The organism is Nostoc sp. FACHB-110 (assembly GCF_014697425.1).
In the GTDB taxonomy this organism is placed as follows: Bacteria; Cyanobacteriota; Cyanobacteriia; order Cyanobacteriales; family Nostocaceae; genus Nostoc_B.
Genome location: NZ_JACJRU010000020.1, coordinates 57,672 through 115,342, shown reverse-complemented (window position 1 = coordinate 115,342; position 57,671 = coordinate 57,672). Strand labels below are relative to the sequence as shown.

Genomic DNA, 57,671 nt, shown 5'->3' with positions numbered 1-57,671 from the left:
AAATAATTCATAAATGTCTGCTTCGCGATCCGCTACTGTAATCACACGAGTACCCGCCGGCATTAAATCTTGAGTTATTTTCAAACTTTCCAACCAGCGTTGGCTTTCTTTGCTCTCGATCGCTCGCCTTCGGTCGCCCTGTGCCTTACTCTTGTCCCTTGCCCAGGTCTTTTGACCTAATATCCCCAACGGCACTCCTTCTACACTCGCCGCTAAATTTGTATGGACTTTCAATCCTTTCGCTGTTGACTTGCTAATCGCACCCATTCCCCGTTTACTGCGGTGGTCACTAAAATCTAATTCTGTTGTATCTTGTATCGCCAATACGATTGAATGTCCTTTTATCCTTTCTACTGTGCTTGATGTATGCGCTGACAGTATTTCTGCGGCTTTAATTCGTGGATTTGCCCAAAATTCGTATATTCCTTGCATTGCTGCTGCATCCCTACTTGCCTGTGGAACGCTCTCGTTCGGCTGCATTGCTAAATCTTCTACTACTTTTATTAAACGTCTGTTTCGCCTTTTATCTCCTAATTCTGCGCCTTCTAGTTCATCTGCTGCCCAACTCATAGGCTTTTCTCCTCTACTTTCACAACCATCTACACTTGTGAAATTATCCGGCAAAGCCTTTATTTTCAGCCTAAATTCAATACTTTCTTTGGCAATTCTCTTATCGTTAACTATAATTAACAACTGCAAAATTGCTCACTTCAGTCTATTTCTTCTACAACCTGTTATTTATTTTATCTAACTGGGCAATTCTTACTTTGTTAAGTTATATTTTACTCAATTGCTCTTTTTTCGCTTCAAATTCTTACTGTGACTACTTTATAGCCTTTTCTCACTCTTAAAACTCTTTTGTCTCTTTCTTGTTATTCAACTTCACTCTTAACAACTTTTCGTTACTTCTCTTCAAATTTGATGTTAATTATCATTGCTTTTGGCGCGATCACATCTCGACTTCCTCTTAGGAACTATCGCTGAAACTATTACTCTATCTAGTTTCTAGCTTTTCACTCTTTTGTTAAGAAAGATGCGACTAAAGCATAGCCATTAATAATGTCATTACCAGAAGTTCCACTAATTACGTCATCTGCAATGCCCAAAAAGTTTGGTTGACGCAGGGCATTTAGATAACCTGAAAGTTGACTAGATGCTAAAGCTTGGTTAATGCGTTGGTCATAGTCAGTTTGTGAGAGTCCAAAACGGTTTTCATAAGCATCCAAACCTGCAATAATTAAACTCCAGTAAATGATCGCCTGATCCCCATTGGTAGGTACATTGGTAATTAAATGGTTCAGAACTGTGTTTAAATCTGTGTTGCTTTCTAAGCTGTCATTGGCAAGATTGTAAGTTGTATTAGAAAATAAATCGCGCAATGACCCTTGAACCAACAATCGCCCACTAAACTCGCGGAATAAATTGTTCCAAATGCCTAGCAAAATGTTAGATGCTTGAGGCCCAGGGTTAGCTCCCCACCCACCTTGAAGAAAACCTTCTCCAAAGAAAATTTCTAGGAATCCTAGCTTGCGACCATCAATGTATGCACCACGACTATTAGCGGCAATATTTTGCACACCAGCCCAGCGATAGAACAAAGCTTCAACTTGAGTTAGGAATTGGCTATAAAATTGTTCGTAATTGCTAGTCTCTAGCAATACCAGATTTCGCATCATGCCGAGCAGGGTTGAATCTTTGCTCATAGCAATGTAGAGGTCTGGTAAGTTGCCGTAGCCTCTGAGAGTTGGCAAAAATAAAGTTTCTGCTTTAATTTGATAGTCTTTGCTGTAATAGCTTGTTACTTGGTCTAAAGTGAACCAGACATCAACGATTTGCCTTGTTGTCCCATTGGCAAGGGTATAGGTACTCGTACTGCTGATGCGGTTGCCTTCATTGGTGAGATTGACGGCTTGATAGTTGAGGTTAATGCTATGAATATTCCAATCGTTTAAACTTCTGAGTTCACCGATGTCTGAAAAACCATCTTGATTTTTATCTCGCCAAACTCTCAGATTATTAAATTGAGTATCTTTGGAGTCAATAATTCCATCATTATTACTATCTAACTGTTTCAGAATAATAAATCCGTCAGTCGTCTCATTACCAAACAGTTCAGTAATATCATTAATTTCTCCATCACCATTCTTGTCCCATGCAAGAATGCCATCATCTGCTTTAACCCATCCAGTTCTTTCAGCAAAGCCATCTGCATCAAGGTCGAAGAAAGTTGCCGAATTTTGTAGGGAGATAAGTTCGATACCATCGTTGTCTAGGTCGAAGACAAGAGGAGAAATAGCATTTCTCGCTTGTCTCCATAGCCCTCCTAGTAAACCACCTCCAAGCCCGAAAGGAATAACGCCATCTCCTTTTGGGCCAGGTAACAAATCCCTATGCCAATGTCCAGAGGTATATGGTTTGCCCCCGTGAATACTAAACCAATTTCTACCTTTATTCCAACTCCAACCAACTCTAAAATTGCCAGTGTTAAAAATTCCTTCTTTGTACCCAAATTGAGCTGCTTTTGCACCACCCCTTCCAAAAACGATTCCTGAAGGGCCTAGCGAACCCAAAGCAGCACCTACTGCAAAATCAGTACCTACTGATCCCCAATTAACTTGACTCCAATTCCCTCCATTTTGAATAAGTTGAGAACCTAAATTAATTCCACCACTAATAACTCCACCCAAAACAGGAGCAACAATCCAAGGAACTTCTCCAGTTGGATCGGTGTATGAAATCGGATTATTTAAAGCATAAGCATAAATATTCCAACCACCTTCCTGACCAAGCGGATCGGAACTAGTAAACCGACCTAATGAAGGCGAATAATACCTCGCCCGCATGAAATCCAAACCACTCGCCTCATCCATTACTCCCCATTGACCTACGTATTCAAAAGGGTTGGCGACTGCTTCAGTTGTCGTTAAAGTTTCACCAAAAGGACGATAACTATAACGGTTAACATAACTACCCGATGCACCTGTTAACCCAACCGTTGAGCCGATCGCATCAAAATCATAGTAATGAGCTACATCACCATTGCTAAAACGTCCTACTAACCCTATGCCGTGTGTGTAATTAGCAATTAACGCACCGCTACCGTTATACTCACCATTAACATTCCCCCATCCGAAGGGATCGACCAAGTATTCCGTGCGTTGTCCGTTATACATAACAGCAGTGCGATCGCCCAAGGCATTATATTCATAAGTAAATGTCCCTTGGGGTGTTGTGGCACTAATTAAACGGTTCTCATCGTTGTAAACATAATTCCAAGTTTGACCGCCATCAACAACCTTAATTAAATTTCCGTCTGCATCGTAAGTATAAGTCGCACTACCAACCTGTGTGTATTGATTTAAATTATTAGCTGTATAGTTCGTTGTTACTCCGTTTACACTACTACTAATACGATTCCCAGCCGCATCATACACATAGCGCAAATCCTGATCTGTCAAACTCGGATCAGTGTAATCCAAAAAAGCACGAGTTAACTGTCCAGTGCCATCGTATTCATACGTCCATTTTCCTTCTGCTGTGGTAACGCTAGTTTGACGACCTAAATTATCGTAGGTGTAGCGAAAATAGGAATTTACAGTGCTATTAGCAGCATGATTTGAGATTTCTGTAAGTTGGCTGGCAGCATCATATTTATAAATTGTGTAAGTGCCGTTGCCGTTGGTTTCCCTACTTAAACGCCCGACTGCATCATAAGTATAAGTAATGAGACTTTGACCACTGGCATTAGTTAATCCAACTAACCGATCATCTGCATCGTAGTTGTAATTAACGGTGAATCCAGCCTGATCCACCATCTTTGTTCGCTTTCCTGTACTGTCGTATGTGTATTGCAGCCAGCGTCCATTGGGATATGTAATTTTAGTTAAGCGATTATTAGTGTCATACTCTAAGCTAATCGTTTCACTTCCCTTGGTAATGCTAGAGAGATTCCCTTTTGTGTCGTAGGCATAACTTTCAAACGTTCCATCATCGAAGGTCTTGCGTGTCAGCTTTCCGGTAGTGTCGTAGGTAAATTGGAAGGTATCGCCACTGCGTTCTTTTGCCTGAAATAAATTACCCGACAGATCGTAACTAAAAGTTTCCGAACTCCCATTGGCATAAGTAATTCCGGTCAACTCGCCATAGATGTTATAGCTATATTGAGTTACTTGCTCCTTTTGATCCCTTACTGAAGTTGGTGAATCTAAATTTCCTGTATAGGTAAAAGTGACTGTTTGATTTAATGGATCGGTCTGACTCAACAAACGCCCTTGGGCATCATAACTAAATTTGGAAATACTATTTCCTGGAGCAGTGATTTGGCTTAGATAGTCATTGGCATCGTAACTGAATTGAGTGACTCGGTTGAGTGCATCTTGTATGCTTTGAATCTGACCTGTACTCGTAAAACTAATCTGAGTACTACCTCCGTTAGTATCAGTAACTTTAATAACACCAGGAGAAATATAACTGTAAGTAACTGGGCGACTAGTGGTACTCATAAGTAATTTAACGGTTAATTTAATTTTTTAATAAAAAATTAAAGACGTTTATCAGAGATTATACTGAAAATATCATTCCTACCTGATTTGTGCTTAAATATTTGTAAATTAATTCTCAATACTGATTTGGATGTTCAGAAATGTTGTTTGTAGTTAATCTATGAATTAGCAATACATAGTAAATTTTGCTGATATAGGACTAGTATTTGATTTCTCAAAAAGCACCGTACATCTGAAGAGAGCTAAAATCAAACATTGTGTTTACGATAAACCACTCAAACATCCATTTTAAATGAGAGAATGTTGGAATTAAAGCACAGAAACGCCGAACCCAGGTTTTTGCTTGCAACCAAATATCTTCTATCGGATTTTGTGACAGACAATTTGGCGCAAAACGTACACAATGAATTTTCCATTTCTCTGGGGATAAATCGCAGTTAATATCACTTAAAAAATCTTGAACTAGATTTGAACGATGATAGGAAGCTCCGTCCCAAAAAATAAGTAATCTTTGGTCAGGAGATTGGTCTAATAAATAACGTAAATAATCAATCGTGTTGTCGGAATTACCTGCACTATAGGCTTTGAGAATTAACTTGCCATTGAGATAGTCAACTGGATTACCTGGTTGCTTTTTCCCCCAACGCTTGGGTTTAGCTAAAGGCTGTTTTTCAACATCAACTTTATCAGTAAATGAAGCCAAACATTGCTCAATTTGGTTGTCGCACTTTTGGATTTGAGCTTGATAAAACTCGTAAAGTTGTAATTCTTGCTCAAGGATAAAAACTAATTCTGAACGATAGTCTCCAGTTAAAGAAGCAGCTATTTCTTCTAAGCTGGCTTTAATACGCCCATCCTTCAAACTTGCCAATTTCAGTAGACCTAAAAGTTTTGCGATCGCTAAAAAATGGTAGTCTGTGATACAGTTTTGGGGGGGAATATACAAAAGCTGATTGCTTGGCTAAATGATAAGATTAATTTATAAATAAACCCCAAAATCAACCAAAATCAGCCAGATGGCAAGTAGACTTCACAGGCGACTCCATAATTGCGGTCTACTGCTTGACGTAAAAACTCAAGCATTTGTTTAAGGGTAAATAGATGGGAGAAAACTTGTCTTGAACTTTTTTTAAAACGGCTGAGATAATGCCAGACTAGATAAATCCAAACATTAATAATTAAAAAAGCTAAAGCTACAAATAGAAATCTAATTGTTGGATTTTTGATAGTTGTTTTAATCCGACATTGATTTTTCATCCGATAGCTACTTTCAATTCCAAAACGGAGACGATAGTCGTCATGTATTGAATGTAATGACAACTTAACTTTATAAACAGCATAAATAAAAAATTCTCGCCCGTGCGCTCGTCTTTTACCGTTTTTATATGTACAAACTATCCAAACTGGGAAAGTACATGAGCCATATTTATCACTGTTTAAAGTGTAAGTTGTTTTATAACTGCACCGACCTCTAATTAATTGTCTAGTACCTCCATTTTTACCTCGAATAATTACTGGCATTTCAAAGGGAATCTCCAAAGCTTGCAAGCATCTGATGACTGGCACACAGAAAAATTCCCGGTCTAAATACAATCTTTCGATTTGAAGATTCAAAGGCTCAATCAGTGCTAAAAGATAAGTGATAATTGCTGCCTTCGTATTTTGTTGTTGAACAGCTTTGATAGCTAAAGTTACTCGTTTATTCTTCTTAATTACATAGACAGTAGCGTAGGCATAAAAAGAACAAGTTCCACTTTTAGCTTGACTTCTATAAATATATGGTGCTTCGGTTGGTGAGGGTTCACCATAATATGGAATTAAGTTAAAATCGATAGCGATTTTTTGTTTACCTTGTCGGATTCCATCTGGTAAGCGGCTTTGAATTGCTGCATTTAACTCTGATTCTACAGATTTAATGTCTGAATATTTATCTAAATGGTAACGAATATCGTTGCTGGTAGGAACATTCTTTAAGACTTTGGTTGTGTTTTCGATACTATCCCTTTGGGTGGCTGCTCGAATTAAAATCTCAAAGATATTTTTTTGTTCACACTTTCCTTGAGTTTGAATTGGAATATGTTCTGTTAAACAGTTAACTACTTCGTTTAAGGTTTTACTATCAGTTAGAACTGGCTCCGTTGCATTCATAGCCAAACTAAATAATCCTCAATTTTGCTTCTTTACCTCCATACTTTACAAAAATTGCATACTACATATCCAGAACTATCTTTTGGTGGGCGCGTTACCCTTAGCTTTTTCGGTGATTAATTAGTTTTACTTATTTATAGTTGCTGAAGGAGTTTTCTAAAAAATGTATTTCAGAATACGGTTTTTTTGACAATAGTCGGTTTTATAGGTATCGCTCTGTGCGCGATCGCAAAACTTTTAGGTCTACTGAAAGTATTTAAAGATTTGTTGCCACATTTACAAGCTTCTTGGTCAAGAAGAAATCAACGTAAAATCCCAGAAAGTATTCAATTTACTTTGACGAAATTTGAAAAGATTTGGATAGTAGACTGTTCAATCTTAGAAGCATTATTTCAAAAACTTGAGAGCTTAAAAGACGCACCCCAAGGTAAGTTAGCCGGAAAAATTGGCACAGTCATAGATTTAAAAAATCTGCTACCTGTGGAAATATGGTTTTGTGATAATCCTAGAACTGCTGATACAAAGTTTGAAGCAGATATTTTAAATTTAGTTACTCCCAATACTCTGCTTTTATTAGATAGAGGATTTTACCATTTTAATTTCTGGCTACAACTAATTGCTAAGAATGTGAACTTTATAACCCGATTAAAAAAGGGAGCAGCCATTCATGTAGAGCAAGTATTTACAGATAGCTTTTCTTTGCGTGACCGTCTGATACGTCTTGGTTATGGCACAAACAAGACTCCCTTTATTACTCTACGTCTAGTTGAGATTCGTTCAGGTAAGACATGGCATTCTTATTTAACGAGTGTACTTGACCCTACAGTTATACCACCCTATGTTGTGGCTGATTTATACCGCCGCAGATGGCGAATTGAAGATGCTTTTAATACTGTAAAGCGACTCTTGGGTTTAAGTTATTTATGGACTGGTTCTGTTAATGGCGTTCAATTACAAATTTGGGGTACTTGGTTATTTTATGCTGTATTGGTTGATTTAGGTGATGCTGTCGCTGACGAACTCTCTCTACCTTTTGACTCCATTTCTTTAGAGATGATTTATCGTGGACTTTATCATTTCTATGTAGCCCATCAAAAAGGCAAGGCAACTGACCCTATTAAATATTTTGCATCTCCTGAAAATCAAGACTTAGGTATTGTTAAACGGCAACGAAAACCAAATATAGGACTAATATTTGATTTTTGAAAAAGCTCCGTACATCTGAAGAGTGGGAAAATCAAAGGTAGTGTGACGGATAAACCATTCAAACATCCATTTTAAATGAGAAAATGAAGGGAGCAAAGCACAAAAACGTCGAACCCAGGTTTTGGCTTGCAACCAAACATCCTCAATGGGGTTTTGTGTTGGACAATTAGGAGCAAAACGAACGCAGTGAATTTTCCAGTGGTCAGTTGAAAGTCCTTGGTTCACTTCATCCAAAAAATTCTTAATTTCTTGAGAACGATGGTAACTAGCGCCATCCCAAAAAATTAATAATTGCTGATTAGGAGACTCATCTAGCAAATAACGTAGATAATCAATCGTATTTTGGGAATTTCCAGCATCATAAGTTTTAAGTATTAATTCTCCTTGAAGATAGTCAATGGCTCCATAATATGTTTGTTTCTCTCGTTCATTGACCACTGGAACCATAATTTCTTGGTCTGTTTTCCCCCATATATAACCACTTAAGTCTCCCCACATTAAATGACATTCATCAATCAGTAGCACTCTTAATTTACCTGTTTCAATTTCGCTCCTGTTGTTTTCCAACAATGTTTCAATCTCTTTTTTTTTGCATCAACAGCGTCTGGGTCGGCTTTTGGGTTGACTTTCGTGTTTTTTTTCCAACTTATTCCTGCTGCTTTAAACAAATCGTAGTAACTTTTTTTCGTTTCGTAAACTACATCGTATTCAAAAGCTAGTTTATACTCTAATTCTCCTATTGACCAATAATCCTTTGTTTGAAGCCACCTCAATACTTCCTCTCGCTGCTCATTACTCAAATAGCTTTTTCTTCCTTTATAATTTAGTCTTAGACCATCAACACCATTCTCCTCGTATACTTGTTTCCAACCTGTTATTGAACCAAGTGAAACACCAAGAATTTTCTGGATTTCCTCATATAAGTAACCTTGATAAACCAGCTTTACTGCTAATCCTTTTCTCGCTTCACGGGCATTTATATTTTCAACTATAAATTCCTCTAGTTCAGCGATCGCCTGCTGCAAGTGCTGATTCAGCATTGTTCTTCCTTATACTTATTACCTGTCTCCGTATTATCTCTTAGTTTTTTTCAAAAATCAAATATGATTCCTATATGAAGCTCATTGTTGCACCCTTCCCTGATAAACAACGAGGCACACCTGAATTTTTCTTTCAACCTCCTTCTAAAATCCCCTTGACAACTGCCTTACAACCTTAACTTGTGACCAATGCTAGTTAGCCTATTATTTAGGCTCATAGATTTATGTAGCATTCCACTAATGGGCTTAAAAGTGGAATCCCGACTTATCATGTTCAATCGCTGCGATCGCCAATCAAATAATTCGTATTTAAATATTTTACATACGTAATTTTTATCTGCCTGTACTCGGACTGATAAAGCAGTTAATTCCAATCTTATTTTTTAACAGGTTTTAACATATAACAGGTTAATTCACTTCTATAATGCGATCGCTTGCTATAGATTCTAGAGCAGCCATCTTTCTATCAATTCCGGGCTTGATTTTGTACTTTGTCAGCAAACATTGTCTTTTTTCTATGCCGGCTGTTACAAAAATTCCTAAGTTTTAATGAACAGGTTATTGATTTCAGATAACCTGTTATTTTATAATATTAACAGGTTAAGAAAAGCGGGTTTTCACCCGCCTACTATTAAAAGGATGTTCGTATGTTAGCTCAAATCAACTCTATAACCCAAACACAATTCAAATCTCTCGACTATTGCGACGGCGAATTTGACGCTGCTATCGGTTTACCTCCTCAATCTTACTGTGGCGACTACTGGCGCGGTTATTTAAACAAAACTCTCGAAACTGGTGTCACTCCTTTCTAATTCTGACTGGGGAGCTGCTTGCTCCCCCTACTACACATTTGAATTTTTTCCCTCTCGCTTCAATCAAGGATGTCTCAAAATGCAGTTAACACATTTTGTAGTATTTAGTTCAGAACTAGACGCACAATTAGTAAGCGAACAACTTTACAACTGCGAAGTTGAAGGGTGTTTTCTAAAATTTCCTAATCGAGAAAAACTAGCAGTTGATTTAGCAATTAGCCTCGCTAACGTTTTAGTTGTTGGCGCACAATGCCGATTACCTTTTCCAAGACACGAGCGTGAATGTAGAGATGATGACGCTCCACAAATTTATGTAGCTTGTTTGTCTGCCTATAATGCTGGGATGCTCCACGGAATGTGGATCGACTGTACACAAGATGTAGAGGCTATTAGAGAAGATATTGAGTGGATATTGTCTTGGTCGCCTTGTCGTGATGATGAAGCTTGTGAAGAATACGCAATTCATGATTATCAAAATTGGTACGGTATTTACATCAGCGAGTATGATGACCTAGAAAAATTAGCTGAACTTGCTCAAGCATTATCAGAGCATGGTGCAGCCTACGCCGCTTATTATCAATACGATAGCAGTGAGGCTAATGTTGAAGATTTCTATGAACGTTATTACGGTGAGTATGAGAGTGAAGAAGACTTTGTTTATGAACAACTCGAACAACAAGGAGTCATTCAAAAAATGGAAGAAATGGGACTTCTTAGTATATATATCGACTTGAAAGCAATAGCCCGTGATTGGTTTGTTGATTCCTACTATTCAGTACAAGAAAGCTACAACAAAGTCTACATATTCAGCCGCTTTTAATCCATAACAATAAAACCAGAGGGAAAACCTCTGGTTTTATTTATTTTTAACCAATGATTCTATTTAGTTTTTTGGGGTTTCTGTAGTTTTTGTAGTTGAGGTTTAGGAGTTGGCAAAACTACCGTGTTCTTATTTAGTCTCAACAAGTAGCAGTAGCTTTTAGTATTAGGGCAAGCGATCGCAGAAGGTGAATTAATGCCCACTGCATAAGCAATAAACGAAACAGTCACAAACGAGCCTAAATAAACTAACCAGCCTGACCAACCAGAGCCAACCCAACGTGCAAAGTGAATCAAATTAACTCTAAATTGCTGGGATCGCTGGCTGCGAAGTTCGGATCGTTTTTGTTCTGCTTCAATCCATTGCTGTGATTCATTAAGCTTGTTTAGGGCGATTTGAGTAGCTTTCAGCCTGGCCTTTTCCTCAATAAATTTATGGGCTTTCACCTCAATAGTATGTTTTTCTTCAGCTATTCGGATGCTGACCCATTGCCCGATATCGGTGGCAAGCTCATCAAAGGCTGCGGCTGCGGGAATATTGGGGAAGTCTGCTTTTTTCCCATGATTTTGTCTTTAAAGGCAGTTCGTAGCTGTTGCCACTCACCTTGGAATTCGGGCGATCGCATTTCTTCCAGTAGGGATTGTAAATACAGTTTAGGCAGTCCAGCCATATCACCTTTAGCTTTCTGCCTGACAACTTCTCTAATTAATTCCCGTTCCTCTTCACCTAATAAAGCTGTAGCTTGCCCTAGTTGATCTAGAAGTTCATCTGTATCAACATCTGCTTGTGATGTTGAGCCATTGGCGGCTAATCCAAAATGTTGTGCAACCTGTTCAAAAGATTTATGCTGATTTTTGATTAAATCACCAGCCTCAAGAAAGCGATCGCACTCAGCTTGTGAATATTCATCTTTTTCCTCTAGGCCACAGGCTTGTAAAACTTGCATTGCTTCCATAAGAGTCAGCTTAAAACCTTTATTACGAGCTTTACTTAATAACTCGGTAATATCTAACGGTTTAGCCTTCCTTCTTTTTTTACCTTCTGTAGCATCATGTTCTGATGTAGCAAACACCTGGGAGTGCTGTTGTTTTACTAGTTCAACTGCTTGCTCAAAGTCAACGGCGGCAATCTCTTCATCGCTATATTCTGCCTTATCTATAGGTAAAGAAGAAATTTCTAAAGCTGCTTTTACATCCTCTGAGGATAGGGAATACATATTTTGCAATGCTTCTAGTGTGTATGGCATCTTATCTATTACCTCCATTAACTAAATAACTGTTCAAAGGTGCTGTCGTCTTCGTGATGTAGGTTATCCAAAGGCTGAGAATTATCGTCTGAGGCTTCTGAAACAGTTGATAACGGCAAGCTAACATCAGTCAGCTTTTGCGGTTTAGCCACAGATAAAACTGCTTTTGTAGTGGCGGCTGATTGTAGTACAGCGTCATCTTCTAGTTCTAAACCAAAACTTTCAGCTAAGTAACTAATATGCAATTTCAAGCGATAAATAGCATTCTTAGCAGATTGTTTTAACTCGTCATCGGAATAACCTGCCTCTTTCATGGCAAATGTTAACCAGTAAGCATTTAGAGCAGTAAATACCTTGTCACGCTCACTAAATAGAGGGTCTTTTGCTTTGAGAAAATTGATTAGGGCATTATTCAATTCTTGAGATTCCAAAGCAATACGGCATCGATACTCAATCTGTTTAGCCATTAGCAGTACCTACTTGCACTTTAGTTTTCAAAGTGCTGCCGCACAGGTAGAAAAACAACCCGTAAACATCAGTTAATCGGTAGTGTAATGACTTGGCCGCAACCTGAGAGAAATTATCGGTAATTTGTGTCTCCAAATGATCACACCAATTAACTTTTGTTGTAGAAAATAGGTTATTCAACTGGGAGCGAAAATAATGAGCAGTACCACCGCCAATAATTACTTCATCGATATCACGAGGTACTTGCAACTTTAACCAATTGGATAACATCATCCAATATTCTTTCCTACCATTAGTTATTGCATTTTTAATTGTGGTTATTTCATGCTCCTTGTAAGCTACATCTACCATTGCTAACTCTTCTAAAGCTTTAGTATTAATATTCCGCCCGGCCTTACAAATTGCCGCAGTTAGCTGATGAGGATTTAAACCAGATGTTTGGGACATTACCGACTCAATCATTTTAGAAAATCCTAAAGGTTCTGTTTTACCTTTACTCATTTCGCCACGTTCAATCACTAGGATAGAAGTGTCTCTATACCCCAACATAATTACAGCAATTGTTTGGTCTTTAATGCTAGAACCTGGGGCGCGGCCTCTTGTAAGAATACCTCCGCCTTCAGGAAGGCAGACAAAAGTATCTAATTGAAATGATTTCGGTTGCCCTTTGAACTTATAGTCAGCTAACGCTTTAGTAATCAAATCTTGAAATAAAGCTCTATCTTGGTACTCTCCCCAAGGCAAGACTATACCTAATTGAATAGATGAGTTGTTGGGTAAATCGTGTTTATTCGAGATTGCGCCAACCATAGCCAAAACTTTAGGTAAGGCTAATTCAAATTTGCGGCGTTGCAGTTGTAAATCTGCATTGAATCGCTTCCGAGCTAAGAACCCTACAGCTTGAAAGCTGTTTTGATATTCAATCCATGCACTATTCTCTGGTGAAGAATTACCGATTCTACTTTGCTCATAAGTTTCTAAACTTTCCAGAGGGACTGTAGCGACTTCCGGCTCCATCAAAATTAATTCTGGTTTGAAGCTTTCCAAGGTGTAAAAACATTTGAGAAATGAACCACCTGGATCTACTGCAAGTTTTAGTAGACTCATAAAATTTGATAACTCACTTGACTACTCAGTACACCAAAAATTGGTAGCAAAACGTATCAGTGTGTGATGTTAGTTTTATGGTAAAACTATGGTAGTTTTATGGCAATATCATGTCAATTTTATGGTAAATCTATGGCACTTTTATGGTAACTCTAACTTTCTTAAAATTTAGCTATGGCAAATTTATGGTAATCCTATGGTATTTCTATGGCAGTTTTATGTAACTTTTATGGTAAATCTATGGCATTTTTAAAAATCGTTTTCTCGCACATTACGCCTAAAAATTTATGCAAGAAATCCGACTTAGTTTTAGAATTTAAATGAGCAAAAAATTTTTTATAAAAAATTGAATTATCAAATACTACAAAAGTAACATTTACCCCAATGCTGACGGGCAAGAATACTAAACCACAGCAAGCAGTAAATTACTTTATGGACAGACATAGCCATGAAGTTAAAAACTCTCGCTGGTTTGGTAAGGGTGCTGAGAAGCTTGGGCTAACAGGAGCGATTAACGATAAAGAAGTTTTTACCAATATAGTGAATGGGCGATCGCCTGATGGTAGTCAAGCTCTCTACGCTAAAACATCGAAATCCTGTGAGCGACGTGCGGCCACTGATTTTACTTTCTCCGCACCAAAAAGCGTAAGTCTACAAGCCTTGGTGGGTGGAGATGAAAGGTTAATTCATGCTCACTCCTTAGCAGTCCAGAAAACTCTCTTATTAATTGAGTCACGCTACAGCTATACCAGAATAACCACAAATACAGGGCGAGAACTTACCAAAACAGGTAATTTAGTCATCGCTGAATTTGACCATATCGAAAGCAGAGAGCTAGACCCCCATTTACATACTCATACGCTGCTCATGAATATGACTCAGCTTAATGATGAAGATGGTAAATGGCACAGCCTCTCAAACAATGAGATTTTCAAAAATAAGAAATTTCTCGGTATGGTCTACCAGCATCACTTAGCCACTGAAGTTCAGAGACTAGGTTATCAAGTAGAACACAAAAAACACGGGCAGTTTGAGCTTAAAGGCTTGGGTGAAGAAGACTTACAGGAATTTTCTAAACGTAGGCAGCAGATACTACAGGTAGTAGGAGAGAATTCAACCTGGGCAGAGCGAGAGGGGGCTTGGTCAATCACTCGTGCAGCCAAGCAGAAGATTGCCCCAGATGAACTAAAAGCTAAATGGCGCGAGGAAGCCGAAGCATTTGGCATTCAATTTATAAAGTGGCAAGCTCCACAGCCTGACTTTGAGCCAAGGTCGATCACACAGAAGCATTTAGAAGCAGCGATCGCTCATTGCTCAGAAAGAAACGTATCCTTTACCCAGGAGGATTTAGAGAAATTCATCCTTGAGCAAGGTTTGGCCACTGATGTCAGCCAGATTGAACCACTAATTCAGGCTAATGCCGAATTACTCACCTTGTCTGAGCAAAGACGCGACTTTACCACACTTTCGGCAGTCAACAGAGAAATAGCAACTATTAAGCTAATGCAGTCTGGGCAAGGGAAATTTAACCCTCTTGTACACCCAGAAGTAGCCGAAAGCTATTTAGAATCAACTGCTTTAAACCGGGATCAGCGTCGAGCCGTCTTAGACACAGTAACTACAACTGACCAATTTACGGCGTGGCAGGGTGTTGCCGGGGCTGGCAAGACATTCGCACTCAAGGAACTCAAAGCGATCGCTACCACCTGCGGCTACACAATCAAAGGCTTTGCACCTAGTTCAATGGCTGCTAAGGTTTTAGGGGAAGAATTAGATATTCAAGCTGAAACTGTTGCTAGATTACTAGTCTCTGAGCCGTCACCAGAAATTGAACCGAATCTTATTTGGGTAGTGGATGAGGCAGGTTTGCTCAGTGCCAAAGATGCTCTCGCCCTTCTAGAACGTGCAAAATTAGAACAAGCCATAGTTTTGTTGGTGGGTGATACAAAGCAATTGTCAGCTGTAGAAGCTGGTAATCCCTTCAAATCACTGCAACAGGCAGGAATCAAAACTAGCTATTTAAACGAATCTAATAGGCAACGTGCGCCAAAACTGAAACTGGCTGTAGATTTGATTGCTTCTGGCTCTATTGAAGAGGGATTTAAGCGATTAGATGAGAATGGCTACATTGAAACTGTCACGCCAGAATCGAAAATTGAAGCGATCGCAAATGAATACATCACAGCCACACCTGAACAAAGAGCGAAAACCTTAGTATTAGCTGGGACAAATAGAGAGCGTTTAGCAATTACCCAAGCTATTCGAGAACATCTATTAGCTGAGGGCAGTTTGGGAACGACGGCTAAAATCACCCAACTGCAAGCCAAAGATTTAACTCAAGTACAAAAACGCTATACCCATAACTTTGAACAAGGTGATATGGTCATGCCCACCCGCAATTACAAACGCCGGGGGCTGTCCAAGGGCAAGCTATATCAGGTTGTAGGTAAAGATAATGACAGCCTCACGCTCAAAGATAGTGATGGTAAGCATTTTCAAGTCGATACAAAATTTGATAAGGCAGTTTTTCAATCTGTCGAAATTGAGGTTGCCGAGGGCGATCGCCTACGCTGGACAAAAAACGACCGACAGCTAGGACGGCGCAACGGTCAGGAGTTCGTAGTCAAAGCTATTACAGGCAATCAAGCTCAAATACAGTATTTAGATCATGGTCAGACTGAATTTATTGATTTAAAACAGGCACAGCATTTAGATTATGCACTTGTCAGCACAACCTATAGTAGCCAAGGGAAAACGGCTGATAGAGTTCTGATTGCAGCAGATCACACTGTTGGGCAAGAAAGCTTTTATGTTGCTGTCAGCCGTGCTAGGTATGAATTAAAACTCTATACCGAGGATAAAGAAGATTTATTCTCCCTAGCTCAATCGAGCAAAGCCAAAGAAAATGCACTGTTTTTACTACGTCAGCAACAATTAGAGAAGCAACAAGCACAACAGTTTCAGAAGGAAGCTGTAACAGAGAAAGCGTCACAACAAACAACAGCCACTTCATCACCAATCAAAATATCAGTAGAGCAGCCAGTTAAAACTGAGCCTCAACCTAATTTCATTCCACCAATTCTCAGAAAATCGCCGCTTAAAACACTACCACAGATAGCATTTTGGACTCCTGACCGTTCTAATGAACCGCCAGAAACACTTGACCCTAAACATTGGCGGGAACTAGTAGAGGGTAGTGCTATTCATCCGGCGATCGCTGCTTTAAATTTCAAGTCTCTGCATCAAGGGTTTGAATGGGAGCATGAGGCTTGGGAGCATTTAATGTACAGTCAGCAACTACCACGCACTAACACAGGTAGACTTTCTACAGGCTTTCTCAACAAATATGCTCACATCGAAGATGGCGGCTGGTGGTGCGATGCTGGCGTTAACCCTAAATCTTTCGCCAATTTACAACCAGGGCATCAACCCGATAGAACACTGTGGGGATGCTATAAACCTCATAATCCTAGAGAAAAGCTTGATAAACCGGGAAAATTCATTAAATATGAACATCCACCTAAAACTGACTTAAGTATTTTCCTCTTAGATGTGCCTGATGATTTAGCAGACCGCATCTATAAAAAATATGGAGTTGAGCCAAGCCAAAGCGATCGTACTAGTGGCTTCTGGTACTGTGTTTGGAAACATAACCTCCCAGTTACGATTACTGAAGGGGCTAAGAAAGCTGCCAGCTTATTAAGTCAAGGTCATCCCGCTATCGGTTTGCCTGGAATTTATGCTGGTTATCGCAGTAAGGATGATCAAGGTGAAAAAGTCAAAGCTAGGCTCATGGATGAATTAGCTGTTTTCGCTACTCCAGAACGTGAAATTACTTTCTGCTTTGATTATGAAAACCGACCAGAAACCAAACTCAATATAGAAATCGCTATTTCCCGCACTGGGCGGCTGCTGGAAAAACAAGCCGCCTGTGTCAGTGTAGTAACTCTGCCAGGGCCAGATAAAGGGGTTGATGATTTGATAGTCTCCCTTGGGCCACTCGCTTATGAACTCCTCAACTATGAGGCCATAAGTTTGCGAGATTGGCAGCAGCGCAATCAACAGCAGCGAAAACCACCTTATCAACCACCTCGCAAACTTACCCTGCAAGAACGTCGGCAAAGGTTAGCCGCTTCTTCTGATTCTGAGTCATTACAAAACCATATTCAGGAGCAAAATCATGACCTCAAACAATCCCAGCACTCAGCCACCATCCGAAATCTCATTATTAACTCAGAAGATGGATCAACTATTGAGCCACCAAGCGCAACTGAACACCAAAATCGAACAGTTAGAATCTCTCAACCAGGAATTGAAGCAGGAGATTCACAGCGTCAAACACGAACAAGCCCAAAATTTGAGCGCGTTCTTGGAGCAATTAGCCGACACCTTGAACTCGAAGAAGTCGAGCAACTTGAAGGACACTTTAGAGAACTTAACCGAAGCCTTACATCAAATGAGTTTCGAGGTCAAAGAACAGCGCACCACCCAGATGACACTCAACAACTCTATACAGCAAGTTTTAACAACCCAAAAACTTATGTCAGCCTTAAAGCAAGTGGACTCGCTATAAATGCTATTTCTGAATTTTTAGACAACGCCGCTATTGAATCTGCTATCGATATTGGACGGCTGCAAACGCTCATTCGTGATTTGCAGCCCCCAAAACCAATAGTACAAATCTCTCAAGCCACTCAAGACAAAGCTCTAACCGCAATTACCCAATACCTTGATTTAGCAGCAGTTGAATCACATCGACTAGTTCAAAAATTTGAAGAAGTTATTGAGCAACTCAAACAGTTGCCTATGCCAACTCCTCTTAAGAAAACTGCGCTCGCTCCACCATCCACACCTCATGCTTTAAAGGCGATCGCTGATTTTGTAGAACAAGAAACACTCTCATCAGCCCTAGCCAAAGCTTTACCATCTGTCATCGAGGCAGTTAAGCAAGAGCAAATGCAAACAATCAAGACTATTTCTGAAGATTCTCAATCAACAGAATTTGAGGCATTTAAACAATCTATCGATTCACTTACTAACCAAGAGCTACTGTATTTAGAGCAAGCTGTTAGAGAATATTTCTCACAACCTGCGGCTCAAAAACCTCTCTTCATTGACAGACCAGCCATTGAGCATCAAATTAATCAGTTACAGCAACAAATTGCTAGTTTATGGGTAGAACACGCTCAACAAGAAAAAGTTATTAAATTGTTAGAGCTTTTACCACTCCACCAATTAACCAATAAATATAATTTAGCGGTTAACCAACAATTACAAACTATTAACACTATCCAAGACTTATTTACTCAAAAACAGCAACTTGAACTCTCTCTAAAACAATGGGAAACCCAGACTCAAAATTATCAAGCCTGGGAGAGAGAACAACAAACTATTAACATGAAGATTATTTTGGATGTTCTAAAATTCCCTCCATTACAAGAGCGATTATCTATTATTAAAAATGAATTGTTGCGACAAGAACAGCACAAACAATCTCAAGCAGCCATTCAATATCACAACAATCAACAACCAAGGCAATCTAGGGGATTAAGGCTATAAAATACTCTTTCATTTCCCTAAAAAAAGACTATTTCCAGTAGGATTTAATTTCAATAATATATTATCATAATATTCGGTTAGCATAAATACAATAAAGCTTGTTACTCCAATTCCAATTGTTCTTGTCCAGCCTATATTATTAGGGAATGTAAACAATTTGATTAACCCCATAATAAAAACTAGCAGTAGAAATCCACCAATTAGTTTTCCAATAGGGATAAAAATAGGTCGCAGCCACAGCATTAAATAAAAGGTGAAGTATATGAGAGCTTTTTTGATTGTAAAGCGTTTCTTCATAACAAACCTCCTTTATATCTTGTGTACTATTTTCACAGCTTTAGCTGTTATTTATTTAGAAAATACAGTCTCGCACAAATATGGTCTGTTTTTACCTACTCAACTAGTTTTAAGCTGTTTATTTCCATCAGTTAAGACATTGGCAAAAATCATTAATGCCACATTAACTATAAATGTTTTTGTTTATTTTGTGATAACTACTATTAAAATAGCTGAAGAAATGGGTACTACAGCAGAACCAGAGCTTGTCTCTCAACCAATTCTTATTTTTTTCAGCGTGTTAGTTAGTGTAATTGTTCAAAATCTTATCTTAGAAATATTTTTCGCTTATTGCAGTTAGCTGAAAGATTATAGTATTGAATAAATTGTTACAAAGGTATTTCTCTGAAGAAATACCTTTCAATTTCTACTTATCTTCTAATGCCTTGTCGTTGTGACTGAGATTGAGTTGGTTTATATTTTAAATAGTCAGAGACTATTTCTTCTACTTCTTCTAAAGATTCAACATCTTTGTCTGTAGCTTGATTAGTCAGACTATTATCTACCATTACTGCCCGACCATCTTTAGCGGTGACAGTAATACTATCCCCTTGTTGATAAAAATTGTAATTTTTACTTTCATAACTTCGGGAACCGTCAGAGTTTTGATTTCCAAACAGACGTAGCATAGAATCTATGCTTTTAGAAAAAGCTTTACCTTTAACTTCCATCACACTGTTAGTCACTTTTTCTAGATTCTCTTTAACAGTGTTATTAGCTAATGAGTGTAGATCACCAACGGCTTTAGTTACTTGCTTGTGAACTGTATTTATTTCCTCAGAAATTTTACTTTGAATAGCACCTGTAGCAGCTTGATGACGCTCTATTCCATGCTGAACTTCATTACTAGCTAATTGTTTAACTTCCGCAATCCCATCTTTTACTACACCTACCTGTGATTCCAACTCACTTTTAATAGATGCTAATTGTGATTTCATCTCTGCCTTAACAGATTGCATTTGTTGATTAATCTGCTCTTGTAAAGTGGTAATTTGAGTTTCTAATTGAGTTTTGACTTTATCAACTTTAGGTGTCAGCGCAGTTTTTACTTGTTCATAAAGATTTTTAGCAGTATTCTTAGCCTTACTCTCAATTGAGTTAAGCCACTTACTTAAACTTTCATTTTTGACAGTAGGAAGATTTTTTTTATTTATTGCCTCCAGTCCTTTCTGTAACTGCTCAATAGTTTTTTGTTGTGTATCAAATGCTTGCTTGAGATTAGCTAAATCTGTTGATAGCTTTTGAGTAGATTCAACACTTGAGTTCTCTTGCTTAACAAATCTATCAATCACAGATTGCTGCTCTTGAACTTTCTGTTGTAATGCCTCTACTTGTTTTTGGAGATTTTCAATAGACAAAGATTGTTGTACTGGCTTGGCTACTTGAGTTCGATTTTGCTTAATTTCATTAGCTAAACCCAACTTATCAGTTAAAATTTCTCCATTTTTGGCATGAAAGGCTATATTTTTACCAATCATAATTCTAACTGAGCCTTTCAAATTTTTAACATCATTGATAGCTGTATTTAATTTTTCTACTATCCCAGGAGACATTAAATTAACAGCTACTTCTCCATTAGGATTACCTTTATATTTAAGCTCCTTCCCAACCAAAATTGATATATCTCTTTTAGAATCTAAACTATGAAATTGACCTTTTTCTAAAATCTTTTGCAAGATGTCATCCAGAATTTGTAAATAGTCTTGTTGTACTTGTTTACCTTCAGATTTAATTTCATCCATGATAATTTACTCCTAAAGCTGAATTAGTTAAAGTAGGTAGATCAACAATCACTTCAGGTAGGACAACACCACCAAGTCTATTAAGAATTTCTTGACCTTCAATTTGGATATAAGCCCACTGGTGATCAATTTGTACCGCTATTGATTTAGCGTTAGTTTCTGAAGCTATTAGGGTGTAATCCTCTAATTTTCCGTTTCTAATAAAAACATGAGGACTTTCAGCATCTTCATAGTAAATTTCTACAAGTTCTGGTACATAATTTTCAGGAAATGGTGGTTCATCCCAAAACTCAGCCGCATTCAGGATGTCAATACGATAATTGTTAGCTAATAATGCAATATCAAGGGGTAATTTGCTGAGTAATTGCAATTCATAATCAGAAAACTCACTCATCGTTTTTCCTCCTAAACATTTTTCATTCTGTTATTGGCTGCTACATAATCCTCAACCATCGGTAGTAATCTTTCAGCTTCCAAACGCCGTTGATTTAACTCTTCCCCTGATGGTTCGATGAGAGTAGATTGTTCAATAAATCCTTGCTGAACTTCATACCACTTTTCAATACTTTTAGCTATGGAGTTGGTTGATAAAATATTCTCAGGTATTTGTTCTAACAAGGGTAATCCTACATCTTTACCAGAACGGAAACCCGGATTAACAATTACTGCTCTCCCAGGCGGTAAAGAATTAAATTGACTAATTTCAAACAAATCTCTCGTAGTAGTTTGCTCGGAAATTGAGGTACTTGCACCGCCCTTACCACCAAAGCTCCGAGAGCGTTCTTTATGTTTAATTTCTTCTTTACCTAAGAAATTACTAAAACGTTCTGCTGCCACATCGTCCTGTGGATTAAAAATTATTTTGGTGGCGCAACCACCAAATATTGCATTAGTAGTTTCTTTAGAATAAGCTTTCTCAAGTTGCGATAAATTTTGCAATCCTAATATAGAAATCAAGCCATCTTCACGGTTTTGGTTGAGCCAATCTACTAAGGCTGGTAAATATAAAGTTGGTAATTCATCTAATGCTAAAACTAACGGCTCTTTCCGCTTACCCGCTAAATTACGAGTACATAACAAGTGCAGGATAGACACTAATAACGGAGAAATTACGTCTCGTTTCTCCTTATCCATGCCAAACACCACCATCTTTCGCCCTTTCAAATCTAAGGGTATGTTTGTTTGTCCACAGAAAGCACTAAGCGTTGATGGAGTCATGAAACGAGTGAATAAACCGCTTGCTGTACCTACAATTGAAGCGGCTGTTTCTGGTGAACCCGCTACAGATAGAAACTGCTCAAAAGCTACTCTGACCCAAGGGTTTAAAGTGGCTTGTTGAATACGCTCAATCAGTCTGGGTAGGCTAAGAATTGCATGACACATCATCACATCTGGGTAGTTTGTACCCTTCGCCAGCATGAATATTGCTTGTGCAAGCTGGTCGCCTGCATTAGTGAAAAATCCACTTTCCGAAGAGTCCCCCGATGAGAGTTTAAAGTTTTTATTCAAGACGATCGCCAACTGGCGCGACATCTCTGCATCAGTTTCATTCTTGAGAAAATCAAGTGGATTAGCTACACACGACTCTCGAAAACCAGGGGCCAAAATCGACACCTCATATCCACGCATTGCGGCGTACCCTGCTATTTGCGGTGCTTGACCTTTGGCGGCTTCTTCTTCTGATTCTTGGTGAGCGTACTTAAAATCATAAAGAATGATTGGTATCCCTTGATCGATGGCAGACCAGAGCAAAGGATTAATCATCGATTTTGTCTTCCCACCTCCGGGGCCGCCAAGGACTAAAATTCCGCGTTGGGCTTCCGGCAGATACAACAGTGAACTATCTTCAGGAAGGTTAGTAATACGCTTATTACCTACTTCTTCAAAAGTCGCTCCTTTTGGAGTGCCGACGTAAAGAGCGACTCGGTTATGTTTGCGTTGTTGAATTAGCTTCAGGGCTAATTTCCGGGCTGCGGTTCTTTCTCTGGCTCCTGCCCACCTTGCTCGTGCTAATTTGCTTGATCTACCTCTGCCTTCTAAAGATTTAGCTACTACCAAAGCACTTATAGACACCAGTAATGCTAAACCCATTGGGGAATAGAAAGTAGAGACAAAGTTGCTTGGCAGAATTTGACTACTAATATCTTGCTGGGTCTGGGTTGTTGCACTCATACAATTTCACGAAAATCTGATACAGATATAAACCATGTAAGCTTTGCTAATCCTCGTTTTTTAATTGCGAATTGCGAATTGCGAATTGCGAATTGGGATTATTTTGTCCCCACAACCACTAACTCATTTTCCTTCACAGGTATCCAAGGTACTGGCCCAATAAAGTATGGAGTACAAGTCTTGCCTGAAAATGGAATATTGGCGCAAATCCTGAAAAACAAGCCGAAATCTGCCGTACCCTCTGATTCGTTCACTCCTGTCAGTACCACCTTAAAACCAGATCCATAAACAAGTCTGCCAGTTGGCTCTTTGCCCCCATTCACTCGCCCTAATATCCCAAATCCTCCCTTCACCATTTGCGAAGAACCAGAAACCCAACGTTTACCATACAGTTCTCCTTGCTGCCCGACTAAATCACCCAGTTCCATATAGGCACACTCTTGACGAGTTTCACAAGCTACGGGAACAGTTACGCTGCTGCGGTTAATACTGCCAGATATGAAGTAGTCTCTTGCAACTTTTGTATCTCCTTGTTCAGATGCCCCTAATACTAAAGATGCAATTCCAATGACATTAAAATCTGCATCAAGCGGTTGAGGCATTTTATCAAACGGGATTTTATTTAACCCTGGTACTTGATTTATAAAACTCTGTTGCCAGAGAGGGAATCGTGCTAATTGTGTTTTACTTAGCCCTGGTATTGAATCCATTGGATAACGGCTCAAATCCAGTTTACCTAATGGTGTATTAGCTGCTTGGGGATTAGCCTCTATGATTCGGGCTAAATTACCACTTACAGCAATTTTTAACGGCTTTTTCTTTTTGATTTTTAAATTTGGATTCTCGGCAATTGTTAAATTAATTATTTTTTGGTCAGCAATTTGACTCAATAAATCGTAAATCGGCCTGACTTGGCTAATATCAAGATTTCCTAATGATGGAATTGCTTTAACTAAAGTGTTCGGGGTTTGCCATTGTAGCAATCCTAAATCGTTCAGCGTCAGTTTATCAAAATCAATTGATACTACCAAAGATATCCTTTCTAAACTCAAAGAACTCATCTTGAATGCATCTTCTACATCCCCTAACATGACTATCGAATCTATTTTTTGTCCCGCCGACCAAGAGCGCGTTGGATTATAACCAATTTTACTTATTAACTCTGGTGCAATATTTAAATATCCCGGCTGCCCAACTGGTGCTAAATTATCCCAGGTTATCTTTGACCAATCCGGGATTTTTACTTCATATTTATCTAACGTGCGAGTTTCGGTTGGTGTTTGCGCTTGGGTTTGTATTGGCATAGTAGCCATTAATATTGTTGGAACTATTAATAAAAGGTTTTTCCAATTCATATCATTTCACTAAACGTATGATACAGATGTAAATTCCTAAAGCTTTGCCATATCTATGTTTTTTAATTTCGTTAGCACAGCGTTAGCGACGCAGGAGCGTCCGCCGCGAATTGCGAATTGCGAATTGCGAATTGGTATTTATCTTCCTCTATTTATTAAGTTTTCTAATAATTTGGCTGGCACACCAGATAGAGAAATCGCTTCTTTTTGGCTTTTACCTCTGCGTAGTAATCGAATCGCATCTTGCAGTTTTCGCCAAGTGCTTGAATAAGGTTTAATTTCTTTATTAGAGACAGCTTGTGTTAGTCCATAAGCTAAAGCATTAGCATCATTTCTAGGGATTGAATTACCCCTAGTTACTAGCTTAGGTAAGACTGGGTTAGTCGTTGAATTATTTGCAGTATTTGTAGAACTAGGAGTCTGCCAAGAGAACTTTACATGGTGGCAGGCAGGGGGGGATGGGGAAGCTGGGGGGCTGGGAAGGGAAGAGTTTTCTCCCCCTGCTCCCCCTGCTCGACCTACACGGCAATTTTGGGTTGGTGAACTACTAGGAGGTATATTGTTACTTCTCGTTTCTGTTCTTTCTTGGGTAACTGGCTTGGCTGTTATTTCAGGTTTTTTAACTGTTACAGGTCTTTTTGGCGGTTGAACAGGTGGATTTGTTGTTACTAACTGAGGTGTTTTTCTACTTGTATTTAATATTGGTTGCCGCAGAATCGGTGACGGTTTTTCCGATTCAGGACGAATCATTAAACTTGTATAAGATGGTTTCCCACTGGCTGGAGTTAGCTGAAATTGATAATGTTTATCTCCCTCGGCACTAGCCGTAATAATTGTAATTATTGTACTCCCATCTTGTGAGGAGGTTAACGAAGGAAAATTAATTGGTTTTATCTGTCTTATAAATAATACTGTAGCTCCTCCTATCCCACAGCTTTCATCATTAGATGATGTACTTCTTTGACATAAATTCCCATTGGAAGTTAATGCAAATCTTGATGGATCTCCTAACCAAACTTGCTTGATTTTTTCTCCTGTAGCTATGAAGTTAATTGTTAACCCGTATCCTTTCCAAACCTTTAAATCTATTCCTCTACTACTGCTTGCTTGTGCATCCTGTGAATATACATTTCTCGCTGCTGGTAATGCTACAGATATGCCCGCATTACCAACTAGCGTAGTTGCCAGTAGAACAGCTATGATTTTCATATTGAAATTGATTGATTCACGAAAATTTGTACTTGCTTTCCCGCTTCAATCACGAAAACTTGTTGTTGCTGCTCCAGTCCTCTTAATTGCTGCTCGTTGGCATTCTTCATTCTCTCTAAAACTTCATTAAGACTACCTTGAGCAAAACCAGCTACTAAGTTTTTATCTGGATTATCTATCGTCGTTGTTGTCGTACCTAATGAGCTAATTGTTGACTGTGTGTTAGCTCGATTTTGAATCTCTGCTGCTTTCGATAATCCCGATAATAAAGATGCCATAAGTGAAGAACCTAGATTATTTCCTCCTTGACGAGATTTAGCTTTTAATAAATTGCCATCTTTCCCTAATATCAAAATAGAATTTGCTGGCAATTGTTTTTCTAAAGTTCTTCCACTGCTATTGATTAGTGCCGATGTTGCTTTCATTTGCACCACTTCTGAATTAGTCGTGCTGATAGTTGCTACAACATAACTCCCTTTCGGCAACACTTCTCCTCCATCAAATCCTTTCAGGGGCTGAGTTAATTTAATTAAGCTATTTTGTTGTGCCTGATTACTACTTCCTACCCATGCGAGTGGTGTTTCTATCACCCCGGCGGCACGAGTTCCAACTAATACCTGTTTACCTCCATAATTAGCAGGTATTGAACTAGATGTATTTTGATTCTGATTTGGATAGGAAGCATTGACTGGTTTTACTCCTGTACCGCCTTCTACCTGAGCATTCTTTATATCTGGCGGATCATAGTTGGTTTCATCATTATTAGAAGAATAAATCCCTACGTTTCCTGCTGCTAACCATTCCTGCATCGGGTCTTTTGGGGTAGACCTAGCTACTAATGGTCGAGGATTGTTGAGTTTCACTTGTGGTTGAGGAGTAGCGGCAGGGGCGGCTGTAAATTGCCTTCTGGGTGGCGCACTATTTACAGTCTGATCGCTTCTAGTTGCTCTTGCCACAATCGGCCGTGGCGGTGGTGCTTGGTAAACTTGCGGCTGTCTTGGTGCTACTGGCTGCGCTCTCACTGTGACCGCCGCCCTAGTTGTCGGTGTCATTGTTACTGATGGCGTTGGTGATGGCTTTGCTGGTACAGCATTATCTTTTTTCACGAGTGCCTGTAGTTCCCCTTTCTGAGATGTAATAGCGATCGCTGTTTTTAAGTCTCCTTCTTCATCCTTTTCATTGCTGGCTTTACTGGTCTGAGTTTTCGCACTCCTAGTGTCGGGTTGATTACTAGGGGAATTTAAAGCATCTGTCAGTGAGCTAATCATTGTCCCAAACACAATCACTATTATTAATACTCCTCCAGATATTGTTAGCCCTTTCAAAACAGGATGCGAAGCTACAGGGCGAGTCGTCACAATTTCTTCTGGTTCGTTTGGCTGTCCATTGTCTGTTGGTTGAGATAATGTTTTTGAATCAGTTTCTTGCCCTTTAACTTCTGCTCCATTCATCCGTGCAAATTCTTGGCTACGGCCATTACCGTTGGTAGCCTTCATCGCTGGATTTTGCTCTTGCTCTACAACTTGGTTTGGCATAAAGCTACCTTCCTAAATCTAAGTCTTGAATGCGGTAAATCTCCATTCCTGCTTTTCGTGCGTTATAAGCTGCTAACATCTGGGCTGAAGGATTGTTTGGTAATGGTAGAGTATCAATAGCTCTGACAAACACCGTTTTATTAAATGAAATTGCTTTGCCTGCTTGGTCTTTGCCTTTAAAAATTACTAAATTAGCCACTATATCTATTCGCCATTGACCAAGAGATATTTTCTCAGGTGGCGATATATAACGCACTAACAAAGCTGATTGGGTTTCTCCCGTAAATACTTCAGATGGCGTTAATCCTGCTATTTCTCTTAAGAAACTCGCGCGAAAATCTTCTGATAATGCAAATCCTGTACCCCATGTATTTGTTGTTAGTTTTTTATCTCCTACTGGCACACCCGGATCTAGCTTTAAATTTCTTGGGTCTAAATTTTCATCTGATTTTGGTACAGCATTCCAACTCATCAAATTACTCATTGTCCGACCAACAAAATTCATGATTGCTTGGTCAGTGCGCTCTTTTGCTCCTATGGGAATCGCTCTAATCGGTGTTCCATCTTGTAGTTCTACTAAAGTTTGTTTATTGCTAACAATTTGCCCTAACTTACTTGATATACTTAGGCTGATAAAAAATAAAAGTATCAAAATTGCTGTTTGCCCTATCGATATTAAAGGCGAAAAGTTAATTTCTTTTTTTTCCAGTAATCTCATCTAAATACTCTCCCGGAAATTAACCTGCCACTACTTGAAAAGCCAGAAAAGGTTGCCATCCCTCCTCCTGCACCTATCGCTACTGCTAAAATTGGTGACAGAATCGCTTGTACTAATTGCAAAAATAACGGATTGCTATTACTAGCATTCACAATCGCACTAGCAGCAATTCCACAAACTATAGAGTAGGACATTAATATTAAGGTAAGTGCTAACCACCCAGCCATCCAAGCATAAATCGGTTTAGCACCCATAGGTAACAAGGATAAAACTAGAAATATAGGTGCTATGTAAGCATTCATTAAGAATGCAATTTGTACAACATATTGAAACCCTGCTTGCAAACCACTAAATATTAGCCATGAGAGAGTTTGCACGGCTGAGTTAACAAATTGTCCGGCAATTTCTTTTGGATTCCAGCTATTTGAGTATGAGGATAAACCATATTTTTCTTTATACTTTTGAGCTTGTTCCTTAATTTGATCAGTTTTTTCTTTCTGACATATTTCTCTAGGATTTATAGGTTCTCCTTCCGCATTTCTTCCGTTTGTTGGTTTTTTTTCACACTCTTGTAATTGTGCTTGGACAGACAGTGCAAATGCCTGATCCATATTTGTTGTACGAATTGCATCTCTTAAGGTAATTCCATTCCTCGTTATACTTAATACTCTATCATTCAAATTTATGGCTACATTGCGAAACATTAAAGATGTATTAGCTAATAAGTCTCCATTATTAATTGTCAGCATCAAGCAAACAATTAATGGATAAATCATTTCATTCAGAATCTCATTATTTAATCCTTCTTGAGCTAACCGAGAGTACCAACTAATAGACCAAAATGAAACTAAAACTACTCCAATTAAAGCAGCAACATTTACCACTGCCTTATAAACTTCACTTTGTCCAGTAGCTAAATCTACCCAGTCTTGGTTAAAGGCAGAGACAACCATTCGAGAGCCATTAATCGCTCCATCTACAATATCTTCTGCATTCGTATCTCCAGTTATTTGCAGCCAGTACCAAGTCAATTTATTTATTAGCATTGCTTTGCTCCCAAAAAGCATCAGCAAAAGCAGCCGTCCCTAAGATTTGCATAGCACTAGAATTACTTTGAGCCTGTTCTTTTCTAGCTTGTTCATCTAACCTACTAGAAATATCACTCAAGTTAATATTTGCTGCTGATAACGCTCTAGTTTGTTTTTGTGACTCACTATGAATTGATTTGGTCATAATGGCTGTTTGCAAATTTTGTATAGCCATTTTTTTCAAAATCTCTTGAGTAATCACATCATTTTGTGATTCGTCAGATAACGCAGATGAAGTTTCTACAGCGTAATTACTTATTTCGGCTTCTTGTGCTTGGGTCTGCTGCCCTTCTCTACCTAAAACCGAACCAGATAGCCCATAAGTATAAGCTTGATGCCACTGCCTTTGAGTATTTTCACCTTCACTTTGTGTATCGGTCTGGACTAAATCACTATCTTTTTTTTGAATTATTACCTTAATATTTTTACCTGCTGCTAATGGATCTGGTATGCCCATAACTCCATTTGTAGAAGTGATGGCTATCTCTAAATCTTCATTGTTATCTTCATCATTATTAGAGCCTTCTGGTTTCTTACCAAATTCTTGTTTATATAAATCAATGTACGATTGTAGGCTTACCATTACTTGTTGTAATTGTTGCAAGAATGAAGATTTAGCTGTAACTGGTAAAGCAGAACAAACAATGAATACACCTATAAAAAGGCTAAAAACTGCTAAACGGCGGCAGAAAGGGGCTAACATCAATTGCTTGAGTAACTTCATATAAATTTTCCAAAGAGACTGTAAAAGGTTGGGGAGAGCAAGCTGATATTACTTCTACTCTGTTTGCTAAAAGTTTTTTACCAGTAACCATCAATGGGGCAGGCGGTTTTTTATCAGTTTCTCTTGATAATTTTTCAAATAATCTTCCTTCATATCTTGGCTTTTTTGGTATTAAAGATGCTGGTTGAGAATACATTAAAATATAGTCTTTATTGGCTTGAAAATCAGTATTTATTCCGGGTTGTTTTAGTTTAAATTTAGGCTTTTTCTGCATCAAATTAGCATAATAATTAGATTTTAAAAATCTATTACTTAGGACATTATTACTAGCATCTTTTATAGACTGTTGACAAGCTTCCTCCCGTTCAGCTACGTACTTTTCATTTTGTTCTTTATTCCATTTCCAAAGTCCTAAATATAAACTTAAAGCTACAACTCCCAAAATAGCCAAAAAGACTTTGTAATATGCAAATTTAGTAGCAATCTCTAACTTTTTCATAATGGTTTACCTTGCTGAATACATTCCACATAGTAATTAGCAAATTCGGCTACCCATTTAAATTTATCCGGGTACATTGCTTTAAATTTGTCACGGGCTGCTTGTTCTTCTCTGCTGTTGGCTACTAACGCTAACATTGCATAAGAAGGATAGTATCGACAGCGTACATATTTCTCTTTGTAATCCAACAACCACAGCGTATATAGCTGTTTGAGATTGGCAGAAAAACTTTCATTTTTACTAATAATCTCTTTTGGTATTCCTAAATGTTCTGTGAAACTTTTAGCCGCCCCTGGTACGATGCGCCCAATTAAACGACAAGGCATATTTTGTAATATCTGCTCTCCTGCTTCTGAATTTGCTATCGATAGAATATCTTGTGCTGCTAACATCACACGGCAGCCCCCTTTACGGGCAGTAGCGCACTTTCGCCCTACCAGTCGTGATAATGCCGAAAACCGTAGTAGTACGCTGGCTTCATCCATGAAGAACACACTATTTGGTGCTGATAAGGATTGGCGGGAGGCAGCAATGTACGCACTCATCCCAAACACTTCTGCATCTTTACTTGATTGCAAGTTAGTCAACGCAAAGGTAATCAGCTTGGCATCTGTATCGAAAGTAGAAGGTCGGCAAATGGCTTTCCCAATACTGCTATTTTTCCAGTATTGGAACCGTAAGCGGATATAATTTAAAGCTCTCTCAACATTTTCGTCTTCATAGCCCAATTTAATCTGCTCTTTCGTAAAAAAGTTTTCCATGTCTGCAAGTGTTGGGGTGTTATCCCATACCGCAGAACCTAATCCGGATTTTTTCGCTTCTGCAAAACGTCTTTGAATGTCAGGATCATCGTAGAAGGCTTTTGTGCCAAGTGGAATCAGTGACTCGATTGTTTGCGATAAAAAACCGTCAAAGTTTTGCGAACCTAGCACTAATTGAAGCACAATCAAATTCACATCATTTCTGTGTGCTTGCAGCCTATCTTCCCATTCTTTGACCGGGACTTTTGACAAGTCCAAAGGCTGGACTAGATTATTAGATTCTTTGGAAATATCAAAGTAGAAGCCATTGTGATACGGTGTATAGTCTCCAAATGTCCCTGTTCCATCATCATTTGGTAAATCAACCATTAACACGCTCATATCTTGAGCTTGGCATTCGGCAATGATTGACGATACTAATACTGACTTGCCTGAACCTGTTGTACCCAGAATTAATATATTTTTAGTTGTTGACAGGTCAATTTTGACTGGCGAATCACTCTCATCAGCAATTAACTCAAATCCTTTTTCATCTGCTGGGCTATTTTGAACTATATTCGTTAATCCTAATATTTCACTGGCAAAAAACGCTAATCTTCTATTATATGGTCGCAACAATATTGGCTCTAATCTCACTAATAAAGTTTGCAACCATACTAACCAAGCATATTCAATCTCACGCGCTAACTCTGTGGGCTGGTAAACGTACCCAGAAATTAATCTACAAGCATCATCAATTTCTTCTGGTGTATCTCGATAAACCAGAACTACTAAACTCAAATTTAATGGTATATCCCCTGTATATAGTTGCCGTTGTGCCTCTACTGAACGTTCCACATTTATTTGTGCCGAAACATCAATTGATTTTTTCTGCTGTACATTTATATCCAAAGCTCTAGACCGTTTTGTTATCATCTGCTGAGTTGCGCGTGTTATGCCTTTATCAGCCGGAGAAAATTCCGTGATCACTTCGACATCAAAAATATTATTGCGGGAGAATATCTCCCACAAAAACCGGATTTGATGTTTAGTAGAAGCAAAAATTTCCGGTTTGCGCGTCAGTACCATTACGCCTACATATTTATTGTTTTCTCCTTTCGGTAAACATATCCATTTTTTATCGGCAAACGGCACACCCTTATTTAAAACTATTGACGTTAGGTGCGGCTGATTGATAATATCAATCGGCTTATCAAACGCTGCTTTATCATCAATTTCTTCTCTTAATCCTTGTTCATCAAATACTAATGTATGCGGGATTATCACCTCTTTAGCTCCGATATTCTGGCAAAGTTCTCTCCACATCTCTTTATCCGTTTTCGGCTGGGGTTTTAAGCCCATTTGCGTGAGAATCTGCTGATATATTAAAGACGTTTCTAATGCTTTATTTAAAATTTGGGTTAGCCGTTTTTTCGTTAGCTGATTTACTCCTGAATCCGTAAACCTTCTTTGTAAAAAGTTTGACAGTTTAAGTAAAAATTTATCTACTGGGTCTGCTGTTTCTAAGGCTTCTGAAGTTATAGTAAATGACCAATAAACATTTAATTTGATATTCTTCCTAGCTTTAGACTTTGTTAGCTTTTGGGTTCTGGCTAATCTTCCCCAATCTAAAAATTCACATTCTAAAGAAGGTGGATTATTAATTCGCTGCATTAAATACTGTTCAGCATCGCTATCATCGCAGAAAGAACTCCATCTAAAAGTAACTTTTTCCCCTTGAGGAATTTCTTTACAACTACTCTCAAAAGCTCTCGCTATTTCTTCCATTTCTTGTTCTGAATTAAATATCGGATGAATCCCTGTACATGAAAAGCCAAATATTAACTGTAAGGTATTGCTACTCTCGGCTAGATTTTTTTTACTTAGTAAATAAGCCCCAATCAGATACGAATCTTTTTTTAACCGAACTATTGTTGTTAAATCTAGCCAGTCTTCAAATGGATTGAGAACTTTTGGTTTTGATGAACGTGTTAGTTTTACTTTTTTCGTCCCTACCTTCTTTTTTACCTGGGGTGATGTATAGGTTGCATATCCTCTTGTCCATCTTGGGACAACTGGGTACATCTTTGACCAATATATATGCGGTTGATCTCCTGATAACAGTGCTACTGAAAAACTCGCCCAAAATGCACACCCTAATGTCCAAAATACATTTATGCCGATTATTAGATACAGTAATCCAAATACCAGACAGAATATCCCCGCAAAAATCACAAACTGTCTGCCTGTGAATGGGCCAAATTTTGGGCTTTCTCCTAAGCTCTGATTGATTTTTTTTATTTCTGATCTCATAGAGCTTTAATACTTGCTAATCATGTTCACATCAGAATTTATAATTCGTAATAATTCAGCATTCAGAAGTCAGAAGTCAGAATTTAAAAGCAATAAACGCATAATCCATCTATTGATTCAGAAGAATTTTGGTAAGAGTTCAGCACCCAGGAGGAGGCAGTGCGGTGGACGGGTTTCCCGGCATAAAGCAACTGCCATTCAGAAGTCAGAATTTAGAAGTATTTAGTAATTTAGTAAATTGATTCATCAAATATTCTTCTTATTCTTTAACCCTTCTGGCTCCTGGATTCTGACGGATGTATTCTTACGGATTTTGCTTATTCTTTCAACATTCTGACTCCTAGCTTCTGCTTCCTGAATCCTGACAAACTAAGTAGTACAAACCCCAGTGCCAAATAACAAATTCTGAAATAATACGATGAGGATCACGGATATGAAAGTAAATATTGGCTGCTGTATGACGTTGGATACTTCTTCTCCACGTCCATAAGCCGCTACTCCTTGGAAAACTGAAAAGCAGAAGTAGCCAAACAGCACTATTGTTAATGCCGTAAATAGTATTGTTGGCAGACTATTTAACACCCCAGTGCTAATACCACTCCCTGATGATGCACTGTTAATCATACACGTCATTGCTGTTCTTGCATTATTAAATAGTTGTGCGTTTACCGGTCTTGACTCTAATACTATTAACAGCGTTGTTGCTGATGAAATTAATTGCCAACGTGCTTTGTAAATCAATTGAATTATATTTCTTGACGCTTTGGTTCTCTTCATAAATTCTCCAACCAAAGAATGTAGGATTATTGGGAAATTATTCTCTGCATGGACAAAAAGCTTCACTGTTCTTTGCACTTTTGAAATTCAATATTTATCAGTTACAAAGAATCTTTAATACAAATATCATAAATTTAAAGATATAGCAAAGATATTGCAAGTAGCTATATATTTGTTAACCTTTTCAATCTCTAACTTTTGATAGTTGAATCCTCAATCACAACTATGAATTTCCTACCTTTCACAGTGGTTATATTGATACAAATCAATAGCTATGATGTGGAAATTTTATCAATATCAATGCTTTTACTGTTATATCTACCTGAATTTTTGATTTTTGTCTCGCCGTATACGGTTGTCTTCGGCAGTATCCCACTGTATACCAAGGTCTTCATCATCTTTTTCTATCCCTCTCATCATCTTTTACAAACTATTTACAAGTTAAATTTGTTGGCTGTGCCATACTTTTCCATAATGTTGTTATTTGATTGATGATTCTTGTATGCGAGGTGAGGACGGAAAATTTTTACCCCAGCCAGATAGCCTACACCCTAAACCTGCTTGCATTAAACTTCCAAAACACATTCGTGATTGGATTAAAGGCAAGGGAACAGAGTTTCATCGAAAATTGGTGATTGATGCTTGGAAAGCAGAAGTAGGCGAAAACTCCGATGAAATCTCTAGCCTGACTCAAACTGTCCCCTCACTTCACACTCAGGCTACTCTTAGTGCGATCTCTTGCCCCAGGTGTACCTGTGATCAATTTAAGGTTTTTTTGCGCCAGCAAAAAGATGAAGCCCCGCCTCAGTTACACTGTACTTTTTGCAATCATGTTATCTCTCTTTAAAGAATATGGGCGAAAACACTAATTACGATGTGTGTGGGTGCGATCGCGTGGCTATTCGTTCTTTCTCACAATTAAAACAGTTTATATAGTTTATATTTTTTGTCTTTTTCTAGATGGTCTACCTGTTTTTCATATTTTCCGTCCCTGATGCGATCGCAAGTGCTGATATGCAATTGCCGTCTACACTCGATAGACTGATTTTCCTCTAAAGAGAATCAAGATTTAGGAGTAGTCAAAGCTCTGCGAAAACCAGTCACCAAGCTGAATCTATCCCCTTTTTTCGCAGCCCCTTGACAAATGTGCAATTTTCTTAACCTGTCACAGGTGGTCAACGGCTAAGGGGGTCAGGGATTATGCGCTGCTGCGCTTGCTGTGGGATAATGCGCTGCGCCGAGGGGAGATTGCCAAGTTAAAGATAGGGGATTTTGACCGTCAAAATAGCAAACTCATGGTTTTGGGTAAGGGCAGGGGTAGTCAGCGAGAGGCGATTGATTTAACTCCCAAGACTAGGGATGCAATTTGTTATTGGTTGGTTGGCGTTTCGGGGGTTGGCATCCACTAAAGATGCGTTGTTTGTGGCGTTAGATAAAAATACGCCGGGGCATCCTTTGTCAGATACGGGGCTGGCCAAGATGGTGAGAACACGGGCCAAACAGGCGAATATCACTAAGCCGTTATCACCGCACCGCATTCGGCACAGTTCAATTACGGCGGCGTTGGATGCGGGAGGCGCAGAAGATGAGTCGGCACATCAAGTTGGAGACGTTGATGATTTATGACGATAATCGACAGCAGCACCAGTTGAAGGTGAGTAGTGTGTTGGCGGATTTGGTTTGATGGTGTCTAGTTGGCAGGATGAAATCAACAGATCCGTTAAAACGATAAGGGAATCGAGGCAATAGCATTACCTAATTCCTTTGGTTCTAACTTATATAATCCACCCCCATACACGCGACCCTCACCCATCAACATTTCATCGGAAATTTGATTCAAAGCCTGCCATACTAACTCTAGTAATTGCGAATTTTGTGCCAGTGCTTTACTCAAAATAGGTTTGGGATACAAGATTAAGTAAACGTTAGTAGCTGTTGCTTGGGAGTGATTGAGAATAAATCGAAAGGGTCTGCCTCTTTTAGTGTCTTGACGACCCATATAGGTACAAAGAAATGGGGAAGGTGGGCGATTTTCTTGTGCGTACCAGGGGGAGCGATGCTTGCAAAGATAGCGGTCACTAATTCCATTTTCTACTCCCTTTTGGAGATATTTTCCAAGTAAAGGATGCTTTGATTCCACCTCAGATAAAGGCAAATTACAGTCCAACAAAAATAACTGCTGCTCTAAAATGGGATGCCCCATACTATCAGTTGCAATTTCATCAACTGTTAAATAGCGGGGACTAGGCAGAATTGGTTTTAAAAACTCAGTTGGAATTTGATATGCCGCAACTTGTTCTGGTGTCAGTACAAAGAAATCATTAGCTCCTGTAGCCAAACCTCGTTTAATTGTGAATAAATCTTTTAGTGGCAATTGCTGAGAATTAGAATTTACTTGATTGGAAATAATTCCAATTTTTGTCCATTTGGCTGTTGAACGTAGTACCTCACAAGTAACTAATTTTCTTTCATTGGGTGTTGCTAGACTGCCGCCATAACTAAACTCAATATGATGATTAGCAGGTGGCAAAGCTTTCTTGAACCAAACAACTGCACTAGTACAAAGTGCATCTGCAAATTGCACATCATGGGGATGAAACTGATGAATACGTAGCAATGTCACCCGATTTAACAGATACTCCCTCAGTTTTTGTCCATAATTTACGTCCATAAATCCACTAGGTATTAGCCACCCAGCTAGGCAATTATCAGCCATCCAAGCATCTGCAATGCACAAAAAATGGCAGTAAATACTAGCTAACTGGCTGAGTTTTATACCTGTGATCTCAAGAGTTTTATTTTGTAATCGCTGCTTTTCAACTTGGCTTAAATGATGATGTCGCACATAGGGTGGATTGCAAATAATTAAGTTGGCTTTTTCAGCGTCAGTTTGGGGTGATGTTGCTTGGGTAAAGTCAGTAATATTTAATTTTAATGGCGTGTTACGCCAAAGGGAAATTGCTTCTGACCCGTAGTGCGGGTCAATTTCGTAACCTACTGCTGAAGCAATTTGTAATGGGGTAAATTCTCGTAATAATGCAGAGTAGAAAGAACCTGTGCCAAAAGCTGGGTCGAGAAACTGGATTTTACGATGTGCAGGAAATAATTTCAAAGCATATTTCAAAATGTCGGAGGCCAAATCTGTTGGTGTAGCAAACTGTCCGAGCTTGTTACGTTCAATTTTGGTTTTGGCTTCATCTAGTTGCAATTGGCGCAACAGCCTTGTTTGTTCAGTTGCCTTAGTTATGTTCATACACCAAATAATACTAAGTCCTCAATGCGATGTTCCCACAACCAATCAATTCCTTCCGCAGCTTCATAACCCAAGTAACCGCTATCAAAATAACCGCAAAGGAACAGAACAAAACGAACTTGATTACCGTAGTTGCTCCTTAATTGAGCTACCTTAATGGCTTCTTCTTTGCGTCGCTTGTTGGGATTGGTAAAATCCCCTGCTGATTTAGCTTCAATTAGTAAAGGTAAATCTCCTGTTTGGGACTGGGAGGGCATAATTACTGCGTCAATGGGAATGTTGATTTGTTTGCTACCAGACTGCAAGCTGACAGGAATATTCAGTCGAAACGCAAAGGTTCCTGGCTGCATTGTTTCAAATCTTACTCCTGTACCTCCCCTGATGTAAGAGTAACCCCGCTCTTCTAACCACTGCTTAATTGTGGCTAGCTGTCTCTGTTCTTGAGCGTTGCGAATAATTGGGTCAGCTAGCGCACCACAAAGACGGTCTGCAACAATTGTTGCTGCTCTATGGATTTGTGCTTCCGTTGGTTCTAGCATTGTTTGTAGCCAGGGGAAGATATCAGGGTCTATCAGCCACGCCAAGACTTGAACGATTTTTTCTAGCTCGGCATCCAGCATTGTACTGTCCATTTTGGGCGGAATGCGTTGCTTTTCTTCCATATTTTTCACAAGGTTGGGCAATACAGAGGCTAGTCCAATGAGGCGATCTCGTGCAATGGGTGGTGCTGTTGCCATGCGGAGTATTGGCAGTACCAAGGGATGTTGGCGCAGCACGGCTGGTGTAATGTTGGTGAAATTGGCTGTCCAAAGCAAAGCTGATTCTACTTGTTGGGTTGTAGCAATACGAGTATCCCGGTAAGCTCTAGGAGCAAATTCCATGAACCAACTGTTGTAAAAATCTACCGACTGGGCAATATCTTGCTTCCATAGGTGCGGTTTATCAGCATTTACTGGCACTATATCAACCTCAATCAGATGCGCTTTTTTACACCCATAAATTCGTTAATGAGTAAATCTATTTTTTCACCTTGTTGCCATTTCATCTAGACAGCTATGAGAAAATTTCTCAAAATCTTGAGTAATTCTATTATTAGTAACTATCTAAATTTTCATCAGTATCCAAACTTTCTTCAAATTTGACCTCGAACGGTAGGGTATGAAAGCCTAAGTTTTCTAAAGTTAAAATTGCTGATTCGACTAATAAATTGTTGATGATTTCTTGATTGATTAGAGATGTAAGTAATTCGCCAACTCCCTTGTACTGATTTGCAGTATAGTCAATCCATCGGTTTTAAAATGCAAGTGCATCATACAGTGCCATAACCACTTCGGTATAGCGGTCAAAAGGTAATAATTGGTCGCACAACGAGCGCATGGTACGCAGTAGATTGTCTGCATAGACAGATGCTATTGGTTCTCCAGAGTAAGAGGAGAGTTTTTGTAAATCTCCTAAGAGAGTTTTTGTAATTTATACTCCTGAAACTTCTAAGACTATCTGTTCAGTATTCATTGTTTTTATTTAACAATAAGTTCAGTTTATTTGGAGCGAATTCACATTTTCTAGAGTAGATTTATAGGATGAAACCGCAGTTGGGATAGGTTCGTAGTAACCCAAGCGGAGATACCTAAGTCTACAGATTACTTTATTTTCTAGCGTATTAATTTTATTCCTCAAGATACTCTACCACCGCCGTCAGTTCTGCCATAGCACGGTTAAATCGTTTTAACATTGCTTGGGTTACTTTTGGGTCAGCATTGAGGTTGTAAGTTTTTTCTTTACACAATGCTCTGTTATAGCCATAATGCCCAGCCTGTATGCCTGCTGATCATAATTCCCTGTTGGTGATGTCAGCCAGATAAAAACCAAGTTGGTCTTGTCCGCCCTATAGCGTACTATTGAAATACAAACTCTGTAAGTTAGTATATTCGTTACTTACAAACTTACAGAGTTACTAACTTACAGACTAACTGAGTTACGGAGTCAGGATGTGCGTATTATTGCTATTGTGAACGGAAAGGGGGGGTCAGCTAAGACGACAACTAGCGTCAATTTAGCCGCCATCCTTGCTGAGAAATCAAAAGTATTGTTAGTAGATGCAGATCCTCAAGGTTCTGCTACTTGGTGGACAGAGCGCAATGAGCGAGATTTTGAACTAGCCAAGGAAACAGATACGAATGAGTTGTTAAAACTTAAAAAGGTAAAAGGCTTTGATTTTATTATTGTGGACACTCCCCCAGCACTTCACTTTGATGCACTGAAAATTACTATCGATGCAGCTGATTTTGTTGTGCTGCCATCTCCGCCAGCCCCAATGGATCTTCAGGCGCTAATTGAAACAGTACAAGCATCAATAATGCCAGCAAAAGTTAAGTTTAGAGTTTTATTAACCCGTGTTGATCCGCGTAGTTTAGGTAAGGCGCTTGATGCTCAACAAGCATTGATGCAAGGGGGTATTCCTGCATTTAACGGGTTTGTTAGGGCTTATGCTGTTCATGAGCAAGCTGCTCTTGATGGCATACCAATCACTCAAGTTCGCTCTAAAGTGGCTCGTGAAGCTGAAGGGGATTATCGGCGTATTGCTGACGAGCTTTTAAGAGAGGTGAATACTCATGCCTAAGCCTCGCCGTCGTTTATCTGATCTCGTCCAAGAAGAAACGCAGAAAATCAGAGAGCCGAACCTACAGACTTCGGAAGTTACAAAGTCCGAAAGTTTGCCAGCAAATCCAAGTGAAGCAGAAGATAAATTTATAGAACAACAGACTTACAATATTACAGACTTACGGACTTCGGAAGTTATAAAACCCGTAAGTCAACCGGAATCTTCAAGCAGAACAGACTCAACACCAGAAGCAGCCATAGAACAACAGACTTCCAACTTTACAGACTTACGGACTTCGGAAGTTACAAAGCCTGTAAGTCAACCGGAAACTCCGAGTGAGATAGAAGATAAATTTACAGAACAACAGACTTACAATATTACAGACTTACAGACTTCGGAAGTTATAAAACCCGTAAGTCAACCGGAATCTTCAAGCAGAACAAATTCAAAAACAAAAGAAGTTACAAACTTACAGACTTTGGAAGTTGCAGAGCCTGTAAGTCAACCTGGATTTTCCAGTAGAACAGACTCAACACCCGAAGCAGTTACAGAACAACAGACTTACGATATTACAGACTTACAGACTACCGAAGTTACAAAGTCTGATAGTTTAGTGGAAACTCTAAGTGAAGTGCGAGATAAAGTTACAGAACAACAGACTTACGATATTACAAACTTACAGACTTCGGAAATTGCAGAGTCTGTTTCCTCTAAGGAAATTGCTATTAAGCGGGAGAGTGAAGAAATCAACAAAGCTACAAAGTTACAAAGTCTGAAAGATACAGACTTACAGAGTACCGAACTTCCGAAGTATTTAAAATTGGAGCGTAAGGAAACACGATTGAGGCAGGATCAGATTGACGCACTTACCGATCTCACCCGGAAATTGAATAGAACAAAACGAGTAAAAGGTGGTGAGAGACTTACAGACAATACGTTGATTCGTGTTGCAGTAGATTTACTGCTGAGTAAAGCTTCAGAACTTCAAGGTACTACAGAAGATGAGTTACGAAGCTCATTAAATTTGTAACTTACGGAGTTTGTAACTTACAGAGTCTTTTATTAATTTATGGAAATCAGCAAGAAGATGATGGGATAAATTAACCTGAGATGAACTTTCCATCATTTCAAACTATCATTAGTTTTCCTTTTCTAACTCTATCTGGTGATGGTAATTGAATAAGTGTGATGCCCACCCACAAAAGCTATCACCTACGGTGGAGCGTAGCTCATCGCCTTCGGCGGGCGGTTACGCCATCGCTCTTGTACATTTTTCCTCTAAGAATCTGATGGGGGTGCGTCATTGAGATTGAAAAAACTGCTTGATAAAGTTGAGATATCCTTGCCGCCCACCTTTATTAGTCCACAGTTTAATTGACGATTGAATTCGTTTGAGGCAGTCTACAATTTCTGTCACAGTTTTGCTTGTCATCTGCTCGTCAAGCGGTTGGTCAGTTTCATCTGAAATGGAGGTTCGCCCTAAGCGTAATTCACAAATCGCCTTTACTTGTGTAGCGACTTGGGCTGATATTCCTCTAATTGGACGTGATGCGCCTGACCTACCTTGAGCTTCGGCACTATAAACGCGGATTAATGATTCAATTGCTGTCATTACCTCAGCATCAATCAAATCCGGTCTTTCTTGATAGACTTGCATGATGGCAAACTCTATATTCTGTAGAACATCTAAATGTTTGTCCTCAACGCTCATGATTACCACTTTATCTGTAGTTTTAACTGAGTTGATAGTCTGTGTAATCGCAACTACACAATTAAAGTAATTTTGCAGCTACTAACTTTGAGCTAACTGTTCTATGAGTTGCAGTATATGTTGTTCAATTTGCTCAAGGGCAACTGTTGCCGAGGTTTTATCTATATCATGAACTAGCCAGTATTCAATAGCATCTGCCCATTGAGGAAACCGCTCATTCATTAATGGTCTGTGTTCCAACTCATCTAAGGCAATAACTCTAGTAGATGATTGAAAATCTTGCTCACTGGCTGCTAGTGGAAACCGTTCATCAGGTAGGTTCACCAAGCGCAATGCTAAAGCCTCAGCCGCATACCGGGATATTGCCCCCACATTGTTAACACCGCGCTCAAGTGCTAATCCTCTGGAGTCAGCTTGCCAATCTAACCCCTGTTTGGTGGCTAACCAATTAAATAAGTTTTCAGCAAAGCGGCTGCGGTAGTAGTTACCTGTACACAAGAACAAGATTTTATTCATTAAGACTGACCAAATAAGCCTATGGGCTTTGTACTGGTAAATGGGTTTATTTGCAAGATATTTAGGCTACTTTTCACATGGTTGCGATTGGGGTTTCCTCTAAGAATGAGAGGGGCGATCGCCTATCGCCGAGTTGCTGACTTTGTACTTTTGTACTTGTTGTTATAGAGTGATTAATTAAATAAAGTCTAGTGTGGCAAAACTTACTAGAGAGTCGTCTTCTCTAGTGAATTTTACCACACTAGATAATAATTGGTCATCCTGGCAAATACCGCTTTGAGGCTTTAGAACTTACAGAGTCTGTGAGTTCATTGTTGCAAAAGATAAGAAGTATCAATGTATATAGTTTTTACTCAATACCATCAACAACAGGAAATAAAGGACTCCCTGGCGACCATAATTCTGTACTATCTGGGTGTTCGTCAAAGTAATTAGCCTTAGTAGTAACTCGCAGAGTTTCCTTCATTCCTGGCATGGAAAATTTGTATTCGCCATCTTGCATGAGTTGAACGTCAAGGCCAGGAGGTAATAAAGCAGGACTTTGTAGTATTTTGTCTAAGGTTTTTAAATCATATAATGGTTCTGGACGTGGAAGTTCTTCTAAATCAGCTTCGGTAATTACATCCAAATCAAAACTATCCTCTTTTGCTTGACGAATGCTGCTATCTAATTCACTAACCAGGGTTGCTCGTTGTTCTTCGTTTTGAGTACGGCTAGATAAAGCTGCATTGGTAATACTTCTAGGTAAGGTGGCTAAAATAGGCTGTAACTTACCCACATACTGAGAGAATAAACCAATCCTTTCTCTTAAAGCCAAATAAACATCTGTCTCTACAGTATTTTCATAGTGTAAATTAATAATTTTAATATTCTCAAAGGCTTGCCCTAAGCGGTCAATTCTGCCAATTCGCTGCTCAACCCTCATAGGATTCCAGGGCATATCATAGTTAATTAATGCCCCACAAAATTGAAAATTTAAGCCCTCGGCTGCTGCATCTGTACACAAAAGAATATCAGCTTTACCTTCCCGAAAAATTCGCTTAGTATCATCTCTAGAAATAACTCGCCAATTACCATTACTTAAACCTAATTCTCCTCCGCGTCCGGAAAAGCAAAGAATTTTATATTTCTCAGTTTCTACTAAATACTGACGCAGAAAATCCATAGTATCAGTATATTGAGTAAATACTATTATTTGCTGATAATTTTGTTGTCTAAGCTGTTGGATTTTCTGCCGTATAATCTGAGCTTTAGTATCAGGTGGGAGTTGCTTGACTTGTACTAATAAAAATTCTAAATCACGTACTTCTTCTGCCTTTAATGCTTTTATCTCTAACTGACTAGCTTCTTCAGTATCCATTGCTTCGTCAGCATTTTCATCATCAGACAGGTTTTCTTCATTAGGCTCAAGTTGAGAATCGTTACCAATTTTGATAGTATCAATTCTTTGATTTAGGGTATGTTCTAAAGCAGCAAAGCTACTGGCTAACCGACGGCGATAAATAGTCATGACAAAGCCGACAGCGTTTTTATCAGCTTGAGAAGCATTATTATAGGTAGTAGAAATATAGTCTTCAACTGCTTCATAGACTTTTCTTTCAGCAGCAGTTAAAGTTACAAATTCGTCTTCAACTATACGAGTAGCGATACGACTACTAATTTTTCCAGCTTCGTAATAGCGACGTAATAGTTCACGGGTATGGCGCGAAATCAAACGATTGACGGGAGTGTTAGAGCGCATGATTGCGATCGCATCTCGTCTTCTTTCGTTGCTGAGTTGTTTTCTGGGCAATGTAGCTTCATCTCTAAGTGCTTGCAGCACTTTTTTTGTAGCTAATTTACTACTACCAGAAACAAATTTTTGGGCAACTTCCAGAGGTGTTTCGTCAAACTGCGCTTCGACAGCACGAAACAATCGTGCCATAAATTCAAATTGATCGTGGCTAGGGTTGAGTGTGCTGGCATAATCAAAGAAATGACGGAAGCTTTGAAGATCCCATTGTTGAGGTAGCCCTAGTAAATTGAGTAAATCCCAAACTTCTATAGGACTAACTTGCATGGGTGTTGCAGTTAATAAAACTAAACCTTGAGTTCTATGTTTTAACTGCTGCATTAATCGCAATAATTGATTAGGCCCTTTAGGTTGAAGGCCACTCACACCTTGTCTACGGGCATGATGTGCTTCGTCAAGGAAAACCAAATCGTAGGGTTCTGCTTCACTAAGCAATTCTTTTGCCCGATCTGCCCTCCGCATCAAGTAGCTGGAGGTAATGACAATTGGTTCTTTGTGCCATTCTTGACGACTGACTGGTTTAATGATGGGCTTACCTAGCACTCTCAAAGCTGGGCAATCATACCAACTCAAAGTTTTTCCATCATATATAGGGATATTGAGGTTAAATTTTTCTCTAAGTTCAATTTGCCATTGAGTGAGAACAGCTTTGGGGGCTAGGATGAGAATTCGCTTGCCTTTGCCAGCTAACCAAGCTTGACGAATTAATAATCCAGCTTGAATGGTTTTACCTAAACCAACCTCATCCGCGATGAGAAGTTTGGGAGGCCAGTTTTGATAAAGGCGTTGGAAAGCTTTGACTTGGTGAGGATATGGGGTGATTCCACAAGTTGCTTCACCAACGCGATCGCCTTGTCCAGGAGTTGCAGGGCCAAACTGTATTAAACGCCAAATTTGTTTAAATTGTTCTTGTAAATCTAGAGGTTGATTCTTTTCGTCGCCAGCTTTTTCATCAGTTTGAGGAGTTGTAGCACCAGCAGTACCTATACCTACAGTGTGCTGAGTGCTAACTTGTAATTCTTCAACTCCCTCTAATCGTTTCGGTTTTTGATCAATAGGTGGGAGATAACTGAGGAGTTGTGCTTTTACCGCCGTAGGAACGTCAATGACTAAACAGCGTTTGGCTTGGTTTGTCCAGAGTTTAGCAAACCCTCGTTCCTCTTCATCTAAATGGAGTTTTGTTCCACTCCAATCAGTAAAGACATGAAAACTCTCCCAATTCCCTGCCCAGCCTTTGGCTGTTTCGTTGACACTGCCATTAAATGCTAGTCTGTTACCAGCTTTGTCTTCAATAATTCCGGCTTTTTCGTGAAAAATTCCTTGTACGGGTATTGGCTGACGCTCAGAACCACAAGGTAAAGCAAGTTTCACCTCTAAATAACCTTGTGCCACCATCCAAGACAGAAGTTCTAATGCGTCTGCTTCTTCGATATTCTCTGGGATTAAGGGAAAATTAGATAGAGAACGATCTACTACTTCTCTAAGTTTTTCACCTCGTGCGATCGCTTCTACCTCTGATTCGCCTAGAGTGCAGCCAATAATTAAGCGCATGGTTCCGTTATTACGGATTAACCCCTCAATTCCTCGTGCAGCTAGGGTAAGAATACGTGCAGAAAAAAATCCTGTAGAACGTTCATAACGTACTGCACAACTAAGCGCAGGTTCGTAAAAATCTTTAATTAGACTCAATGTGTCAGAGTCGTACTTAGTTGCCCAAGTATAATCTGTAAGTAAAGCCATAAGTTTTTAGATATTAGTTTGAATCATAAAACTAAATTTTTCTAAAATTAATTTTTTTCTGGCTTCAATAAATTGCTGATAATTGTCTAATTTCCACAGTTCTCGCTCTTTGGGAATTAGATGTAAATCTAAATAGCTATCATCTTTGCCACTAAACCATTGCTCAGGAAGAATATCTTTTTTACCTCCAGCACCGTTTTCTTGGGCAGTTAATAGCATACAGTTAGCAATCTGATCGCGGTCAAATTGCAGGTATTTAAGGATATCTTTGCGTCCTGTATTTGGATTAATTGTTTTAATTTTGCGTAGTACAGATTGAGGAAAAATATGGTCAATCTGTGGTAAGTTAGCATAATATGCTGGATGATAATCAAAGCGTTGATACCACAGATTAAAATATATATGAATATATTTAGAGGAGTAATGCTGTCCTAAAATATTCGATTCGGTAATTTCTAAATTTCTGCCATCAGCACGAATTACACCAAATAGTTGCTTAACATTAAATTCTTCAGTTTCTTTAATTTTCCTGGTTAATTTATCAATTAACTTATCAGGATTACCACTAAAAGCACCTGTGAGTAAGGTTCTTAAAATATAGGTGTCTAACTGCTGAATATTAGACCACTTTTTAGGATAATGATAGCGAAAATATATTATAGGAATTAGTGCTAAGTAAGAAGGAACAGCTTTATCAGTCTGTAGAAAAGTTTTACCAAACAAAAAATCTTTAACATCTTTGATAGCATTAGCTATGTTATCCCAGTTTTTGATGATTTCTTCCCTAGTTACTCCATCTCTAAACTTATTAACGTCATACTGCGCTCCTTTATCAAGTAGAGTAATACAGGTTTTTAAAATAAAGTCTCTGGTAAAACTATAGCCACTTCGATTCAATTCATCTATCAAGGCTTCCAACTCTTCATCTGCATCATCCCAACTGGATGTTAACAAAGAAAAGAGTAAATCAGATTTACCTAACTGAGTTCCACCAGAATTTGCTCTAATGAAAATTTCTACAACATCTTCTTCTTGATAGGCTTCTGGGTTATCAACGCTATCAAGTTCTTGATATATTAAAAATTCTAATGAACAGAATTGATTAATAGCCAATGCTACATTATCGAAAATTCTGCTCTTCTCTTCATTACTTAAATCATCTTGAAGTGCAATAATCGATTGAGCAATTGTGTTAAATTTATTATGGTTAAAAATAATATCTTTAAATTTAATCCAAGGAAATTTAACTTTATCAGCATTTAAAAACTTAAATTGATAGCGGATATCTTCTGGTGCAACTAAATCTCCACTCAGAACATTAAAAAATAATTCTTTTCTTTCATAACTACCTTTTAAGCCAATAAACATAGCTTGCAAGCGTTGTTGACCATCTAAAACCAGTAATTTAACTTGGTTATTTTCGGTAACATAAAAATCGAAAAGTTTCAAGCTTTGTTTATAATGGTCAATAAACTTACGGCACTTAATTTTGGCATTTGTGCGCCACACTAAGAGAGTGCTAATTGGGTATTCACGCATAATCGAGTCGAATAATCGCTCGATTTGTTCTTCTGACCAAACAAAAGGGCGTTGAATATTAGGCAACCAAAAGCCACCATCTTTCTCTTCATTATTGAGATAAGTAACCATTTTACGAATGGTTTCTTTTTGATTTTTCATAAGTCAATTCCTTATGCAGTTTGAATATTCAACCACAGTTCTAATTGTTTGGGCTGGGGAACTTTTTCACTAAATGCTAAACGGCGCAAGCTTTCTAGGACATCAAAATCTTTAGCAGCTTCTGCAACTTCTCCTTCTTCTTCTGTAAAACCTGTGTAAGTACTGGAGACAGGTAAAACTTCTAATACTGCTAATAAAGCAGTTTGGAAATCTGCATTTTTATCAACTTGGTTGCTTTCTAGCAATTTCTTGGCAGCTTCCAACCCATTGCTACGCGCACGGTTAGCAGCGTGATGTAGTGCATCAATCATCGCACGGCTACCATCTGGTGAACCTAGAGCAGCTTTAGCGGCACGTTGGCTACTATCCCATAAAATTAAATCGCTGGATTGTTTTTGTGCTAAATAACCAACGATTTCTCGATCTAAATCAACACCTACAACTCTGGCTAACCGCAAAGCTTCATCGTAAGGGAAACGAGGTGCTTCAAAGGCATCCCAGGCTAACACAAACCATTCAGTAATAGGATCTAAATTTGTTTGGCGTTTTGTGCCTAAAAGTTGTTCCATGCGCCATTGTTTTACTTCCCTTCTAGCTGCATCTAGTGCATCTTCTGGGGTGACTGCATAGGGATCAAATTCATCAAATAAGCTGGTTTGTTTGCTTCTGGATTTTGCTTTTGGTTGGGCTTTGGGAGTACCACGAGTTAAAGGCCAGTGTTGGGATAATTCTTGTAAGGCTGGGCCAAAGCAGGATAGATATAAATCAACGCCTTTGATACCGTATTTTTGAAATTCTTGGACTCGTTTTCTGACAGCTTTAGCCACATCCTTTTCTACGTCTTCCCAATAAACGGTATCTTCTTCAGATTTGGGAGGACGAGGACGACAAACGAGGAATATGGTACTTTTAGCGGCGGCTTTATCTTTGATGTGCAGGCTGCTTTCAGCTTCGGTGTTGATAGGCCAAGAAGCAGTGATAGTAAAGCCGGCTTCTAATAAACCACTGGCTAAAGCATCCCACGCGCCTTGGGCTTTATGGGTAAACATGAGGGTAAGAATGCCATCTTCTTTTAATACACGGCGACATTCTGCAAAAATACTCGCCATGCGTTCTTGATAATCTTTAGTTGCTAATGCTTTTGCGCCTTTTTCACCTTGGAATTTTGCAGGGTTGGCTACGGCTTCGTTTTCTTTATCTGTTAGTTGGCGGGTGAAAAATTCGGGGTAAACATAACCTGCGGTACGCTTTAACCAGACATAAAAGAAATCACTAAGTTCTGCATACATAACATTGTCATAGTAGGGAGGGTCAAAGACAATAGCATCTATGCTTTTATCTTCTAAATGAGACAGATTATCTCCTGAATCATTAGTAATTGTAATGTTAGGTATAGTAAAGGATGATGTATTTAATAATTTAAGTTGCTTACTTTTGGTGTTAGCTTTTTTGATATCAATGTCTGGACGAATTAATTCAATAAGTTCTTCAATACATTTTCCAGTTTGTTTTATTGCCCAATCATAGCCTAAACCCGTTATGAGAGGTGACATTTCTGCGTAAGACCAACAAAAAGCAAAGTCATGGCGATTAAAACTATTTGCTATAATTTCTCTCGTTGGCATCCATACAGACATTCGAGAGTTATAATTCAGCATTTTATCTAAAGCAAAGCTTAAATAAATAAAAGCTGATTTTGTTACTTCATCTAGTTTTCCCTGGGCTTCTTCTGTCTCTAATAATTCTCGGAATACTTCTACACTTGTAGTATGAGATACGAGTTGACGGGGATGAAATAAATCTTTCCATAATGGCATTCCATATTGAATAGGTCTATCATCATTAATGTCATGAGGTACAGATTCATTTGGAATAATATCTAAAGCTTCCCATTCACTTAATTTTTCTTCTAATTTTGCTTTAATTTTTGATGAATTATCATCACTAGATAGAGGCGCACGGTATCCTGTTTCCCACTTTTCGCTTATTTTTCCTGCTTTTGTTGTACTAACAATTTTTTCTTTATACGCAATAGCAAATAATTGATCGCCCATTTCTCCAGCTTGTGCTTGAGCTTTAATTTCATCACCTGAAACAACTCGATTACAATCAGGATATGGACATTGAGCATCACCTCGGCTAACCGTTCCAACTGATTGGTCTTTGCTTCTATGTACTATTTCAAATTCACAAATACGCTTATTCATATTAGGTTTTAAACGTACACCTATCCCATTTGATGTAAGTTTCCAGTTAGGTGAAAGAGGAATAATACCTTCGCAATAGGGGCAAATTATAGTACGAGTGTAAATATATGTCATATCATTTATTGATTTATTTTCGTGTTCAGGAAATAAATCTTCTATTTTTTTATGTATCCGTTTACGCCATTCTGTACTAATACGTTTATAAACTTCAATTAATTGAATATCGTATTTTATAGGCAATTCTACTGTAGCTTTTAAGATAGTTGTTGCCACAGGATTAATATCATTAGCAATAGAATTAAACCCTAATCTTGCTGTTTCAAAAGGTATGCTTCCTCCACCTGCGGTTGTGTCAAGTATAGAAAATTGAGTTAGTTCTTTAACATTTAATTCATTTTTTAACCATGTAATATCATTGCTATTTAGGCAATATTTAAAAGCTCGATCATATCCATAAGGATCTTTGACCCGCTCTCCAGTTCGCCGTGCTTTTTCGATTAAATACTGTGCTTTCACTGGATCACCATGAATACCTAGAATATGAAGAAACTTTTCATGATCAGCATCAGCAGGTAATAAAGAAGCTAAAACAGCAGCGCGTGAGGCTACTAAAGGTCGCCTCGCCCACCATACATGAAGTCTATTTGGTGTAGGAGTTATTGCTGCACTTCTTTCTCTAGTACTTTCAGCACTTAATTCCGCTACAGGTAGCCATTCCTCAATCAAACGTCGGGTCATTTTTTATTCCTTTAATCTTTATTTGGGTCTGTCAACAAACAGCGCAACGCCATCAAAACTCGTCTGGGATTTTTTCTGTGCATCGCCATTCCCAACCAGTAGGCGGCTTCTTCTTTTCCCATCACCTCAACTCCCTCAGCACAACAGCACATATTCTCCCGATTTCGCATTGGTGCTAACACGCGAAACATTAAACCCATTCTCAATGCCTGTTCTTCATCAAGGTCAAAATCTTTGATTTTTCCTCGTTGCAATTTGGTTAAATCAATATCTATCTGCTTGAGTTGGCGTAGTAACCGATGTTCGATTAAAGCAAAATTTCTGCCTTTAATCCCTGCAACACGTTTGGGATTTTTGAGATGTGGTGTAGCAGGAGATGGTAACTGCCAAATTTCTAAAGATAAATCACTTCCTGGCAGCTTTTCTACTTTTAATTGATAGTGAGGTTTGCTCAAATTCTTAGTAAAAGAATTATAGTGATGTGAAAATTGACTTAAAGGAAGAGTAGCAACAACCATTTTTAACACGCCTCTGCATAAGCTTCTACAAAAGCTGCACCAGTAGCAAATCTGGCAAGCTTATCTGTTATCTTTTCCGGTTCATCTGTGTTCAGGTCTAGCCCACTAGCGTAGCTTAAGGTAAAAGTTATTTCTAAATGAGTTTCAGAAGCTGCTCTTAATTGAGGTTGTAAGAAATCCTTAATTGGTTGAGCATCACTTACCTGCCCTTCAAATTCGATACTAAAACTACTGCTATTGGTGGTTTCATATTCAGCAGATAGTTTTACTTGTTTGTCTGCACCTGAAACAGTATTAATAACACCAAGCAACTTAAATCCATCACTAACATCAAAAACCCTTAAACTGAGTCGGCTAATTTTCTTAATTTGTGCCTTCTTTGCATCTTCCCAAATTTTGCTTAAAGCTTCCCGTAATGGTGCTTCTGCTTTAAAAATTTTAGTGGTTGGAGTTGATTTTTCAGGAATTTGTTCGGGAGTCTTGATAGTATCAACGCTGTAACTACCAGTTTTTTCACTTACTTTAGAAGTGCTAGGATCACTCTCTCTATCAGCAGGATTATCTGTATCAACCTCTATGTTTTCATTCGGTTTTGTGACAGCAGGTGCAGGACGAGGCCAAATACCACGCTCTTTAGCATAGGTAGTGGTGAAAATAATCGACTGCTCATCAATTTTTATTTCGGCGTAGGGGTCGCCCTGTCCTAACAGTAAATCCCCACTTTGATAAACATAAATACCCTGTGTAATTCCCAACCGCACCATTTTAATGAATGTGTCATCACTCAGCATGATGGGGAAACGGGGGTCTTTGCGAAACTCTGCTCTCAGTTCAGCCGTGCTGATTTGTCCCTTTTTTAATGGGGTCTGATCTCTGACATAATTTGGTGCAGGAGGCTCACTATTAGGCTGGAGTAATTTTTGGTTATCTAGCAAGGCTTTAATAATTTCCTGCTGTCCATTCCCCGGACGTTCGGAAGCCGAAGGTAAATCAAAAGCTGTATGAGCTAAATCAACGCTTGCTCCATCCAGGCGATTGCGAGACGGATAAAAAAGATGACGATAGCACTGTTGAATAATAATGGCTAATTCTTGTTCGGACTTCTTGTAAAGTTCGTTAACCTTTTCTTGCTGGTGTTCTGGTAATTGTGCTAAACGGTCAGGCGATCGCATCGCGTCTAATGCCAAGCGATAAAGCATTTTGTTCTTCATCTCATCACGAGTGGCATCATCCGCAACTAAAAACACCAAATTGTTCAGTAATTGGCGAAACCTTCCTTGATTTCCCTGATAGCGGTATATGTTTTCAACTAATGGTGGCACTGTTACCGCTTCATTACGTACTGTCTCCGCATCATAGCTAATCAGTACTAAGTTAGGTTTGCCATCCCCCGCATCATCAGACACATCGTAGGCTCCACCTGCAAAGGGGATTAAATTAAAGGTTTTCCCAGCAGCAAAAATAGTCCGAATACGGTCTTGCAACAGATTTCTGGCTTCGTTTAGATCCACCTGCTTTGTCTGGCGGCGAATGAGTACACCAAGGTTGACTTCTGTTAAAAATCGTAGGGGTGCAGCCGGACGGTCATCAAGATAAGCAGATTCCACAATAAACCTTTGACGCGCATCATTAATAAAACTGATATCCAAACCAGAGGCGAGGATAGCGTAACGCAGATTTACTTCGTCTATACCTTGTAAATTGTCATTAAACGCAAAGCTATTCCATAGAATGTTTCGAGCAACAAAAGAAGCATAGGGAGCTAAACCCGCATACCATTTAGCATCTAACTGTTGTGCCAGGGAAGTCTCTTTCTCGGTTGCTGCTACATCATTTTGAATCACAGGGTCAAACCGCCCTAATTCGAGACGAGTAGTAATCTCATCTCGAATAGGAATATACCCTGGATTAACGTGATGTAAATGAATAGCGTAGGTGTTTGCTGGTTGCTCTTGCCAAAGATAAGCAATGGTTCGTGTCAGTAACCTCAACATTCCTCTAACACGCTGAAAAGTACTTAGGGTTGAGAGCTTATCTGTAAGTAAATCCATCAACGCGGGATGGAAAGGAAAACCATTCCGAAAATCAGCCACTCTATCTGCGTTCACCCGTTCAGTTGGTAAATCACCGCGATGGGTGATCCATAATTGTTCGTAATTACGAATTACTTCCTGGGCTGCATTTTCATCAATGTACGAAAATAATCGGCGACGCAAAACCTGTACAGTTTCTTGTTCTGTCGTTGGGTTTAAAAGTGTAGCTACTCGCCCTGCAACTTTAGTAGCTTCATCAAGTTTTTCTGCTACGAACTCATTCTCTTGAGAATAAGCATCTGTAGCTTTTCCTTCTTTACCAACTGCTAAAGTAAAAACTACACAAGCATTTGCTGAAGAACTCACAGCTTTAAATAAAGCAGTTAGAAAAGGCGTAAGTTGGTCTTGTTCTTTTCTACCTTTAATTTTACGTAAATATATAGATAATTCGTCTAATAAGATTAATACTGGTTCATTACCAAATAGCTCTTGAATTGTAGCTGCCCCTGGAGCAACTTTTTCGATATCACTTTTACGTACTTTCTCGTATCCAGCCACCCCAGCTAATCCATAAGCCAGTTCTCCCCAAGGGGTATAAGCTCTTAAACCATCACCGAGAGGTCTACCGTTTACCGGATCTGCATTTTCTCCATCAAAAGCAGCCAATCTCACCCTGGTCTTGGGGACGAGTTCAGGCTCAATAAATTCCTGAACATTCTCTACGTTTTGCATTCCGTGTGCAGCATGGGTCAGCGCAATTAAACTATGAGTCTTACCACCACCATATTGAGTATCCAAACGCAACACGGCAGAACCGCCCACACCTTGCAGCCTTTGACAAACAGTTTTTAATAATGCTTTTAACCCTTGGGTGGGATGAGTATTGGCAAAGAATTTATTTGGTAAAGCATACTCTGGTGGTGCTGTACCATTAATGACCTGAGCTAAATCTGCTGCAAAATCCGACTCTCGAATATTACCTTTTAATATGTCAGGGCGAGGGCTACAAATTTCAAATAAGGTTTTCATTACATTCGTTTTCTTCGCTAGTCCTAAAAACTGCACGGCAAAACTGCGTAGGCGCAGCCCGCCGCAGGCATCGCAGGTGTTAAAGTTGCGATCGCCCACAATAAAATTGAGTCAGCATAGATTGAATGAATCTACTTACTTTTCCGCAGAACTGATTAGATAAAAATTTTAAAAACTAATGCGGACGCATTATTCGCTACATAATAACCGCTCTAGTGCAGAATTACATAGGTAATAACACCATACTTGGGCTAAAACTAACTAATGTATATAAGTTTTAGAGCAACGATTAATATTCTACGTATACTTATATAGATGATAACTGTCTGATTTGTATTTTTTGAGGTAGCCAATGGTGGGCAATCCTGCTGCGAGGTCGTACTTACTAAAACACTCTGGGTGAGCAGATTTGGCACAAGAAGTAAGAGACCCTTATTTTATATTTAGAACTTTATTCTAAACGTACAACCTTAATTTCTACTCTAGATGAGCGAACTGTTGACTTTCTATACTGCTTCTATACTTTCTTCTATACTCAGAGTTTACTAGAAAATATAGTTTCTATACTCGTTCTATACAAGCGTATAGAACGCAAAAACAGTTTTATTACTGTGGTGTGAATGCTCAGTCGGTACAAGATAAACTGCGATCGCTTGGCATTGGCAGGGAAGAACCAATGGATACTAATTGATGAGAAGGTGATCGCCCCCCAATACGGTTCGGATAAGAAACTTACTCGTGTAGGCAAGCTCTTGGTGCAGGGGTGCAGGGGTGCAAGGGGGAACGAAGGTACTCTCTCCCCTGCCCCTCTGCTCCTCCGCTCCCCTGCTCACCTCAACAGATAAATTTGTTAACCGAACCGTATTGGATCGCCCCCTACCGCCGCACCAAACCTCACCAGCAAATAGGCTAAGTGGGGAAATGTTTTGCATTACAAACGTAGTATTTGAGTAGTAATTGAGGGAGAGTGATCACTTACTTTACTCAACTGGGTAATACAGCCTGTCTTTTTCATTAAAACGCCAACAACGATGAATAAAGTCGCGATCTTGTGTCCACTGTTCAAAATCTTTCTGGTTTAATGTTGCACGTTTTTCTTCGATGGTAGATGCAGTAGTGCCAAAACGCTTTGCTAATTCTTCTGCATTGTGGGGATTAAGCTTGACTGGCGCACTCGTCTGCTGATAATAAGAGTAGCCGCTTGATTTGTTACGTGACCTTGATGTATTGATACTATTTTGCATCTGGATCAATGCCCCTTCAAATCGTGAAAGTTTGTGAGTTAGTTCTTCGAGTTTACCTTCGAGATTAGTTAATCTTTTTTCTTGCTGGTCGTTGCTACTTTCACTCACACTTTCCTGGAAACGAAAAAACTCCTCTTCCAGTTGATACAAGCGAATTTCTACACTTTCTTCTGTACCTGGTACGTCTCCTAAAATATGGTGTAGTCCTTGGATAACCAAATCTGTGGCGGTGGTTTTCCGTTCTCTTGCTGCTTTGCGAAGTGCCTCAGTTAATCTTTTGGGAAGTTTGAAGTTAATTGATTCGCGTTCAGTTCTTGGCATTTCTACACGCAGTACATACCTTGGTATAGACAAAGTGTACCACTTTAGAACGAGCTAATCTTGAGCAAGCCAGAGTACTGCTAGTACTCTGCCAACAGAACTTTGCGTGGTGGACAGCAGAGGGGCTTCGGGGCAGAGGGGCAGGGGAGAGAGTACCTTCATTCCCCCCTGCTCCCCTGCTCCCTTGCTGGGTCTACACAACAATATTGGGTTGGTGAACTACTAGTGGGAGATACAAAGCAGTTCTCATCTGTAGAAGCAGGCAGTCCTTATCACGCCCGTAACTTTGATTACACCTTTTCTTTCAGAAATCCGGGTAAACAAAGGCAGTAGCGAAAAGCATCGCAATATAAATTAATAATCTTCTGACTTGACGTATCCCTTGGGCTTGTAAGAAAGGGTGTCAAACAAAGATGTAGAATGGTGAATAAAATGTCCGGGAACAGAGTTTATCGGTCATTTTTCTAAATGATGCGGAAGCTTATACTTTTATACCCCTAATCATCCAAAACATTAATTTTCTATCACTGCATCAGTCTTATTACTGGATACAGTCGGGGGTAGCGTCAGGAGTAGCATCGGGATAGAAAGTACGGATACCACCCGCTCTTCTGACAAATACAGCTTTAAAAGTTCTATTCTCATCAGTGACACCCAGAAGACATACCTGGTTAGTGGTGCTAGTGTTGGGGTTGTTCTTGTAACCTAAAGAAGCGATCGCCAAAATTTCTTCAGCACTGAGGGTGTAAGGATAACCTTTAATACTAGACTGAGCAGTTCCAGTACCTACTTTCACGATTGCACCTATTGTGTAGATTGTGTTAGGAACTACTTCTTCTCTTGACGTATTATTGTTCAGTCGTCCAGCTAGACCTTTGTTTTGCAACTCTACATAACGACCAACAAAATGCAGCCCACCAATCGAGCCGCCTTGAACTGGTTCTCCACAGAATACATGGTCAAAACCTGCGACATTGAACCAGAGATCGGTTAGATCGTTCAAGAAATCCGTATCAGAAGTACGACCTACTTTGATATATCCTCCCACATAAGCCTTGATATTAGACAACACAGTAGGATTATTAGCCATCATAGTTTGGAAGGCAGTGGGGCTCACAACAGTACCTGGAGCGCCGCAAAGATTAACCACTGCTGTGTCAAAGCTGTTGAGAGGTGGGGCGCTCGGTGTGACATCAGCTGGGCTACCATAGGCTAAACCAGATACAGGGTTATTGATTTCATCAAAGAAAGGGACAGAACCAGCTGGTAAAGAAGGAGTGGAACCGGAAGAACCATAATCAGTAATTACGATGTCATCAATATTAGTTCTGTTTGCCGTCCCATCAGTCTTACGAACTTCACAGCGAACACTACCAGAGATGTTAGGTGTAAAAGTCGCTGTTTGTAATGTTGTGGAAGTGGTATTGATTGTGGAACCGATTTGTGTCCATGAAGAGCCACTATTAGTTGAACACCAAACACCCCAAGTAGTATTAGCGTCAGTACCAAATTTAGCGTGTTTGATAGTAATAGAGCCTGCACCTGTAGTGCGGTCAAATCGCATCGTTACTTTACCACTATTACGAATACGAGCAGACTTTGCACCATTTTTTCTGTCAGTGCTGAGATCGCCAATCAGAGCATCATTCAAATTCCATAAGCCCGTACCCAGATTAACATCAGCAGCTGCATAACTTGTTTTCGTACCGCTCTCAAATCCTTCAGAAATTGTGGCACTATCTGCACTAGTTACACAAAAGGTGAGCAGTATAACTGCTCCTGTTGATATCTTTAAAGGAAAAGCTAACTTAGACATACTTAACAGGTTGGTTACTTTAGTTAATTACTAGTTGCTTATGAATTCCAATAGTAGATAAACTACTTTATTTAAAACAAAAAAATCAACAGTGAATATTCAATTCACAATAGTATAAATTCAGCATAATTTAAACTATTTAATACTTTCAAAAACCGCATAGCGTTTATTAAAGTATTTATTCAATATGCCATTGCTCTCTTAAATTTTGATTAAATATAAGTTAAAATCTTGAATTTTAATTTATATTATAATTCAGCTATTAGTCTTCATCTTTAACCCACAATATTCCAATCAGTCTAGCACTTACAATAATTATTCCTGTGTCAAATGTTGCGTCCGTCAGGGAATCCCA

39 protein-coding genes and 4 pseudogenes (2 of these 43 cut by a window edge) are annotated in these 57,671 nt (G+C 39.0%); 9 read left to right on the top strand and 34 right to left on the bottom strand.

The annotated features are described in order from the left end of the window. From H6G69_RS18960 to H6G69_RS18945, 4 genes and pseudogenes are all read right to left on the bottom strand, one after another. Positions 1–570, bottom strand: the start of a protein-coding gene (locus H6G69_RS18960; protein ID WP_190690403.1) for an IS4 family transposase. It extends 795 nt beyond the left edge of the window; the window shows 570 of its 1,365 coding nt (coding positions 1–570); it begins with the start codon at positions 568–570; the stop codon falls past the left edge of the window. A 443-nt stretch (positions 571–1,013) separates the two neighbouring features. After that, on the bottom strand, positions 1,014–4,502 hold the full coding sequence (locus H6G69_RS18955) for an RHS repeat protein (protein WP_190690653.1): 3,489 nt from the start codon (positions 4,500–4,502) through the stop codon (positions 1,014–1,016). Positions 4,503–4,716: 214 nt separating this feature from the next. Next, positions 4,717–5,118, bottom strand: a pseudogene (locus H6G69_RS34830) (transposase); the annotation flags it as partial. A gap of 392 nt (positions 5,119–5,510) precedes the next feature. Next, positions 5,511–6,650, bottom strand: a complete 1,140-nt coding sequence (locus H6G69_RS18945; protein WP_199336118.1) for an ISH3 family transposase — start codon at positions 6,648–6,650, stop codon at positions 5,511–5,513. A gap of 249 nt (positions 6,651–6,899) precedes the next feature. On the opposite strand from H6G69_RS18945, the pseudogene H6G69_RS18940 reads away from it, so the two are divergent. Continuing rightward, positions 6,900–7,844 (top strand): annotated as a pseudogene (locus H6G69_RS18940) (IS4 family transposase); the annotation flags it as partial. Here H6G69_RS18940 and H6G69_RS18935 read toward each other — a convergent pair. Continuing rightward, positions 7,839–8,872 (bottom strand): annotated as a pseudogene (locus tag H6G69_RS18935) (IS630 family transposase); the annotation flags it as partial. The pseudogenes H6G69_RS18940 and H6G69_RS18935 overlap by 6 nt on opposite strands. 671 nt (positions 8,873–9,543) lie before the next feature. Between H6G69_RS18935 and H6G69_RS18930 the strand changes: the two are divergent. Both H6G69_RS18930 and H6G69_RS18925 read left to right on the top strand, forming a co-directional pair. Beyond that, the gene (locus H6G69_RS18930; RefSeq protein WP_190690651.1) at positions 9,544–9,708 is read left to right on the top strand and encodes a hypothetical protein; all 165 of its coding nucleotides are present in this window, start codon (positions 9,544–9,546) and stop codon (positions 9,706–9,708) included. A gap of 79 nt (positions 9,709–9,787) precedes the next feature. After that, complete coding sequence (locus H6G69_RS18925) at positions 9,788–10,528, top strand: antirestriction protein ArdA (protein ID WP_190690649.1); 741 nt, start codon at positions 9,788–9,790, stop codon at positions 10,526–10,528. Positions 10,529–10,587: 59 nt separating this feature from the next. Here H6G69_RS18925 and H6G69_RS18920 read toward each other — a convergent pair whose 3' ends face one another. From H6G69_RS18920 to H6G69_RS18905, 4 genes are read right to left on the bottom strand one after another with little or no spacing between them, the layout of a single operon-like run. Further along, positions 10,588–10,974: a hypothetical protein gene (locus H6G69_RS18920; RefSeq protein ID WP_313951439.1), complete on the bottom strand. Its 387-nt coding sequence runs from the start codon at positions 10,972–10,974 to the stop codon at positions 10,588–10,590. A gap of 23 nt (positions 10,975–10,997) precedes the next feature. Next, on the bottom strand, positions 10,998–11,774 hold the full coding sequence (locus tag H6G69_RS18915) for a hypothetical protein (RefSeq protein ID WP_190690641.1): 777 nt from the start codon (positions 11,772–11,774) through the stop codon (positions 10,998–11,000). Positions 11,775–11,791: 17 nt separating this feature from the next. Continuing rightward, positions 11,792–12,241: a hypothetical protein gene (locus H6G69_RS18910; protein ID WP_242072109.1), complete on the bottom strand. Its 450-nt coding sequence runs from the start codon at positions 12,239–12,241 to the stop codon at positions 11,792–11,794. After that, entirely contained in the window at positions 12,234–13,349 is a 1,116-nt protein-coding gene (locus tag H6G69_RS18905; RefSeq protein WP_190690639.1) for a ParM/StbA family protein, read from the bottom strand. The genes H6G69_RS18910 and H6G69_RS18905 overlap by 8 nt, the downstream gene beginning before the upstream one ends. 384 nt (positions 13,350–13,733) lie before the next feature. On the opposite strand from H6G69_RS18905, the gene mobF reads away from it, so the two are divergent. Next, positions 13,734–18,908, top strand: coding sequence for a MobF family relaxase (gene mobF / locus H6G69_RS18900; RefSeq protein ID WP_190690637.1), 5,175 nt, complete (start codon positions 13,734–13,736; stop codon positions 18,906–18,908). A 262-nt stretch (positions 18,909–19,170) separates the two neighbouring features. Beyond that, on the top strand, positions 19,171–19,545 hold the full coding sequence (locus H6G69_RS18895; protein WP_190690629.1) for a hypothetical protein: 375 nt from the start codon (positions 19,171–19,173) through the stop codon (positions 19,543–19,545). Between the two features lie 70 nt (positions 19,546–19,615). On the opposite strand, the gene H6G69_RS18890 is transcribed toward H6G69_RS18895, so the two are convergent. From H6G69_RS18890 to H6G69_RS33665, 12 genes are all read right to left on the bottom strand, one after another. Next, positions 19,616–20,986, bottom strand: coding sequence for a hypothetical protein (locus H6G69_RS18890; RefSeq protein ID WP_190690627.1), 1,371 nt, complete (start codon positions 20,984–20,986; stop codon positions 19,616–19,618). Continuing rightward, positions 20,979–21,380: a hypothetical protein gene (locus H6G69_RS18885; RefSeq protein WP_190690625.1), complete on the bottom strand. Its 402-nt coding sequence runs from the start codon at positions 21,378–21,380 to the stop codon at positions 20,979–20,981. The genes H6G69_RS18890 and H6G69_RS18885 overlap by 8 nt, the downstream gene beginning before the upstream one ends. Positions 21,381–21,391: 11 nt before the next feature. Beyond that, complete coding sequence (locus H6G69_RS18880; RefSeq protein ID WP_190690623.1) at positions 21,392–23,158, bottom strand: type IV secretory system conjugative DNA transfer family protein; 1,767 nt, start codon at positions 23,156–23,158, stop codon at positions 21,392–21,394. A gap of 98 nt (positions 23,159–23,256) precedes the next feature. Then, the gene (locus H6G69_RS18875; RefSeq protein ID WP_190690622.1) at positions 23,257–24,513 is read right to left on the bottom strand and encodes a hypothetical protein; all 1,257 of its coding nucleotides are present in this window, start codon (positions 24,511–24,513) and stop codon (positions 23,257–23,259) included. A gap of 138 nt (positions 24,514–24,651) precedes the next feature. Continuing rightward, complete coding sequence (locus H6G69_RS18870; RefSeq protein WP_190690620.1) at positions 24,652–25,722, bottom strand: hypothetical protein; 1,071 nt, start codon at positions 25,720–25,722, stop codon at positions 24,652–24,654. Further along, positions 25,719–27,257 (bottom strand): TrbI/VirB10 family protein, encoded by a 1,539-nt coding sequence (locus tag H6G69_RS18865; protein WP_190690618.1) that lies wholly within the window; start codon positions 27,255–27,257, stop codon positions 25,719–25,721. Before H6G69_RS18865 ends, H6G69_RS18870 begins: the two co-directional genes overlap by 4 nt. Positions 27,258–27,261: 4 nt before the next feature. Continuing rightward, on the bottom strand, positions 27,262–27,975 hold the full coding sequence (locus H6G69_RS18860) for a hypothetical protein (RefSeq protein WP_242072108.1): 714 nt from the start codon (positions 27,973–27,975) through the stop codon (positions 27,262–27,264). Next, entirely contained in the window at positions 27,972–29,021 is a 1,050-nt protein-coding gene (locus tag H6G69_RS18855) for a hypothetical protein (protein WP_190690616.1), read from the bottom strand. Before H6G69_RS18855 ends, H6G69_RS18860 begins: the two co-directional genes overlap by 4 nt. Further along, positions 29,008–29,787 (bottom strand): hypothetical protein, encoded by a 780-nt coding sequence (locus tag H6G69_RS33550; RefSeq protein WP_199336114.1) that lies wholly within the window; start codon positions 29,785–29,787, stop codon positions 29,008–29,010. Before H6G69_RS33550 ends, H6G69_RS18855 begins: the two co-directional genes overlap by 14 nt. Beyond that, positions 29,729–30,286: a hypothetical protein gene (locus H6G69_RS18845; protein ID WP_190690614.1), complete on the bottom strand. Its 558-nt coding sequence runs from the start codon at positions 30,284–30,286 to the stop codon at positions 29,729–29,731. Before H6G69_RS18845 ends, H6G69_RS33550 begins: the two co-directional genes overlap by 59 nt. Continuing rightward, positions 30,283–33,339: a helicase HerA domain-containing protein gene (locus tag H6G69_RS18840; protein WP_190690612.1), complete on the bottom strand. Its 3,057-nt coding sequence runs from the start codon at positions 33,337–33,339 to the stop codon at positions 30,283–30,285. Before H6G69_RS18840 ends, H6G69_RS18845 begins: the two co-directional genes overlap by 4 nt. 369 nt (positions 33,340–33,708) lie before the next feature. Further along, on the bottom strand, positions 33,709–33,963 hold the full coding sequence (locus tag H6G69_RS33665) for a hypothetical protein (RefSeq protein WP_206757648.1): 255 nt from the start codon (positions 33,961–33,963) through the stop codon (positions 33,709–33,711). 1,367 nt (positions 33,964–35,330) lie between these two features. Between H6G69_RS33665 and H6G69_RS34420 the strand changes: the two genes are divergently transcribed. Both H6G69_RS34420 and H6G69_RS34415 read left to right on the top strand, forming a co-directional pair. Beyond that, positions 35,331–35,525, top strand: a complete 195-nt coding sequence (locus H6G69_RS34420) for a hypothetical protein (RefSeq protein ID WP_277883418.1) — start codon at positions 35,331–35,333, stop codon at positions 35,523–35,525. Further along, positions 35,476–35,742: a tyrosine-type recombinase/integrase gene (locus H6G69_RS34415; RefSeq protein WP_277883417.1), complete on the top strand. Its 267-nt coding sequence runs from the start codon at positions 35,476–35,478 to the stop codon at positions 35,740–35,742. Before H6G69_RS34420 ends, H6G69_RS34415 begins: the two co-directional genes overlap by 50 nt. Before the next feature lie 94 nt (positions 35,743–35,836). Here the strand turns inward: H6G69_RS34415 and H6G69_RS18825 are convergent, their stop codons facing one another. The 3 genes and pseudogenes from H6G69_RS18825 to H6G69_RS33985 all read right to left on the bottom strand — a co-directional run bounded on the left by H6G69_RS18825 (position 35,837) and on the right by H6G69_RS33985 (position 38,839). Continuing rightward, complete coding sequence (locus H6G69_RS18825) at positions 35,837–37,369, bottom strand: Eco57I restriction-modification methylase domain-containing protein (protein ID WP_190690600.1); 1,533 nt, start codon at positions 37,367–37,369, stop codon at positions 35,837–35,839. Then, a complete protein-coding gene (locus H6G69_RS18820; protein ID WP_190690598.1) occupies positions 37,366–38,328 on the bottom strand; it encodes a XamI family restriction endonuclease in 963 nt (320 codons plus the stop codon). Before H6G69_RS18820 ends, H6G69_RS18825 begins: the two co-directional genes overlap by 4 nt. Before the next feature lie 133 nt (positions 38,329–38,461). Beyond that, a pseudogene (locus tag H6G69_RS33985) lies at positions 38,462–38,839 on the bottom strand (hypothetical protein). A gap of 520 nt (positions 38,840–39,359) precedes the next feature. Between H6G69_RS33985 and H6G69_RS18815 the strand changes: the two are divergent. Together H6G69_RS18815 and H6G69_RS33545 are read left to right on the top strand one after the other, a co-directional pair. After that, the gene (locus H6G69_RS18815; RefSeq protein ID WP_190690595.1) at positions 39,360–39,989 is read left to right on the top strand and encodes an AAA family ATPase; all 630 of its coding nucleotides are present in this window, start codon (positions 39,360–39,362) and stop codon (positions 39,987–39,989) included. Continuing rightward, on the top strand, positions 39,982–41,001 hold the full coding sequence (locus tag H6G69_RS33545; RefSeq protein ID WP_199336112.1) for a hypothetical protein: 1,020 nt from the start codon (positions 39,982–39,984) through the stop codon (positions 40,999–41,001). The genes H6G69_RS18815 and H6G69_RS33545 overlap by 8 nt, the downstream gene beginning before the upstream one ends. Positions 41,002–41,271: 270 nt before the next feature. Here the strand turns inward: H6G69_RS33545 and H6G69_RS18805 are convergent, their stop codons facing one another. The 10 genes from H6G69_RS18805 to H6G69_RS18760 all read right to left on the bottom strand — a co-directional run. Further along, positions 41,272–41,682 (bottom strand): hypothetical protein, encoded by a 411-nt coding sequence (locus tag H6G69_RS18805; protein WP_190690592.1) that lies wholly within the window; start codon positions 41,680–41,682, stop codon positions 41,272–41,274. Between the two features lie 81 nt (positions 41,683–41,763). Beyond that, positions 41,764–42,198 (bottom strand): low molecular weight phosphatase family protein, encoded by a 435-nt coding sequence (locus tag H6G69_RS18800; protein WP_190690590.1) that lies wholly within the window; start codon positions 42,196–42,198, stop codon positions 41,764–41,766. A 349-nt stretch (positions 42,199–42,547) separates the two neighbouring features. Then, positions 42,548–45,730 (bottom strand): helicase-related protein, encoded by a 3,183-nt coding sequence (locus H6G69_RS18795; RefSeq protein WP_190690587.1) that lies wholly within the window; start codon positions 45,728–45,730, stop codon positions 42,548–42,550. A gap of 6 nt (positions 45,731–45,736) precedes the next feature. Continuing rightward, the gene (locus H6G69_RS18790) at positions 45,737–47,410 is read right to left on the bottom strand and encodes a DUF262 domain-containing protein (protein ID WP_190690585.1); all 1,674 of its coding nucleotides are present in this window, start codon (positions 47,408–47,410) and stop codon (positions 45,737–45,739) included. Between the two features lie 11 nt (positions 47,411–47,421). Continuing rightward, positions 47,422–50,355, bottom strand: coding sequence for a DUF1156 domain-containing protein (locus H6G69_RS18785; protein ID WP_190690582.1), 2,934 nt, complete (start codon positions 50,353–50,355; stop codon positions 47,422–47,424). Between the two features lie 11 nt (positions 50,356–50,366). Further along, on the bottom strand, positions 50,367–50,873 hold the full coding sequence (locus H6G69_RS18780; RefSeq protein WP_199336110.1) for a hypothetical protein: 507 nt from the start codon (positions 50,871–50,873) through the stop codon (positions 50,367–50,369). A gap of 2 nt (positions 50,874–50,875) precedes the next feature. After that, on the bottom strand, positions 50,876–54,034 hold the full coding sequence (locus H6G69_RS18775) for an ATP-binding protein (protein WP_199336108.1): 3,159 nt from the start codon (positions 54,032–54,034) through the stop codon (positions 50,876–50,878). Between the two features lie 881 nt (positions 54,035–54,915). Next, positions 54,916–55,500: a hypothetical protein gene (locus H6G69_RS18770; RefSeq protein WP_190690579.1), complete on the bottom strand. Its 585-nt coding sequence runs from the start codon at positions 55,498–55,500 to the stop codon at positions 54,916–54,918. Positions 55,501–56,041: 541 nt separating this feature from the next. Continuing rightward, positions 56,042–57,316, bottom strand: coding sequence for an EndoU domain-containing protein (locus H6G69_RS18765; protein ID WP_190690576.1), 1,275 nt, complete (start codon positions 57,314–57,316; stop codon positions 56,042–56,044). A 262-nt stretch (positions 57,317–57,578) separates the two neighbouring features. Beyond that, a protein-coding gene (locus H6G69_RS18760; RefSeq protein WP_190690573.1) for a hypothetical protein crosses the window boundary here: on the bottom strand, positions 57,579–57,671 show its 3' portion. It continues 399 nt past the right edge of the window; 93 of the gene's 492 nt are visible here — the last part of the coding sequence; its start codon lies beyond the right edge, outside the window — the gene reads right to left on this strand; its stop codon occupies positions 57,579–57,581.

What these genes read in the sequence shown, in the direction of transcription:
- H6G69_RS18955 (WP_190690653.1), bottom strand. Translation starts at nt 4,502, where the DNA reads ATGAGTACCACTAGTCGCCCAGTTACTTACAGTTATATTTCTCCTGGT.
- H6G69_RS18945 (WP_199336118.1), bottom strand. Translation starts at nt 6,650, where the DNA reads ATGAATGCAACGGAGCCAGTTCTAACTGATAGTAAAACCTTAAACGAA.
- H6G69_RS18930 (WP_190690651.1), top strand. Translation starts at nt 9,544, where the DNA reads ATGTTAGCTCAAATCAACTCTATAACCCAAACACAATTCAAATCTCTC.
- H6G69_RS18925 (WP_190690649.1), top strand. Translation starts at nt 9,788, where the DNA reads ATGCAGTTAACACATTTTGTAGTATTTAGTTCAGAACTAGACGCACAA.
- H6G69_RS18915 (WP_190690641.1), bottom strand. Translation starts at nt 11,774, where the DNA reads ATGCCATACACACTAGAAGCATTGCAAAATATGTATTCCCTATCCTCA.
- H6G69_RS18910 (WP_242072109.1), bottom strand. Translation starts at nt 12,241, where the DNA reads ATGGCTAAACAGATTGAGTATCGATGCCGTATTGCTTTGGAATCTCAA.
- H6G69_RS18905 (WP_190690639.1), bottom strand. Translation starts at nt 13,349, where the DNA reads ATGAGTCTACTAAAACTTGCAGTAGATCCAGGTGGTTCATTTCTCAAA.
- mobF (WP_190690637.1), top strand. Translation starts at nt 13,734, where the DNA reads ATGCTGACGGGCAAGAATACTAAACCACAGCAAGCAGTAAATTACTTT.
- H6G69_RS18895 (WP_190690629.1), top strand. Translation starts at nt 19,171, where the DNA reads ATGAGAGCTTTTTTGATTGTAAAGCGTTTCTTCATAACAAACCTCCTT.
- H6G69_RS18890 (WP_190690627.1), bottom strand. Translation starts at nt 20,986, where the DNA reads ATGGATGAAATTAAATCTGAAGGTAAACAAGTACAACAAGACTATTTA.
- H6G69_RS18885 (WP_190690625.1), bottom strand. Translation starts at nt 21,380, where the DNA reads ATGAGTGAGTTTTCTGATTATGAATTGCAATTACTCAGCAAATTACCC.
- H6G69_RS18880 (WP_190690623.1), bottom strand. Translation starts at nt 23,158, where the DNA reads ATGAGTGCAACAACCCAGACCCAGCAAGATATTAGTAGTCAAATTCTG.
- H6G69_RS18875 (WP_190690622.1), bottom strand. Translation starts at nt 24,513, where the DNA reads ATGAATTGGAAAAACCTTTTATTAATAGTTCCAACAATATTAATGGCT.
- H6G69_RS18870 (WP_190690620.1), bottom strand. Translation starts at nt 25,722, where the DNA reads ATGAAAATCATAGCTGTTCTACTGGCAACTACGCTAGTTGGTAATGCG.
- H6G69_RS18865 (WP_190690618.1), bottom strand. Translation starts at nt 27,257, where the DNA reads ATGCCAAACCAAGTTGTAGAGCAAGAGCAAAATCCAGCGATGAAGGCT.
- H6G69_RS18860 (WP_242072108.1), bottom strand. Translation starts at nt 27,975, where the DNA reads ATGAGATTACTGGAAAAAAAAGAAATTAACTTTTCGCCTTTAATATCG.
- H6G69_RS18855 (WP_190690616.1), bottom strand. Translation starts at nt 29,021, where the DNA reads ATGCTAATAAATAAATTGACTTGGTACTGGCTGCAAATAACTGGAGAT.
- H6G69_RS33550 (WP_199336114.1), bottom strand. Translation starts at nt 29,787, where the DNA reads ATGAAGTTACTCAAGCAATTGATGTTAGCCCCTTTCTGCCGCCGTTTA.
- H6G69_RS18845 (WP_190690614.1), bottom strand. Translation starts at nt 30,286, where the DNA reads ATGAAAAAGTTAGAGATTGCTACTAAATTTGCATATTACAAAGTCTTT.
- H6G69_RS18840 (WP_190690612.1), bottom strand. Translation starts at nt 33,339, where the DNA reads ATGAGATCAGAAATAAAAAAAATCAATCAGAGCTTAGGAGAAAGCCCA.
- H6G69_RS33665 (WP_206757648.1), bottom strand. Translation starts at nt 33,963, where the DNA reads ATGATTAACAGTGCATCATCAGGGAGTGGTATTAGCACTGGGGTGTTA.
- H6G69_RS34415 (WP_277883417.1), top strand. Translation starts at nt 35,476, where the DNA reads ATGCAATTTGTTATTGGTTGGTTGGCGTTTCGGGGGTTGGCATCCACT.
- H6G69_RS18825 (WP_190690600.1), bottom strand. Translation starts at nt 37,369, where the DNA reads ATGAACATAACTAAGGCAACTGAACAAACAAGGCTGTTGCGCCAATTG.
- H6G69_RS33545 (WP_199336112.1), top strand. Translation starts at nt 39,982, where the DNA reads ATGCCTAAGCCTCGCCGTCGTTTATCTGATCTCGTCCAAGAAGAAACG.
- H6G69_RS18805 (WP_190690592.1), bottom strand. Translation starts at nt 41,682, where the DNA reads ATGAGCGTTGAGGACAAACATTTAGATGTTCTACAGAATATAGAGTTT.
- H6G69_RS18800 (WP_190690590.1), bottom strand. Translation starts at nt 42,198, where the DNA reads ATGAATAAAATCTTGTTCTTGTGTACAGGTAACTACTACCGCAGCCGC.
- H6G69_RS18795 (WP_190690587.1), bottom strand. Translation starts at nt 45,730, where the DNA reads ATGGCTTTACTTACAGATTATACTTGGGCAACTAAGTACGACTCTGAC.
- H6G69_RS18790 (WP_190690585.1), bottom strand. Translation starts at nt 47,410, where the DNA reads ATGAAAAATCAAAAAGAAACCATTCGTAAAATGGTTACTTATCTCAAT.
- H6G69_RS18785 (WP_190690582.1), bottom strand. Translation starts at nt 50,355, where the DNA reads ATGACCCGACGTTTGATTGAGGAATGGCTACCTGTAGCGGAATTAAGT.
- H6G69_RS18780 (WP_199336110.1), bottom strand. Translation starts at nt 50,873, where the DNA reads ATGGTTGTTGCTACTCTTCCTTTAAGTCAATTTTCACATCACTATAAT.
- H6G69_RS18770 (WP_190690579.1), bottom strand. Translation starts at nt 55,500, where the DNA reads ATGCCAAGAACTGAACGCGAATCAATTAACTTCAAACTTCCCAAAAGA.
- H6G69_RS18765 (WP_190690576.1), bottom strand. Translation starts at nt 57,316, where the DNA reads ATGTCTAAGTTAGCTTTTCCTTTAAAGATATCAACAGGAGCAGTTATA.